The 56,013-nt window shown below is 63.2% G+C and carries 51 protein-coding genes (2 of these 51 cut by a window edge); 25 read left to right on the forward strand and 26 right to left on the reverse strand.

Going from position 1 to position 56,013, the window contains the following annotated elements; genetic code table 11:
- From AC1DZP_RS01320 to AC1DZP_RS01355, 8 genes are all read right to left on the reverse strand, one after another.
- Positions 1-454: the 5' end (the start) of an ABC transporter permease gene (locus AC1DZP_RS01320; protein ID WP_477299881.1), read on the reverse strand. 1,250 nt of this gene lie to the left of the window's left edge; 454 of the gene's 1,704 nt are visible here — the first part of the coding sequence; the start codon lies at positions 452-454; the stop codon falls past the left edge of the window.
- Positions 455-526: 72 nt separating this feature from the next.
- Positions 527-1,513 (reverse strand): ABC transporter substrate-binding protein, encoded by a 987-nt coding sequence (locus tag AC1DZP_RS01325; RefSeq protein WP_477299882.1) that lies wholly within the window; start codon positions 1,511-1,513, stop codon positions 527-529.
- Between the two features lie 251 nt (positions 1,514-1,764).
- Positions 1,765-3,123: a pyruvate dehydrogenase complex dihydrolipoamide acetyltransferase gene (locus AC1DZP_RS01330; protein ID WP_477299883.1), complete on the reverse strand. Its 1,359-nt coding sequence runs from the start codon at positions 3,121-3,123 to the stop codon at positions 1,765-1,767.
- A 3-nt stretch (positions 3,124-3,126) separates the two neighbouring features.
- Complete coding sequence (locus AC1DZP_RS01335; RefSeq protein ID WP_477299884.1) at positions 3,127-4,125, reverse strand: alpha-ketoacid dehydrogenase subunit beta; 999 nt, start codon at positions 4,123-4,125, stop codon at positions 3,127-3,129.
- Positions 4,125-5,153, reverse strand: a complete 1,029-nt coding sequence (locus tag AC1DZP_RS01340) for a thiamine pyrophosphate-dependent dehydrogenase E1 component subunit alpha (RefSeq protein ID WP_477299885.1) — start codon at positions 5,151-5,153, stop codon at positions 4,125-4,127. The genes AC1DZP_RS01335 and AC1DZP_RS01340 overlap by 1 nt, the downstream gene beginning before the upstream one ends.
- Before the next feature lie 2 nt (positions 5,154-5,155).
- Positions 5,156-6,484, reverse strand: a complete 1,329-nt coding sequence (locus AC1DZP_RS01345) for an NAD(P)H-dependent oxidoreductase (RefSeq protein ID WP_477299886.1) — start codon at positions 6,482-6,484, stop codon at positions 5,156-5,158.
- 314 nt (positions 6,485-6,798) lie between these two features.
- Positions 6,799-7,524 (reverse strand): phosphodiesterase, encoded by a 726-nt coding sequence (locus tag AC1DZP_RS01350; protein ID WP_477299887.1) that lies wholly within the window; start codon positions 7,522-7,524, stop codon positions 6,799-6,801.
- A gap of 85 nt (positions 7,525-7,609) precedes the next feature.
- On the reverse strand, positions 7,610-8,398 hold the full coding sequence (locus AC1DZP_RS01355; protein ID WP_477299888.1) for a 3-hydroxybutyrate dehydrogenase: 789 nt from the start codon (positions 8,396-8,398) through the stop codon (positions 7,610-7,612).
- Positions 8,399-8,644: 246 nt separating this feature from the next.
- On the opposite strand from AC1DZP_RS01355, the gene AC1DZP_RS01360 reads away from it, so the two are divergent.
- Positions 8,645-9,433 (forward strand): acetoacetate decarboxylase, encoded by a 789-nt coding sequence (locus AC1DZP_RS01360; protein ID WP_457154597.1) that lies wholly within the window; start codon positions 8,645-8,647, stop codon positions 9,431-9,433.
- Positions 9,426-10,586, forward strand: a complete 1,161-nt coding sequence (locus tag AC1DZP_RS01365) for a DUF3734 domain-containing protein (RefSeq protein WP_477299889.1) — start codon at positions 9,426-9,428, stop codon at positions 10,584-10,586. Before AC1DZP_RS01360 ends, AC1DZP_RS01365 begins: the two co-directional genes overlap by 8 nt.
- Before the next feature lie 155 nt (positions 10,587-10,741).
- On the opposite strand, the gene AC1DZP_RS01370 is transcribed toward AC1DZP_RS01365, so the two are convergent.
- Together AC1DZP_RS01370 and AC1DZP_RS01375 are read right to left on the reverse strand one after the other, a co-directional pair.
- Positions 10,742-12,343 (reverse strand): inorganic phosphate transporter, encoded by a 1,602-nt coding sequence (locus tag AC1DZP_RS01370; protein ID WP_477299890.1) that lies wholly within the window; start codon positions 12,341-12,343, stop codon positions 10,742-10,744.
- 128 nt (positions 12,344-12,471) lie between these two features.
- A complete protein-coding gene (locus AC1DZP_RS01375; protein ID WP_477299891.1) occupies positions 12,472-13,686 on the reverse strand; it encodes an ROK family protein in 1,215 nt (404 codons plus the stop codon).
- Positions 13,687-13,894: 208 nt separating this feature from the next.
- Here AC1DZP_RS01375 and AC1DZP_RS01380 point away from each other — a divergent pair, with 208 nt between their 5' ends.
- The 6 genes from AC1DZP_RS01380 to AC1DZP_RS01405 all read left to right on the forward strand — a co-directional run bounded on the left by AC1DZP_RS01380 (position 13,895) and on the right by AC1DZP_RS01405 (position 19,977).
- Complete coding sequence (locus AC1DZP_RS01380; RefSeq protein WP_095089244.1) at positions 13,895-15,133, forward strand: extracellular solute-binding protein; 1,239 nt, start codon at positions 13,895-13,897, stop codon at positions 15,131-15,133.
- Positions 15,134-15,215: 82 nt separating this feature from the next.
- Positions 15,216-16,100: a carbohydrate ABC transporter permease gene (locus AC1DZP_RS01385; RefSeq protein WP_095089246.1), complete on the forward strand. Its 885-nt coding sequence runs from the start codon at positions 15,216-15,218 to the stop codon at positions 16,098-16,100.
- On the forward strand, positions 16,100-16,945 hold the full coding sequence (locus tag AC1DZP_RS01390) for a carbohydrate ABC transporter permease (RefSeq protein WP_095089248.1): 846 nt from the start codon (positions 16,100-16,102) through the stop codon (positions 16,943-16,945). The genes AC1DZP_RS01385 and AC1DZP_RS01390 overlap by 1 nt, the downstream gene beginning before the upstream one ends.
- A complete protein-coding gene (locus AC1DZP_RS01395; protein ID WP_477299892.1) occupies positions 16,942-17,964 on the forward strand; it encodes an SIS domain-containing protein in 1,023 nt (340 codons plus the stop codon). Before AC1DZP_RS01390 ends, AC1DZP_RS01395 begins: the two co-directional genes overlap by 4 nt.
- The gene (locus tag AC1DZP_RS01400) at positions 17,964-18,902 is read left to right on the forward strand and encodes a PfkB family carbohydrate kinase (protein ID WP_477299893.1); all 939 of its coding nucleotides are present in this window, start codon (positions 17,964-17,966) and stop codon (positions 18,900-18,902) included. The genes AC1DZP_RS01395 and AC1DZP_RS01400 overlap by 1 nt, the downstream gene beginning before the upstream one ends.
- Complete coding sequence (locus AC1DZP_RS01405; protein ID WP_477299894.1) at positions 18,889-19,977, forward strand: ABC transporter ATP-binding protein; 1,089 nt, start codon at positions 18,889-18,891, stop codon at positions 19,975-19,977. Before AC1DZP_RS01400 ends, AC1DZP_RS01405 begins: the two co-directional genes overlap by 14 nt.
- Here the strand turns inward: AC1DZP_RS01405 and AC1DZP_RS01410 are convergent.
- Positions 19,968-20,534: a TetR/AcrR family transcriptional regulator gene (locus tag AC1DZP_RS01410; protein WP_477299895.1), complete on the reverse strand. Its 567-nt coding sequence runs from the start codon at positions 20,532-20,534 to the stop codon at positions 19,968-19,970. The two genes, AC1DZP_RS01405 and AC1DZP_RS01410, sit on opposite strands and share 10 nt — an antisense overlap.
- A gap of 145 nt (positions 20,535-20,679) precedes the next feature.
- Here AC1DZP_RS01410 and AC1DZP_RS01415 point away from each other — a divergent pair, with 145 nt between their 5' ends.
- Both AC1DZP_RS01415 and AC1DZP_RS01420 read left to right on the forward strand, forming a co-directional pair.
- Entirely contained in the window at positions 20,680-22,032 is a 1,353-nt protein-coding gene (locus AC1DZP_RS01415) for an efflux RND transporter periplasmic adaptor subunit (protein ID WP_477299896.1), read from the forward strand.
- Complete coding sequence (locus AC1DZP_RS01420; protein WP_477299897.1) at positions 22,029-25,112, forward strand: efflux RND transporter permease subunit; 3,084 nt, start codon at positions 22,029-22,031, stop codon at positions 25,110-25,112. The genes AC1DZP_RS01415 and AC1DZP_RS01420 overlap by 4 nt, the downstream gene beginning before the upstream one ends.
- Before the next feature lie 289 nt (positions 25,113-25,401).
- Here AC1DZP_RS01420 and AC1DZP_RS01425 read toward each other — a convergent pair whose 3' ends face one another.
- Complete coding sequence (locus tag AC1DZP_RS01425; protein ID WP_095089260.1) at positions 25,402-25,863, reverse strand: L,D-transpeptidase; 462 nt, start codon at positions 25,861-25,863, stop codon at positions 25,402-25,404.
- Between the two features lie 44 nt (positions 25,864-25,907).
- Here AC1DZP_RS01425 and AC1DZP_RS01430 point away from each other — a divergent pair, with 44 nt between their 5' ends.
- Together AC1DZP_RS01430 and AC1DZP_RS01435 are read left to right on the forward strand one after the other, a co-directional pair.
- Positions 25,908-26,549 carry a hypothetical protein gene (locus AC1DZP_RS01430; protein WP_477299898.1) on the forward strand — a complete coding sequence of 214 codons (642 nt, stop codon included), beginning with the start codon at positions 25,908-25,910 and terminating at the stop codon, positions 26,547-26,549.
- Positions 26,550-26,584: 35 nt separating this feature from the next.
- On the forward strand, positions 26,585-26,752 hold the full coding sequence (locus AC1DZP_RS01435; RefSeq protein ID WP_095089262.1) for a hypothetical protein: 168 nt from the start codon (positions 26,585-26,587) through the stop codon (positions 26,750-26,752).
- 70 nt (positions 26,753-26,822) lie between these two features.
- Here AC1DZP_RS01435 and AC1DZP_RS01440 read toward each other — a convergent pair whose 3' ends face one another.
- Entirely contained in the window at positions 26,823-27,509 is a 687-nt protein-coding gene (locus tag AC1DZP_RS01440) for a winged helix-turn-helix domain-containing protein (RefSeq protein ID WP_457151571.1), read from the reverse strand.
- A gap of 45 nt (positions 27,510-27,554) precedes the next feature.
- On the opposite strand from AC1DZP_RS01440, the gene AC1DZP_RS01445 reads away from it, so the two are divergent.
- A complete protein-coding gene (locus AC1DZP_RS01445) occupies positions 27,555-28,328 on the forward strand; it encodes a response regulator (RefSeq protein ID WP_184875894.1) in 774 nt (257 codons plus the stop codon).
- 76 nt (positions 28,329-28,404) lie between these two features.
- A complete protein-coding gene (locus AC1DZP_RS01450; RefSeq protein WP_477299899.1) occupies positions 28,405-30,492 on the forward strand; it encodes a PAS domain S-box protein in 2,088 nt (695 codons plus the stop codon).
- Positions 30,493-30,616: 124 nt separating this feature from the next.
- On the opposite strand, the gene AC1DZP_RS01455 is transcribed toward AC1DZP_RS01450, so the two are convergent.
- Entirely contained in the window at positions 30,617-31,027 is a 411-nt protein-coding gene (locus AC1DZP_RS01455) for a hypothetical protein (protein ID WP_477299900.1), read from the reverse strand.
- A gap of 499 nt (positions 31,028-31,526) precedes the next feature.
- Between AC1DZP_RS01455 and AC1DZP_RS01460 the strand changes: the two genes are divergently transcribed.
- On the forward strand, positions 31,527-32,729 hold the full coding sequence (locus AC1DZP_RS01460) for an aromatic ring-hydroxylating oxygenase subunit alpha (RefSeq protein ID WP_477299901.1): 1,203 nt from the start codon (positions 31,527-31,529) through the stop codon (positions 32,727-32,729).
- Positions 32,730-32,782: 53 nt separating this feature from the next.
- Here the strand turns inward: AC1DZP_RS01460 and AC1DZP_RS01465 are convergent, their stop codons facing one another.
- Positions 32,783-34,201 carry an aminotransferase gene (locus tag AC1DZP_RS01465; RefSeq protein ID WP_477299902.1) on the reverse strand — a complete coding sequence of 473 codons (1,419 nt, stop codon included), beginning with the start codon at positions 34,199-34,201 and terminating at the stop codon, positions 32,783-32,785.
- Between the two features lie 271 nt (positions 34,202-34,472).
- Here AC1DZP_RS01465 and AC1DZP_RS01470 point away from each other — a divergent pair, with 271 nt between their 5' ends.
- From AC1DZP_RS01470 to AC1DZP_RS01480, 3 genes are read left to right on the forward strand one after another with little or no spacing between them, the layout of a single operon-like run.
- A complete protein-coding gene (locus AC1DZP_RS01470; protein WP_095089267.1) occupies positions 34,473-35,390 on the forward strand; it encodes an ABC transporter permease in 918 nt (305 codons plus the stop codon).
- A complete protein-coding gene (locus tag AC1DZP_RS01475) occupies positions 35,387-36,211 on the forward strand; it encodes an ABC transporter permease (protein WP_477299903.1) in 825 nt (274 codons plus the stop codon). The genes AC1DZP_RS01470 and AC1DZP_RS01475 overlap by 4 nt, the downstream gene beginning before the upstream one ends.
- A gap of 37 nt (positions 36,212-36,248) precedes the next feature.
- Positions 36,249-37,322, forward strand: a complete 1,074-nt coding sequence (locus tag AC1DZP_RS01480) for an ABC transporter ATP-binding protein (protein WP_477300184.1) — start codon at positions 36,249-36,251, stop codon at positions 37,320-37,322.
- Here the strand turns inward: AC1DZP_RS01480 and AC1DZP_RS01485 are convergent.
- The 5 genes from AC1DZP_RS01485 to AC1DZP_RS01505 all read right to left on the reverse strand — a co-directional run bounded on the left by AC1DZP_RS01485 (position 37,286) and on the right by AC1DZP_RS01505 (position 42,406).
- Positions 37,286-38,596 carry a flavin monoamine oxidase family protein gene (locus AC1DZP_RS01485; protein ID WP_477299904.1) on the reverse strand — a complete coding sequence of 437 codons (1,311 nt, stop codon included), beginning with the start codon at positions 38,594-38,596 and terminating at the stop codon, positions 37,286-37,288. The two genes, AC1DZP_RS01480 and AC1DZP_RS01485, sit on opposite strands and share 37 nt — an antisense overlap.
- Positions 38,593-39,669, reverse strand: a complete 1,077-nt coding sequence (locus tag AC1DZP_RS01490; protein ID WP_477299905.1) for an extracellular solute-binding protein — start codon at positions 39,667-39,669, stop codon at positions 38,593-38,595. The genes AC1DZP_RS01485 and AC1DZP_RS01490 overlap by 4 nt, the downstream gene beginning before the upstream one ends.
- 114 nt (positions 39,670-39,783) lie before the next feature.
- Entirely contained in the window at positions 39,784-40,866 is a 1,083-nt protein-coding gene (locus tag AC1DZP_RS01495) for an ABC transporter substrate-binding protein (RefSeq protein ID WP_477299906.1), read from the reverse strand.
- A gap of 25 nt (positions 40,867-40,891) precedes the next feature.
- A complete protein-coding gene (gene betI, locus AC1DZP_RS01500; protein ID WP_477299907.1) occupies positions 40,892-41,605 on the reverse strand; it encodes a transcriptional regulator BetI in 714 nt (237 codons plus the stop codon).
- A 6-nt stretch (positions 41,606-41,611) separates the two neighbouring features.
- Positions 41,612-42,406 carry a class I SAM-dependent methyltransferase gene (locus AC1DZP_RS01505; RefSeq protein WP_477299908.1) on the reverse strand — a complete coding sequence of 265 codons (795 nt, stop codon included), beginning with the start codon at positions 42,404-42,406 and terminating at the stop codon, positions 41,612-41,614.
- A gap of 201 nt (positions 42,407-42,607) precedes the next feature.
- On the opposite strand from AC1DZP_RS01505, the gene AC1DZP_RS01510 reads away from it, so the two are divergent.
- From AC1DZP_RS01510 to AC1DZP_RS01525, 4 genes are read left to right on the forward strand one after another with little or no spacing between them, the layout of a single operon-like run.
- The gene (locus AC1DZP_RS01510; RefSeq protein WP_477299909.1) at positions 42,608-44,227 is read left to right on the forward strand and encodes a phytoene desaturase family protein; all 1,620 of its coding nucleotides are present in this window, start codon (positions 42,608-42,610) and stop codon (positions 44,225-44,227) included.
- Positions 44,214-45,779 (forward strand): phytoene desaturase family protein, encoded by a 1,566-nt coding sequence (locus tag AC1DZP_RS01515; protein WP_477299910.1) that lies wholly within the window; start codon positions 44,214-44,216, stop codon positions 45,777-45,779. Before AC1DZP_RS01510 ends, AC1DZP_RS01515 begins: the two co-directional genes overlap by 14 nt.
- A 3-nt stretch (positions 45,780-45,782) precedes the next feature.
- Positions 45,783-47,042 (forward strand): aminomethyl transferase family protein, encoded by a 1,260-nt coding sequence (locus AC1DZP_RS01520; protein ID WP_477299911.1) that lies wholly within the window; start codon positions 45,783-45,785, stop codon positions 47,040-47,042.
- Positions 47,043-47,044: 2 nt separating this feature from the next.
- Positions 47,045-47,290 carry a hypothetical protein gene (locus AC1DZP_RS01525; RefSeq protein WP_477299912.1) on the forward strand — a complete coding sequence of 82 codons (246 nt, stop codon included), beginning with the start codon at positions 47,045-47,047 and terminating at the stop codon, positions 47,288-47,290.
- Positions 47,291-47,297: 7 nt separating this feature from the next.
- Here AC1DZP_RS01525 and AC1DZP_RS01530 read toward each other — a convergent pair whose 3' ends face one another.
- The 4 genes from AC1DZP_RS01530 to AC1DZP_RS01545 all read right to left on the reverse strand — a co-directional run bounded on the left by AC1DZP_RS01530 (position 47,298) and on the right by AC1DZP_RS01545 (position 50,369).
- Positions 47,298-48,356: a dipeptidase gene (locus AC1DZP_RS01530; protein WP_477299913.1), complete on the reverse strand. Its 1,059-nt coding sequence runs from the start codon at positions 48,354-48,356 to the stop codon at positions 47,298-47,300.
- A gap of 153 nt (positions 48,357-48,509) precedes the next feature.
- A complete protein-coding gene (locus AC1DZP_RS01535) occupies positions 48,510-48,809 on the reverse strand; it encodes a GNAT family N-acetyltransferase (protein ID WP_477299914.1) in 300 nt (99 codons plus the stop codon).
- Positions 48,810-48,811: 2 nt separating this feature from the next.
- Entirely contained in the window at positions 48,812-49,432 is a 621-nt protein-coding gene (locus tag AC1DZP_RS01540) for an alpha/beta hydrolase (RefSeq protein ID WP_477299915.1), read from the reverse strand.
- A gap of 4 nt (positions 49,433-49,436) precedes the next feature.
- Complete coding sequence (locus tag AC1DZP_RS01545) at positions 49,437-50,369, reverse strand: VOC family protein (protein WP_477299916.1); 933 nt, start codon at positions 50,367-50,369, stop codon at positions 49,437-49,439.
- Between the two features lie 241 nt (positions 50,370-50,610).
- Between AC1DZP_RS01545 and AC1DZP_RS01550 the strand changes: the two genes are divergently transcribed.
- Complete coding sequence (locus AC1DZP_RS01550) at positions 50,611-52,164, forward strand: alkaline phosphatase family protein (protein WP_477299917.1); 1,554 nt, start codon at positions 50,611-50,613, stop codon at positions 52,162-52,164.
- A gap of 69 nt (positions 52,165-52,233) precedes the next feature.
- Here AC1DZP_RS01550 and AC1DZP_RS01555 read toward each other — a convergent pair whose 3' ends face one another.
- Positions 52,234-53,571, reverse strand: a complete 1,338-nt coding sequence (locus AC1DZP_RS01555) for a PRC-barrel domain-containing protein (RefSeq protein ID WP_477299918.1) — start codon at positions 53,569-53,571, stop codon at positions 52,234-52,236.
- A gap of 255 nt (positions 53,572-53,826) precedes the next feature.
- On the opposite strand from AC1DZP_RS01555, the gene AC1DZP_RS01560 reads away from it, so the two are divergent.
- Positions 53,827-54,747, forward strand: a complete 921-nt coding sequence (locus AC1DZP_RS01560) for a diacylglycerol/lipid kinase family protein (protein ID WP_477227762.1) — start codon at positions 53,827-53,829, stop codon at positions 54,745-54,747.
- Between the two features lie 29 nt (positions 54,748-54,776).
- Here the strand turns inward: AC1DZP_RS01560 and AC1DZP_RS01565 are convergent, their stop codons facing one another.
- Complete coding sequence (locus AC1DZP_RS01565; RefSeq protein ID WP_457153024.1) at positions 54,777-54,950, reverse strand: hypothetical protein; 174 nt, start codon at positions 54,948-54,950, stop codon at positions 54,777-54,779.
- Between the two features lie 155 nt (positions 54,951-55,105).
- Here AC1DZP_RS01565 and AC1DZP_RS01570 point away from each other — a divergent pair, with 155 nt between their 5' ends.
- Positions 55,106-56,013 carry the 5' portion of a sensor histidine kinase gene (locus tag AC1DZP_RS01570; protein WP_477299919.1) on the forward strand. 634 nt of this gene lie beyond the right edge of the window, so the window shows 908 of its 1,542 coding nt (coding positions 1-908); the start codon lies at positions 55,106-55,108; the stop codon falls past the right edge of the window.

The raw sequence follows: 56,013 nt of genomic DNA on the forward strand, positions 1-56,013 counted from the left end.
GGATGATGCCCGAGGTGGAATAGAGCGGATTTCTGGTGCCGAGCGGCGGTGCCGCACCGAACAGCTTGAGGAACGGACTTGCCGGACCGAACAGTTGCAGCCAGGCGAGCGCGGTCACCTGCGGTGCGATCATCAATGGCATGACGTAGCAGAGCACCAGCGCACTGCGGCCGCGTATGTCGGTCAGCGTGATGAGGAGAGCCACCAGCGTTCCCGACAGCACCGCAAGCAAGGTGCCGCCGATGCCGACGATCAGCGTGTGCCAGGTCGCAATCCAGGTCGCCGGACTTCTCAATCCGGCTTCTATCGCCATGCCGGACAAGGTGCCGCCTGGTGCCACGATCTCCTTGATGAGGCGCAGCATCGGCAGCAAGGAAAGCAGGGCGATGACGACGGCCACCATCGCCGTCAGGGCCATTTCCTGGCCCCGGCTTTCCCTGATCCGTGTCGACATGATTGCGTTTCCTGGGATCTGTCAGCGGTCCGGGATGTCGCTTTCAACGGCATCCCGCCGCGATTGTCGGGCTCAGCCGCCGAACAGTTCCGAGAACTTCGCCTTGTCGGCGTCGGTGGTGGCGACGATCGCCTTGGTGTCGAACGGCATCACCTTGACCTTGACGCCTTCCGGCATCCATTCGGGGCGGCCGACCGAGGCGCGCGCCGGCAGATAACCCATCGACAGCGCTAGCTTCTGGCCTTCGTCGGAAAGAATAAAGTCGACGAACTTCTTGGCGCCGTCAACATTCTTGGCCGTCTTCATGATGGCGACCGGTTCGGTCACCGCCGGCACGCCTTCGCTAGGGAACACGAATTCGACCGGCGAACCCCTCTTCTTGGCGTTCATCGCCATGAAGTCGACCAGGATGCCATAGGGCTTCTCGCCGCTCGCCACCGACTTCAGCACGGCGCCATTGCCGCGTACGCTGACGGTGTTGTTGGTCTTCAGCTTCTGGAAGAAATCCCAGCCATAATTGGTGTCGCCGACGAAGGCGGAGAGCAGATAGGCGGCCGCACCCGAATAGAGCGGGCTCGGCATGACCAGGCCGTCGGCATAGGCCGGCTTGGCGAGATCGGCCCAATGCGCAGGCTTTTCAGCCGCCGCGGTGTTGTAGACGATGCCGGTGGTGATCAGCTTGCTGCCGAAATAGGTCTTGCCGGCGTCATAGGCATCCGCTTCGATGCCGTCCAGCTTTGCCTCGGGATAGGGCAGCAGCCGGTCGTCCTTCTTCAACAGCTCCATGCTGACCGCGTCGGCGATCAAAAGCACGTCGGGCTGCGGGCTGCCAGCGGCGAATTCGGCTGCCATCTTGGTCAGGATGTCACTTGTTCCCGAACGATAGACGGTCACGTCGATACCGGGCTGCGCCTTCTTGAAGGCATCCACGGTCTTGGCCGCATCGGCTTCCGGTTGGGATGTGTAGAGCGTCAGCGTTTCAGCACCGGCCACGCCGGCAAACAAAGTTGCCGCGAGTGCAAGCTGGCTGGCCAGCAGCTTGATGAATAGCGTCTTCATGAGACCTCCTGTCTGTCTGTGCATGAGCGGTCCTGCGCCTTGACCGGTTCCCGTCTCCCCTCCCTGCACGGCGCATATGACTGGTGGATGACAGCGCGCATGCCCGGCCCGATCAGGCAACGGCTTCGCGCGGAATGCTCTCACGGCACAACGACACCGGCCCGCGGAACCAGTGTTCCACGAGCCTCATGGCCGCCCCTGGGCCGGCGATCCTTCGGGGCACCCGAGGGCTTTGGTGAGTCGGCCGGCCCCTAGACCAGCATGCCCATCGGGTTCTCGATCAGGCGTTTGAAGGCAACCAGCAATTCGGCCCCCAGCGCACCATCAACGGCGCGATGGTCGGTCGACAGCGTCACCGACATCACGGTGGCTATCTTGATCTCGCCGTTCTTGACCACCGCCCGCTCCTCGCCGGCGCCGACCGCCAGGATCGTCGCATGCGGCGGGTTGATGACGGCGGCAAAGTCCTTGATGCCGAACATGCCGAGGTTCGATACCGCCGTGGTGCCACCCTGATACTCTTCCGGCTTCAGCTTGCGGCTGCGGGCGCGGCTGGCCAGGTCCTTCATCTCGTTGGAGATGGTGGACAGCGTCTTTTCGTCCGCCTTGCGGATGATCGGCGTGATCAGGCCACCGGGGATCGACACCGCAACGCCGACATCGGCATGCTTGTGCTTGACCATGACGCTTTCGGTCCACGACGCATTGGCATCCGGCACCGCCTTCAGCGCCAGCGCCATTGCCTTGATCACCATGTCGTTGACCGACAGCTTGTAGGCCGGCACGTCGCCCTTTTCGGTCTTCTTGACTGGGGCTGCCGCATTGATCTGCGTGCGCAATGCCAAGAGCGCATCGAGTTCGCAGTCGAGCGTCAGGTAGAAATGCGGGATTGTGGTCTTGGCCTCGACCAGGCGGCGCGCGATGGTCTTGCGCATATTGTCGTGCGGGACGAGTTCGTAGGAGCCTTGCTCGAACAGTTTCAGCACCTGCTCGTCCGACATCGCCTTCACCGGCGCGGCGGCAGCAGCCGGCGCCGCCGGAGCGCCTGCGGGCGCTGCCTTGGCGGCAGGCTTGGCGCCGCCACCGGCAATCGCCGCATCGACGTCGGCTTTCACCACGCGGCCATGCGGGCCGGTGCCTGCAATGGTCGAGAGTGCAAGACCCGCCTCGCGGGCAAGACGACGAGCCAAGGGTGTTGCGCGCGCAACCGATGGCGATTGGCCAATCTCCCCCCTTGAGGGGGAGATGCCCGGCAGAGCAGAGGAGGGCGCGACAGGTTGAGCCGCAGGCGCGACATTGCCCCCCTCTGTCGACTTCGTCGACATCTCCCCCATAAGGAGGGAGATCGGCGCCTTGTCGCCATAGGCTTCGCCATCGGCATAGATCCAGGCGACAGCCACGCCGACAGGAATGTCGATCCCCTCCTTGCCGGTGACATCGCGCAAGGTGCCGCTGGCCGGCGCATCGATCTCCATCGCGGCCTTGTCGGTCTCGATCTCGAACAGCACATCGCCCTTCTTGACGCTGGCGCCTTCCTCGGCGAACCAGCGCGAGATCTGTCCGGTCGCCATGTCCATGTCGACCTTGGGAAGAATGACTTCGGTCGGCATCGATCAGCGAACCCCTCTTACGAGGTCACGCGCAGCCGCAATGATGTCGGGAACTTGCGGCACGACAGCCTTTTCCAGCGCCGGATTGTAGGGGATCGGCGTCTCCGCCCCGCCCAGCCGCACGACCGGCGCATCGAGGTAATCGAACGCCTCGCTCTCGGCGATCATCGCGCTGACCTCGGCGCCGATGCCCAGCGTCTTGACCGCTTCGTAGACGCACATCAACCGCGATGTCTTCTTGACGCTGTCGATGACGGTCTGCTTGTCCATCGGCCGGATGGTCCGGAGATCGATGACTTCGATGTCGATGCCTTCGGCTTCCAGCGCCGCCGCGGCGTCGAGCGCCTTGTGCACCATGATCGAGGTGGCGACGATGGTCAGGTCGCGGCCCTCGCGACGGATGTCGGCCTTGCCGATAGGCACCGTGTAGTAGCCTTCGGGCACCGGGCCCTTCATCTTGTAGAGCAGCTTGTGCTCGAAGATCATCACCGGATCGGGATCGGCGACTGCGGCCAGCAGCATGCCCTTGGCATCGTATGGTGTCGCCGGCTGGATGACCTTGAGGCCCGGCACATGGCCGAGCCAGGCCTCTAGGCTCTGGCTGTGTTGGGCCGCGGCACCGGTGCCGGAGCCGGCGGGAAAGCGCATCACCACCGGAACCGAAACCTCGCCGCCGAGCATGAAGCGCATCTTGGCAGCCTGGTTGACGATCTGCTCCATGGCAAGCGTGGCGAAATCGGAAAACTGGAACTCGAAGATCGGCCGCATGCCGGTGAGGGCGGCGCCGACCGCCACGCCCGCGCCACCCAGTTCCGAAATCGGCGTGTCGATCACCCGGTCGGTGCCGAACCGATCGACCAGATCGCCGGTCACCTGGAAGGCACCGCCATAGACGCCAATATCCTCGCCCATCAGGAAGACGCGTTCGTCCATGTCCATGGCGATCGCCATGGCTTCCTGGATCGCCTGGGCGTAGCTCAGTTCACGCACCATCGCGTCCATCACGCCTGCTCCGTATAGACATAATTGCCGGTGTGGCGGACATCCGGCGACGGGCTGGCCTTGGCGAACTCGATGCCGTCGGCGATCTCCTGTGCCACCGCGCCGCGAATGGCCTCGATGCCCTTGTCGTCGATGAAGCCGAATTCGCGCAACTCGCTTTCGAACAGGGTGATCGGATCGCGGTTCGACATCCAGTCCTCGATCTCCTCCTTGCTACGATAGCGGTTGCGGTCGCTCTTGGAATGGCCACGATGGCGATAGGTCTTGGATTCGATCAGCGTCGGCCCCTCGCCGGCGCGTGCACGCTCGACAGCCTTGTACGACGCCTCGGCGACCTCCGAAAAAATGTTGCCGTTAACGATGACACCCGGCATCGAATAGGCGGCAGCGCGCTCGGCGATGTTCTTGACGGCGGTCGAGCGCGCCGTCGAAGTCGACATGCCGTAGCCGTTGTTCTCGCAGACGAAGATCACCGGCAGCTTCCAGACCGAGGCCATGTTCAACGCCTCGTGGAAGGCGCCTTCATTGTTGGCGCCATCACCGAAGAACGACACCACGACCTTTCCGGTCTTCATCATCTTGGCGGATAGTGCTGCCCCAACGGCGATCGGAATGCCGCCGCCGACGATGCCATTGGCGCCGAGATTGCCCTTGCCGACATCGGCGATGTGCATCGAGCCGCCACGGCCCTTGCAGTAGCCGGTGGTCTTGCCGAAGAACTCGGCGAACATGCGCTTGACCTCGGCGCCCTTGGCGATGCAGTGGCCGTGGCCGCGATGCGTCGAGGTGATCTGGTCATCCTCGGCAAGCGGCATGCAGATGCCCATGGCGCTGGCTTCCTGGCCGATCGACAAATGCATGGTGCCGTGGATGAGGCCGCGCGTGTAGCACTCCTCCGCACCCTCTTCGAAGCGCCGGATGAGGTACATCTTGTAGAGCACATTTCTGAGCTGCTCGGCGCTGTACTGTCGATAGACGAAGGGCAGGTTGGCGCGACTGTCGGCGACGGCTTTGCTGGCTCCGGCCATGATCAGGCTCCCACGGACCCGTAGACGAGCTTGTCCTGGCGGGCACGCAATTCGGCGATCTTGGAGCCCGGCGCGGGAGCGGCATTCGCATAGGTGATGAGCTCGCCCTTCTTGATCGGCTGGGTCACCGAGCCGCCTTGCAACAGGCCGCAGGGAATGGCCTTGGCGGCGCGCGCCTCTGGCGCCGTCATGATCCAGGCGCGATAGCAATATTCGCCGATCGCATCGAGCTTCTCACCCGGCTTCATATCCTTCTTGGCCACCGCGCAGACTTCGGCCGTCGGCTTGGCCAACGGCACCATATCCGCCTTGCCGTAGAGCACGACGCGGGCGCAGGTCAGCGGCACTTCGAGCGAGGTCAAATGATAGGGGCGGTGGAAGGTGAAATAAGGGCCCTTGCCCATCTTCAGATCTTCCATGCGCTCCGAAATGCGCGGGTGCGACATGTCGGCGACGACGAAGACGCCGGGCGCGACACCCTTGCCGATCGAGTAGTCGACGACGCCGACCTTCGACAGCACGCCGCCGTCCTTTTGCGGCACCAGGACCTTGGACAGCTCGCCAAGCGTCGCCGCCGGGCCGTGCATGCCGGGCTTGTCGGGAACCAGCCCCGTGGCATTGGCGATCGCCGCCATCTCGACCATGGTTTTGGAGCCATCGACGAATTCGACCAGCATGCGCACATTCATATGCCGGCGCTCGGCCTCCTCCTCATAGTCGGGAGGCGTAGCGTCGATGTTGAGCGGATTGTTCTTGCCCTTGCCGGCGGCGACGATCGGATGGCCCATCGCCGAGACGAATTCGATCAGCTCCATGCAGGACGACGGCTCGTCGCCGGCACCCAGCGAATAGGTGACGCCAAGCCTGTCGGCCTCGCTTTTCAGATAGGCGCCGATGGTGACGTCGGCCTCGACATTCATCATCACCAGATGCTTGCCATGCTCCATGGCGCGCAGGCCGATCTCGGCGCCGACCGCAGGAACGCCGGTGGCGTCGATGACGACATCGATCAGGTCATTGTCGATGACCAGGCTGGCATCGTTGGTGACCGCGACCTTGCCGGCCTCCATCGCCGCCGTCATCGCCGAAGCGTTCGACACTTCGCGCGCATGGCCGGTTTGCTGGAAGGCAATATCCACCGCCTTGCTGGCGGCGGGCAGGTTCAGTTCGGAAATGGCGCCGATCTCGATGCCGGACATATGAGCGACGCGGGTGACGATATCAGTTCCCATCTCGCCGGAGCCGATCAGGCCGATGCGGATGGGCTTGCCCGACCTGGCGCGTTCCTCGAGATCGCGGGCAAGGCCCGTCAACGAAACATTGGAAGCCATACCGCTCGTTCCTCCCATAATGCAGGCTATTCAATTGCCTGACCGGTATTGAACATATGTATTTCTGTCAAGACTAATGTGCACGTTAGTCGCTTTTTGACGCCCCATTGTGGAGGCTCCGCGTGACCCAAAACAGCCCACCAAAGCGGGGGCCGCGCAGCGGGTTGCGCAGACAACACACTGGCACTGCTGCGTGCCTCCCGGCACACGGATTCTGGGTAGCTTGTCCACCGGTCGTGGCGATCGCTGCGCCACGCCTCTCGACGGTTCAGGCTATAGAGCCGGCGGCACCGGGAAATCGTGGAAATGCACGATCACCCCCCATCCGCATCGATCAGGATCACGGCATAGGCTGGCGGCTCGTGGCCGAGGCTCCAGCCCTGCGAGAAATCCAGCGCGGTCTGATGATTGGTGCTGCGCAACGTGCTGATTGGAATGCCACGCCAGCTGCCGGCGATCAGCCGGTGGACGTGTCCGGCGAAGATGTGGCGGACATTGCCGTGGCGTAGCAGAACCTCATGCAAGGCATCGGCGTCGGCGAGCATGACACGGTCGAGCTTGGGGATGTGGATCCGGAACGGCGGATGGTGCATGAACAGGAAGACCGGCCGATCGCGGGCCTCTTGCAGTTGCTCATCGAGCCAGTCGAGACGCGCTGCGCACAGTTTGCCTTCGACATGGCCGCTATCCAGCGTATCGAGCAGGATCAGGCGGCCTTCGCTGCTGTCGACGACGCTTTGGACGAAGCCGCGCTCGGCGGTGGCTTGCGGAAACATCTCGAGAAACACCGCCCGGTCGTCATGGTTGCCGAGCATCAGCCGGCAGGGCGGACCGAACTTTGTCAGGCTCTCACTCAGCGCGGCATAGGCGGGGCGCTCGCCGTCAGTGGTCAGGTCGCCGGAAATGACCACCAGATCAGCGTCGGCATGGTTGGCGCCGATGTCGGCAAGGCAGGCTTGCAACTTGGAGAGCGGATTGGAGCCGTACAGAAGACCGCCCGGCGTCATCAGATGCGGATCGGATATCTGGATGACTTTCATGGACCTGACCGGGATGCTTCCTGCTGGCGGCTTTCCTGTTGAATCCTGGCGGCACCAGCCAGCAAACGAAACGCGTTGACCATCCTCACTGTGCGGTCCAGCCGCCGTCCATGGGCAAGGTCGTGCCGGTGATCTGCTTGGCAGAATCCGAGCACAGGAACAGCGTCAATGCCGCAAGTTCGTCGACGGTGACGAACTCCTTTGTCGGCTGTGCCGCCAGCAGCACGTCGTGCTTGACCTGTTCCTCAGTCATGCCGCGCGCTTTCATCGTGTCGGGAATCTGCTTTTCGACCAGCGGCGTCCAGACATAGCCTGGCGCGATCGCATTGACCGTGATGCCGTCAAGCGCTGTCTCGAGAGCCACCGTCTTGGTTAGGCCCGCAATGCCGTGCTTGGCCGACACATAGGCCGACTTGAACGGCGAAGCGACCAGCGCATGCGCGGAGGCCGTGTTGATGATGCGGCCCCATTTGCGCGCCTTCATGCCGGGCAGCGCGGCCTTGATCGCATAGAAGGCGGCGAGCAGGTTGATGCGGATGATGGCTTCCCATTTGTCGTCCGGGAAGTCCTCGATCGGCGCGACATGCTGGATGCCGGCATTGTTGACCAGGACATCGAGGCTGCCGAACGCGGCCTCGGCCTCATGCACCATGGCGCTCACCGCCGCGCCGTCCATCATGTTGGCATCGGAGTAGCGGCACTTGACGCCGAAATCCTTCTCGATGCCGGCGCGCTCCCGTTCGATTGCCGCGGCATCGCCCAGCCCGTTGATGGTGACGTTTGCGCCTTCGGCGGCAAAGGCGCGGGCTATTGCCAGGCCGATACCGCTGGTCGAGCCGGTGACGAGGGCATTCTTCGAAGACAGGGAACCCATGGTGATCTCGCGCGAGGTGGGAGGGAACATGACATATAATTGTGCATCGCAGCATGACAATGGCAGAGCCATGTGTCGATGCGATTACAACCTTGCGACAACGCCGGAGCATGGCTCCTGTCCCTTCGAAACCGTTGTCGCCGGCGTGACACGGCACTGTCATGGTGCCGTGCAACATAATCGGTTGCGCATTCGCGCGGTCATTCCTGACGAAATTTTGCCTGTAAAAGACCTTGGGGGTGCAGCTTGGAAATCGCCGATGTCGTGAAGCGCGCCTATGCGATGCCGCTGACCAATCCGTCCTTCCCTCCGGGGCCGTATCGTTTCTTCGATCGCGAATACGTCATCATCACCTACCGCACGACGCGCGAGGCGCTCGAGGCCGTCGTGCCGGCGCCGCTGGAGATCGATGAGCCGCTGGTCAAGTACGAATTCATCCGCATGCCTGATTCAACCGGCTTCGGCGACTATACCGAGACCGGCCAGGTGATCCCGGTGCGCTACAAGGGCCAGCACGGCGGCTACGTTCATTCGATGTATCTCGACGACGACGCGCCGATCGCCGGCGGGCGTGAACTGTGGGGATTTCCCAAGAAGCTGGCCAGCCCCAAGATCGTGCATGAGGGCGAAGTCGTGGTCGGCACGCTGCACTATGGCAGCGTTCTGTGCGCCACCGGCACCATGGGTTACAAGCACCGGGAGGCCGATCACGATTCCGTGCTTGCTTCGCTGGCTGCTCCCAACTTCCTGGTCAAGATCATCCCGCATGTCGACGGCACGCCGCGCATCTGCGAGCTGGTTCGCTACTACCTTACCGATATCACGCTGAAGGAGGCATGGACGGCGCCCGCGGCACTCGATCTGCGGCCCCATGTCATGGCCGACGTGGCGAAGTTGCCGGTGCTCGACATCGTATCGGCTGTTCATTTCACCGCCGATCTGACGCTCGGGCTGGGCGAGGTGGTTTACGACTACCTTGCTGATCGCAACCCCTCCGAGATCAGCGCAACCCAGCCGGAGAAAATTCGTGCTTGAACGCAATCGCAAGAAGGAGGCCACCGCCACCATCGAGGAAATCTCGGCGCAGTATGACCGCATCGCGCTGGTGTTTCAGGGTGGCGGCGCGCTCGGCGCCTATCAGGCCGGGGTCTATCAGGCGCTGGCCGACGCCGGCTGCGAACCGAGCTGGCTTTCCGGCGTATCGATCGGCGCCATCAACGCGGCGATCATCGCCGGCAATGAATCAAGCCGCCGCCTGCAGCGGCTCGAACAATTCTGGCAGACGATCTCGGGCCGCAAGATCTGGGCCTATACGCCGGAAGGCGACATCTACCGCGACATCCGCAACCGCACCAGTTCGTGGATGACGATGACCATGGGCCAGCCCGGCTTCTTCAAGCCGCGCAATCCCAATCCCTGGTTCGAACAGCCGGGAGCCGAAGGCGCCACCAGCTTCTATGACACGGCCGAATTGAAGGAGACGCTGGAAAGCCTGATCGACTTCGATATCCTCAACGACGGCAAGAAGCGGCTGAGCGTCGGCGCGGTCAATGTCAGGACCGGCAACTTCGTCTATTTCGACACCGAGAAAGTGCGCATCGAACCGGAGCACATCATGGCCAGCGGCGCACTGCCGCCCGCCTTCCCGTCGATACGCATCGAGGGCGAATACTATTGGGACGGCGGCATCGTCTCCAACACGCCGCTGCAATACCTGCTCGACCAGGAAGAGGACCGCTCTTCGCTGGTGTTCCAGGTCGACCTGTTCAGCGCGCGCGGCACCTTGCCACGCGGCATGGCCGACGTGCTGTCGCGGCACAAGGACATCATGTATTCCAGCCGCACGCGCCAGAACACCGACAATTTCCAGCGCATCCATGCGCTGAAGATGAAGCTGCTCGAGGCGCTGAAGCGCGTGCCCGCCGAACTGTTGAAGGATGGCGAAAAAGAGCTGATCGAGGACTATTCGCAGGCAGGCGTCGTCAACATCGTCCACCTGATCTACCAGCACAAAGGCTATGAGGGTCACGCCAAGGACTACGAATTCTCCGGCACCTCAATGCATGAGCACTGGGAGATGGGGCTGGAGGACACGCAGCGCACGCTGCGCCATCGCCAGTGGCTGACCCTGCCGACCAATGTCGAGGGCGTCGCCATCCACGATCTGCACCGCGAGGATCCGACCTGAGGTCATTGCTGCGCCTTCCTCTGACGAGGCGCACGCCAAATTTCACAGTTTTGCGGACCAAGGCCTTCAGCCGCGTTGAAATAAGCCAGACTACCCCAAACAAAAAACGGCGCCGAAACCGGCGCCGTTTTCATTTCAACATCTGATTGTCCGCTCTAGAACACCTGGCGGAAGATGATGAACAGCACGAAGGCGAGCGTGATCGAGCACGGCAAGGTCAGCACCCAGGCAAGCAGCAGGTTGCGCACCGTCGACCATTGCAGGCCCGAACCGTTAGCGGCCATCGTTCCGGCGACGCCCGACGACAGCACGTGCGTTGTCGACACTGGCAGTCCGAGCCGGTCGGCCATGCCGATGGTCACCATCGCGACAAGCTCCGCGGCGGCACCCTGGCCATAGGTCAGATGGCTCTTGCCGATCTTCTCGCCGACCGTGACGACGATGCGCTTCCAGCCGACCATGGTGCCGAGGCCGAGCGCCAGGGCAACGGCGACCTTCACCCAGATCGGGATGAACTTCGTCGCGTTGTCGACGGCCTTGTGATAGTCGGTGACCGCTTTCAGATCGGCGGCCTCCATCGGCAGCAACTTCTTCTTGTCGATCAGCTTGAGTGCCTCGCCGATCAGGTAGATGTCATTGCGGGCGTTGCTGACCAGATCGGTCGGCACGTTGTCGACAGTGGCATAGGGCTGCAGGCCCGCTGTCGTGTTGTGGATGTAGGTCTGCAGCGCGACCGTCGTCTGGTCGTTCCAGGTCCGGGTGCGCACGGCATCCTGGACGGCTGCCTTGGCGTCGGTGACGGTGACGCCCGGCTTGACATATTTGCCCAGCGCCTGCTCGACGCTGACGGAAGCCGACTTGTAGGCCTCGAGATAGTTGATGTCGGGCGTCCGGTTCAGCGCAAAGGCCGTCGGCACGACACCGATCAGGATCAGCATGATAAGGCCCATGCCTTTCTGTCCATCGTTGGAGCCGTGCGCGAAGCTGACGCCGGTGCAGGTGAAGATCAGCAGCCCGCGGATCCACCATGGCGGCGGCGTGTTGCCTTTCGGTGCTTCGTAGAGGGCCGGATTGCGCACGAGCACCTTCATCGCATAGAGCAGGATCGCCGCGGCGAAGAAGCCGATGATCGGCGACACCAGCAAGGTGATGCCGACATTGGTCGCCTGCGACCAGTCGACACCGCTAGTGGCACTGCCGGCAGGTGCCATGAACTGGTTGGCGAGGCCGACGCCGATGATTGAGCCGACCATCGTGTGCGAGCTCGACGCCGGCAGGCCGAGGAACCAGGTGCCGAGGTTCCACAGGATGGCTGCGACGAGCAGTGCGAACACCATGGCAAAGCCGGAGGACGAGCCTACCTGCAGGATCAGCTCGACCGGCAGCAGCGACAGGATGCCGAAAGCGACCGCACCGCTGGAGGTGAGAACCCCGAGGAAATTGAAGGCGCCCGACCACATGACCGCGAATTCGGCCGGCATGGAGCGTGTGTAGATGACCGTCGCCACCGCATTGGCGGTATCATGGAAGCCGTTGACGAACTCGAAGCCCAGCGCGATCAGCAAGGCAATGCCGAGCAGGATCCACGGCACGGTCTTGGCCTCGGCAAGATCCTGGCTGAGCGCGTAGCCGACATAGACGACGCCGACGAGCACCAGCACGCCGAAGGCCAGCAGGAACCATCTCGCGCTACCCGAATTGTGCAGCGGATGATCCGGTCTCGGAATGCCCGCCTCACTAGAAACTATGTCCACCATGTCCCACTCCTATTGCATTGCAGCAAAGAACCGGGACGAACGCTATGTCCGCACAATGAACCCTGTGTGACGATATCGAACACAACTTCCGAGGACATTTCAGGCGAAATGCCTGGTGGTCGACGATGTCAGGCGCCGCCGGACCGCGTCTTCAGGATCGCCGAAAACCGCGGATCGAAAGCCCGACTGATCGGCGCCGCGGCGGCACCGAGCGCGATCGACCAGGGATCGGTGGTGCCGAGCTGCAGGCGCGGCAAATTCCGTTCCGGCCGGTCGGCGATCGACGGCAGCAGCGGATGCATCGCCTCGACCAGCCGGCGGGCCAGCGCTTCCGGCGCTCCGCTGGTCAGGATGACAGTCTGCGGATCGAAGATCGTTTCGATGACATGCACGCTCCAACGCAGATCATGCGCCGCACCATCGATCCAGGCAATGATCTTAGGATCCTCGGCCGCGACCAGGCCGTCCATCTGTTGGTAGATGTCGTCGTCGGCCGGATTGAGGCCGAGATGCTGGTAAAGCGAGGCCAGCGACGCGCGATGTTCGAGCGGCGTCGAGCCGGGGCCGGCCGGCGACAGCAGCGCCATGCCGATCTCGCCGGCATTGCCATGGCCGCCGCTGTAGAGCTCGCCGTTCAGGATCAGTCCGGCGCCGATGCCGTAACCGACGTAGAGGCAGACCGCGTGATCGACGCCGTGCGCCGCGCCGACGATGCGCTCCGCCGTCGCGCAGGCGGCGGCGTCGTTCTGCAAGCTGACATTCAGGCCTGTGCCTTCGGCGAGCGTCTCCAGCAGCGGAAATTTCTGCCAGGCCGGCATCATCCATTTATCGTCCGAATTCTTCAGCCCGAAAGGACCAGGCATCGCGACGCCGAGACCGACAAGCCTCTCTTCGGATTGGGCGGACATCTGGGACAGCTCACGCCGGACGCCGCCGACCAGGCCAAGGATCACCTCGACGCCCTTTGACGGCTCATCGAACGGCAGGTTGGCCTCGGCTCGCGCCAGCACGCTGCCGACCAGATCGACGGCGACCGCCCGCGTCAGGTGGCGATCGATCTGCAGCCCGATGGCGAAGGCGCCCTCGGGAACCAGCCTGTAGGGGGTCGAGGGCTGGCCCCTGCCCTTGCGCACCGCCTCGAGGGCAACAACCAGGCCGTCGCTTTCGAGATCCTCGATGATGTTGGAGACGGCCTGCTTGGTGAGTTGCGTCGCCCGCGCCAGGTCGGCGCGCGACAGGGCGCCATTGAGGCGCAGCGCCTCGATCATGACACGACGGTTGTGCGCGCTCGTGCCTTCCTGGTTGGTGCCGCTCTTGGCGCGGATTGGGCTGAAATCGTCCACCGGCGTTTCCCTCTTGACTCCATTAGGATATTGATCGACTAATTAAGTCAAGCGAATTGACTTAATAGCAAACCGACCGCAGAAAAAGACGGCCAGGGCTTTGTGCCGGGCGCCGCCCACGGTCGGGGACCATTGGGTCACGTGACATCAATCCGGGAAGGCAACGCATATATCGCCCGCCCGCCAACATCGGAAATGGGAGAAGAAGATGCTGAAATCGATCGGTAAGACACTCTTGGGCGCAGTCTTTGTCGGAGGATTGCTCGTTCCCCATGCTTTCGCCGAAACGTCCATCAATGCGCTTTTCATGGCGCAGGCCGCCTACAGCGAGGCTGACGTACGCGCCATGACGGACGCCTTCACGAAGGCCAATCCCGACATCAAGGTCAATCTCGAATTCGTCCCCTATGAGGGCCTGCACGACAAGACCGTGCTCGCGCAGGGCTCGGGCGGTGGCTACGACGTCGTGCTGTTCGACGTCATCTGGCCGGCCGAATACGCCACCAACAAGGTGCTGGTCGATGAGTCGTCGAAGATCACCGGCGACATGAAGAAGGGCGTGCTGCCCGGCGCCTGGACCACGGTCCTGTATGAAGGCAAGTACTACGGCATGCCGTGGATCCTCGACACCAAATACCTGTTCTACAACAAGGATATCCTGGAGAAGGCCGGCATCAAGGCGCCGCCGAAGACCTGGGAAGAACTCGGCGAACAGGCCAAGATCATCAAGGACAAGGGCCTGCTGAAGACACCGATCGCCTGGAGCTGGTCGCAGGCCGAGGCCGCGATCTGCGACTACGCCACGCTGGTCAGTGCCTATGGCGGCGACTTCCTCAAGGACGGCAAGCCGGACTTCCAGAATGGCCCCGGCGTCGCGGCGCTGAAATACATGGTCGACAGCTACAAGTCGGGCCTCACCAATCCCAATTCCAAGGAATTCCTGGAAGAGGACGTGCGCAAGGTCTTCGAAAACGGTGACGCCGCCTTCGCGCTGAACTGGACCTACATGTACAACATGGCCAACGATCCGAAGGACAGCAAGGTCGCGGGCAAAGTCGGCGTTGTGCCGGCGCCAGGTGTCAGTGGCACCAGCGAGGTGTCGGCCGTCAACGGCTCGATGGGCCTTGGCGTCACAGCGGTCTCCAAGCATCCGGACGAAGCCTGGAAATACATTGAATTCATGACCTCGCAGGCGACGCAAAACCAGTATGCGAAGCTCTCGCTGCCGATATGGGCGTCGTCCTATGACGACCCGGCGGTGACCAAGGGCCAGGAAGAGCTGATCGCCGCCGCCAAGCTCGGCCTGGCTGCGATGTATCCGCGCCCGACCACGCCGAAATACCAGGAGCTGTCGACCGCCCTGCAGCAGGCGATCCAGGAATCGCTTCTCGGCCAGTCTTCACCGGAAGACGCCTTGAAGACCGCCGCGCAAAACAGCGGCCTCTGAGCACTGTTGTCGTTCAACATGGGCGGCCTTGTGCCGCCCATGTTATGTCCAGATCAAAGATGAACGAAGAAAGGCTGCTCCGATGTCGGGCACCTGGATGACAACCCGTGCATGGCTGCTGATGCTGCCGCTGCTCGTGGTCATGGTCGCCGTCATCGGCTGGCCGCTGGCCGATACCGTCGGGCTTTCCTTCACCGACGCCAAGCTTGTCGGCACGGGCGGCAATTTCGTCGGCTTCGACAATTATGCGAACATGCTGTCCAGCTCGAATTTTTCGCGCACGCTGGTCACCACGACACTCTTCGCGGTGATTTCGGTCGCCGCCGAAATGGTGATCGGCGTTCTCGCAGCACTGTTGCTCAATCAGCAGTTTCATGGCCGCGCCATCCTGCGCGCCTTGATGATCCTGCCCTGGGCGCTGCCGACCGTGGTCAACGCCACCCTGTGGAGGCTGATCTACAATCCCGAATATGGCGCGCTCAACGCTGCCCTCACACAAATGCACCTCATCGATGCCTACCGTTCCTGGCTCGGCGAGCCGGGCACCGCCCTGGCGGCACTGATCGTCGCCGACTGCTGGAAGAACTTTCCGCTGGTGGCGCTGATCGCGCTGGCCGCGCTGCAGGCGGTGCCGCGCGACATCACGGCCGCCTCGCTCGTCGACGGCGCCGGGGCTTTCAACCGCTTCCGCTTCGTCATCCTGCCCTATCTCGCCGGCCCGCTGATGGTGGCGCTGGTGCTGCGCACCATCGAGGCTTTCAAGGTCTTCGACATCATCTGGGTGATGACCCGCGGCGGCCCGGCCAACAGCACGCGCACGCTGTCGATCCTCGTCTACCAGGAGGCCTTCTCCTTCCAGCGCGCCGGCTCCGGCGCGTCGCTGGCGCTGATCGTCACCTTGCTCGTCACCGTGCTGGCCGTCGCCTATGCGGCGCTGGTGCGCAAGACCGCCGGGAGTGCCGCCTGATGGAACGCCAGAGCCCGGCCTTCACCATCTTCATCCACGCCTGCGCTTTGCTGCTCGCAGCCGTCATCCTGGCGCCCCTTGCCTGGCTGTTCATCATGAGCATCTCGCCGGCCGCCGACCTTGCCGCCAAGCCGCTGCGCTGGTGGCCGCAAAGTGCTGACTTCTCGCGCTACGGGCAATTGCTGTCGACCGCCGAAAACAGCGCCGGCGCTGCCTTCACCTCATCGCTGCGCAACAGCCTCGAGATTGCCGGCATGGCGACCATCGCGGCGCTCGCGCTGGCGATCCCGGCCGGCTGGGCCGTCTCGCGCACGCCGTCGATCGGCTGGTCGCTGTCGATGGTCATCGCCACCTACATGCTGCCGCCGGTGGCGCTTGCCGTGCCGCTTTATATGGGCCTGTCGTATCTCGGCCTGCTCAACAATGTCTTCGGCCTGGCGCTGGTCTACCTGACCATACTGGCGCCATTCACCACCTGGCTGATGAAGTCGGGTTTCGACTCGATCCCGCGCGAAATCGAGGCGGCGGCAATGATCGACGGCGCTGGACTGTTCCAGACGCTGCGCATCATCACGCTGCCGCTGGCGGCACCGGTGATGGCGACATCGGCGCTGTTTGCCGTGCTGCTCGCCTGGGACGAATTTTTCTATGCGCTGCTGTTCACTTCGGACCAGCGCGCCAAGACCCTGACCGTCGCCATCGCCGATTTGGCCGGCGGCCGTGTTTCCGACTACGGATTGATCGCCACGGCCGGCGTACTGGCAGCCTTGCCGCCGGTGCTGATCGGCCTGGTCATGCAGCGGGCGCTGATTTCGGGCCTGACCAGCGGCGGTGTGAAAGGATGACAATGACCACTGGCAACAGCCGTCCCGCCGGGCTCATGGCGATCGACCGCGAAATGGCGCGCCAGCATGCCGATGCGATCGCGTCGTTCGAACGCAACGGGGCCATGGCGGCAAAGGTCGCCGCCTCGATCCGGCAGAGCGGGCGCCTGTTGCTGCTCGGTATGGGCGGCTCGCACGCCATCGGCCGCGCCGTCGAGCCGCTCTACCGCGCGCTTGGCATCGATGCGCTGGCACTGCCGCTTTCCGAGCAACTCGGCCAACCGCTGCCGCTGGCCGGCAGGACGGCGCTCGTGACCTCGCAGTCCGGTGAGAGCGCGGAGGTCGTCAGATGGTTTTCAGAGGCTGGCGGCACCGCCGATGTTTTCGGCCTGACGCTTGAAGGCGCTTCGTTCCTGGCTCGCACCGTGCCTTGCCTGGTCGGCGCCGGCGGCACCGAACTGGCGTTTGCCGCGACCCGCAGCCTGACCGTGACCTTCGCCTTGCATCTGGCGATCCTCGCCGCACTCGGCGAGGACCCGAGTGCCGCGCTTGGCGCCTTGGATCAGCCACAAGACAACGACATCACACAGGCGCTCGCAGCACTGGCCGAGGTGACGGCCGTCGTTACCTCGGGCCGGCGGTTGCAAGGTCTCGGCGAAGCGCTGGCACTTGGCCTCACCGAACTGTCGCGCCTGCCGTGCTTTTCGCTCGAAGGCGGCCAGTTGCGTCACGGGCCGATGGAAATGCTCGGCCCGCATGTCGGCGTCATCCTGTTTCGCGGCAACGACCCGACATCGGATCTGGTGACCGCCATGGCCATGTCAGTGGTCGAGGCCGGCGCACCGCTGGTCGTCTTCGATTCGTCCGGGCAAACGCCTGTCGCAGGCGCCGTGACGCTTTCCTTCAAACCGGCTTCCGGTATGGCCGCGATCTTCGCCATGCTGCCTCCAGCGCAACGCCTGATGGTCGCTTTCGCCGATGCTCGTATCGACAATGCCGGCACGCCGGTTCGCTCGACCAAGATCACCAGGAGCGAGTGATGCGTCCGCTTGCGGTGATCGGCAATGTCAATGTCGACCTGATTGTCGGCCCGGTAGCGCCGTGGCCTGTCGCCGGAACGGAAACCGTCGTCGACCACGACGAATTGCGCGTCGGCGGCCAGGCCGGCAACAGCGCGCTGGCCTGGGAGGCGCTGGGCGTCGATTTCGCCGTTGCCGCCAATGTCGGCGACGACCAGTTCGGCCGTTGGCTTCGCGAGGCATTTGGCCGCCGCGCCGAGAAATGGCCGGTCCGCCCTGAAGGCACGACGCTGTCCGTCGGCATGACCCACCCGGACGGCGAGCGGACCTTCTTCACCACACGCGGACATCTGCCGCGCTTCGGCCTCGGCGATGTGTTTTCCGTGCTCGACGGCAGGGCGCTCTCGGGCGGCTACGCGCTGTTGTGCGGCTCTTTCCTGACCGACGATCTCACACGCCACTACGACGCGTTTTTCGACTGGGCGGACAGCAACAGCATTGCCGTCGCGCTCGACACCGGCTGGCCGATCGATGGCTGGACCGAGGCCAATTGCACGGCCACCCGCGCATGGCTGTCTCGCTGCGAACTGGCACTGTTCAACGAGGTCGAGACCGTGACCCTGGCCGGAACGCAGAGCCCTGTGGAGGCGGCCCGCGCGATCCGGTCGAGCATGAGGGAAGGCGCGACCTTCGTCGTCAAGCGCGGCCCGCTGGGCGCCATCGCCATCGGCCCGGACGGCGCACTTGTCGAAGCCGTCGCGCCCGATGTCCGGGTGGTCGACACGATCGGCGCCGGCGATGTCTTCAACGCCGCCTTCCTCGCTGCACTGGCGCAGGAGCAGCCGCTGTCGGCCTGTCTCTCCGCCGCGACGCATGTGGCGTCGCGCGCGATTTCCACCTTGCCCCGCAACTATGGTGGGCCGATGCAGTTCAGGGAATCCACACATGAGCGCGCTTGAAATCCGCGACATCCGCAAGAGCTACGGCAGTGTCGAGACGCTGAAAGGCATCGACATCGCGCTGCAGAGCGGCGAATTCCTGGTGCTGCTCGGCTCCTCGGGCTGCGGAAAATCGACGCTGCTCAACATCATCGCCGGGCTGGCCGAGGCGACCAGCGGCGATGTGCTGATCGGCGGTCGCTCGATCCTTGGCGTTCATCCCAAGAACCGCGATATCGCCATGGTCTTCCAATCCTATGCGCTCTATCCGAACCTGACCGTCCACCGCAACATCGGCTTCGGATTGGAGATGCGCGGGGTTGCCGCCGACGAGCGCGACAGGGCCGTACACGAAGCGGCGAAGCTGCTGCAGATAGAGACCCTGCTCGACCGCAAGCCGAGCCAGCTTTCCGGCGGCCAGCGCCAGCGCGTCGCCATTGGCCGGGCGCTGGTGCGCAAGCCGCAGGTTTTCCTGTTCGACGAACCGCTGTCCAATCTGGACGCCAAGCTGCGCCTGGAAATGCGCACTGAGCTGAAGCGCCTGCACCAGATGCTGCAGACCACGATCGTCTATGTCACCCACGACCAGATCGAGGCAATGACGTTGGCGACCCGCATCGCGGTGATGCGCGACGGCCGGATCGAGCAGCTCGGCACGCCCGAAGATATCTACGACCAGCCGGCGACACTCTATGTCGCGGGCTTTGTCGGCGCGCCGTCGATGAACATGCTGCAGGCGGTCGTCGTCGACGGAAAGCTGGCCATTGCCGATACCAACGTGCGGATACCCGTGCCTGCGTGCTATCGAAATTCGGCCCGCGACGGCGCACGGGTCGTCGTCGGCATCAGGCCCGAAGCGCTTCGTGTGGCGACCGGTGCTGCGACGGACTTGTCATTGCCCGTGGAGATCGAGGTCGTCGAACTGACCGGACCCGAACTGGTCACCACGGCCCGCATCGGTGCACAGCGGCTGACGGCTTGCCTGCCGCCACGGACCCGGCTTGCCAAGGGTGAAGCATGCAGCTTCGCCTTCGACGAGACAGCGCTTCGCTTGTTTGACCCGGCATCCGGCAAGGCCTTCCTGGATCAGCCCTGATCGTTGTCCTCGCGGGTCTGAGGCGATCCCGCAATCTCAAGCAGGGACGCCACCAGCAACTGCCGCTCGTCTTTCGACAGGACATCCGCATCGAAGAGGCTCATGCTGCGCAGCCCTTCCATGGCCAGGTAGCAGACCAGCAGCGACTTCAGATCCGGCGTCTCGCCCTTCAGCCGCTCGAAAAGCTGCTGCTTGAACGTCTTTATCGGCGTCATGAAGTCGGGATCCTCGGCGATCGCCGAAAAGATCCAGGATGCCGATGGCCGCTTCTCCTCGCAATCGCTTGCCGACAGCGTGATGTAGACGGCGAGTGGGTTTTTGCCTTTGTCGGCACTGTTTGCGGTTTCGAGCGCTTGCCCGAAGTCACGCAAATAGCCCTCGACCAGTCCCTGCATCAACTTGGCCTTGGTCGGGAAATTGTAGAGCAACCCGCCTTTCGATACGCCGGCGCGGCTGGCGACCGCTTCCAGCGACAGGCTGCCGGGCCCGGATTCTCTTGCGACGTCCGCCGCCGCAGCAAGAATCTTCTCGCGCGAATTCGATCTTGGAGCTTTCATGGCCCCTCCCATCGCAAGCTTAGGCCCAATTGACAAGACCGTCCAGACGGTACAGTAAGACCGCCGTTATTTGAAATCGGGACCCGCAGTCGATATGTGTCCCGATGTCCGCGCTTCGCGCCGGATTTCGGCTGAGGGGACTTCCTTGTTCAAGCGCATCCTTCGTATCGTCATCATCGCCCTGGTTCTGCTCGTCCTCTTCGTCGTGGTCGGTGGCATTGTCGGCTTCAACTTCCTGCGCGACAACGGCATCAAGCAGTATTTCGCAACGATGAAGCCGCCGGCGGCGACCGTGTCGACGACCATCGCCAAGCCGTCGACCTGGACGCCGGGCGTCGAGGCTATCGGTACGGTCAGGGCGGTGCGCGGTGTCGATCTGACGGTTGAAACCACCGGCATCGTCAAGGAAATCCTGTTTCACGCAAACCAGAAGGTTGCGGAAGGCGCGGTCCTGCTGCAACTCGACGGTGCGGTCGAGCGCGCCGATCTGGAAGCGACGAAGGCGCAAGTCGCGGTCGTCCAGATGGCGCTGACGCGCGCCATTGAACTGCAGAGGCGCGGCGTCAATGCGGACGCTACGCTCGACACGGCGCGGGCAACCGCATCGGCAACCGCCGCGCAAGTGAACAAACTGCAGGCGGTGCTCGACCAAAAGCAGCTGACGGCGCCTTTCAGCGGCACGGTCGGCATTCCGAGAATCGACCTCGGCCAGTACCTGGCGCCTGGCACCGTAGTGGTGACGTTGCAGGATCTGGACACGATGCGGGTCGATTTCTCGGTTCCCGAACAACAGCTCCCGCTGCTCAAGATCGGCCAGACGGTGCGGCTGGGCATCGGCGGCGGCGAGATGCCCTATGCCGGTACCATTCGCGGCATCGACCCGAAAATCGACCCATCCAGCCGGTTGGTGAATATCAGGGCGGAAGTCGCCAATCCTGAAGGCAAGCTGACCCCGGGCCAGTTCGTGCAGGTCCGTGTCGAACTGCCCGAAGAGCAGAATGTGCTGGCGCTGCCGCAGACGGCGCTGACCACCAGTCTCTATGGCGACTATATATTCGTCGTGCAGCCGGCGAAGCCCGCCGAAGCGCCCCCAGCGCAGGCAGCCAAGCCGGAAGAAAAGCCCGCCGCGTCGGCAACCGACAAACCGGCGGACGCCCAGCCCACAGACAAAAAGCCGGCAGATACCAAGCCGGCTGAAGCCATGAAGCCGGCGGCTGATGCAACCAAGTCTACCGCCGATGCGGCAAAGCCAGCGGACAAGGCTGTCGATCCGGCCAAGCCGGCGGCAGAAGCCGACAAGCCCGCGCTGGTGCTGTCGCAGGTCTTCGTCAAGCCGGGCCGCCGCAACGAGGGCATGGTCGAGATCGTCGAGGGGTTGAAGGCTGGCGATGAAGTCGTCACCGCCGGTCAGAACCGGCTCTTCAATGGCATGTCCGTCGCCGTCGACAACACCATCGACCCGACCAAATCGGCGAACAAGCAGGCCGACGATCAATGAGCTTTTCCGATCTCTTCATTCGCCGGCCTGTCCTTTCGACGGTCCTTGCCTGCATGATCCTGCTGCTGGGTTTCCAGGGCATCTTCAACCTGTCGATCCGGCAATATCCGAAGGTTGACGAGACGGCGATCACCATCACGACGGCCTATCCAGGCGCCAGCGCCGACCTGATCCAGGGCTTCATTTCCGCCCCGATCGCCCGCGCCGTCGCCTCGACCGAAAACATCGACTACGTCACCTCGTCGAGCCGTCCGTCCTCCAGCACCGTGACGGTGCAGATGAAGCTCGGCTCCAACCCCGACGTGGCACTGACCGAAGTGCTGTCCAAGGTCCAGGGCGTGCGCGGCACCTTGCCGGACGCTTCCAAGGATCCGGTCATCGTCAAGGGCACCGGCCAGCAGTTCGCGATGATGTACATCTCGATGCAGAATCCGAACATGACGAAGGAGCAGCTGACGGAGTATATCGAGCGCGTCATCCGGCCACGCATGTCGACGGTCGAAGGCGTCGCCGACGTACAGATCTTCGGCGCCCAGGAATACTCGATGCGCGTCTGGATCGACCCGGTCAAGCTTGCCGCGCGCGGCGTGACGGCCTCCGAGGTTCTGGAGGCGATCAACAATTCCAACTTCCTTTCGGCGCCGGGCAATACGCAGAACGAGTATGTCGTCTCGTCGATCACCGTGCGCTCGACGCTGCAGACGCCGGAAGCGTTCGCCGCGCTGCCGTTGCGCTCGACCGACGGCAATGTGGTGCGGCTGCGCGACGTGGCTCGCGTCGAACTCGGCGCCGAGAACACCGACACCAGGGTCAGCTTCAACGGCAAGCCCGGCACCTTCCTCGCCATCTTCCCGACACCCGCGGCCAACCCGCTGACCACGGCGGCGGCGCTTACCAAGCTGGTGCCGCAGATTCAGGAAACGTTGCCGAAAGGCATGACGATCGAGGTCGTCTACGATGCGACCGGGCAGATCAGCGCGTCGATCGAAGAGGTGTTCAAGACCATCGCCGAGGCGGTTGCCATCGTCATCGTTGTCATCCTCTTGTTCCTTGGATCTTTCCGTTCGGTGATGATGCCAATCGTCACCATCCCGCTGTCGCTGATCGGCGTCTGCTTCCTTTTGTTTGCGGTGGGCTATTCGATCAACCTTCTCTCCCTGCTGGCCATGGTGCTGGCAATCGGCCTCGTCGTCGATGACGCCATCGTGGTGGTCGAAAACATCCACCGCCACATGGATGAAGATCACATGTCGCCGATGCAGGCGGCATTCAGCGGCATGCGCGAAATCGCGTCGGCCATTGTCGCCATGACCATGACGCTGGCCGCCGTGTTCGCGCCGCTGGCCTTCACCGGCGGCCTGACCGGCGCGCTGTTCCGCGAATTCGCGGTCACGCTCGCCGGCTCGGTGGTGCTGTCAGGTGTCATCGCCGTCACCATCACCCCGATGATGTCGGCGCGCCTCTTGAAGTCCGGCACACCGGGCCGTTTCCAGCGCATTGTCGACGGCACCTTCGCGCGGGTCGAGCACGTCTACGAGAGGGCCGTCACCGGTTCGCTGAACTATCGCCCGCTGACGCTGATCATTGTGCTGGCGCTTGTCGGCGTCACCGGCTTCATGTTCACCAAGACCTCGAGCGAACTGGCGCCGGAAGAGGACCAAGGCTTTCTGCTCTCGATTGTAACGGCGCCACGCTATGCGACGTCCGACTACACCGAGACATACGTCAACCAGATGCTCGGCCTGGTGAGGGATATTCCCGAGACGCGGGCGCAGTTCTCCGCCGTCGCCTTCGGCGGTGAGACAAACAGCGCCTTCGTCGGCTTTGCCTTCAAGGACTGGGCTGAACGCAAACGCAATTCCAAGGAATTGCAGGCCGACATTACGGCCCGTCTCGCCAAGGTGGCGGGTGTACAGGCCTTCGTCTTTGCGCCACCGACGCTGCCGGGCTCCGGCGGCGGCCTGCCCATCGCCATGGTGGTGCGATCGACCGGCGATTCCTCGGAGGTGTACGATGTGGCGGAGAAGATCAAGAACAAGGCGCAGGCCTCCGGTCGCTTCATCGTCGTGCAGAATTCGATGGCCTATGACGCGCCGCAGGTGACGGTGACCATCGATCGCGACCGCGCCGCGGCCCTCAACCTGCCGATCGCCGATATCGGCCGGACGCTGACCTTGCTTGTCGGCGGCGCAGAAGTGGCGCAGTTCGATCGCGACTCCAACAGCTACGACATCATTCCGCAGGTGCCGCAGGAATTCCGCGACAATCCCGAAAAGCTCGGCCAATACTTCGTGCGCAGCGTCACGGGCGAGATGGTGCCGCTGTCGGCCGTGGTGAAGATCTCCAACAATGCCGCGCCGGCGGCCATCGAGCAGTTCAACCAGCTGAATTCAGCAACGATTTCCGCGCTTCCGCTGCCCGGTGTCACCACCGGCGACGGGCTGAAGGCACTGGAGGACATCGCCAGGGAGAACCTGCCCGACAGCTTCTTCATCGATTACTCCGGCCAGTCCAGGCAGGAGAAGGAACAGGGCAACACCATCCTGATCGCCTTTGCGGCGGCCGTCATCGTCATCTATCTGGTGCTGGCGGCGCAGTTCGAAAGCTTCCGCGACCCGCTGATCATCATGATGGCGGTGCCGCTATCGATCTTCGGCGCCATCGTGCCGCTCAATCTGGGTCTCGGCACGCTCAACATCTATACGCAGGTCGGCCTGATCACGCTGATCGGCCTGATCACCAAGCACGGCATCCTTCTGGTCGAGTTCGCCAACCAGCAGCGTGAAATCCATGGCATGCGGCGGCGCGACGCCATCATCGCCTCGGCCAAGGTCCGCCTGCGCCCGATCCTGATGACGACGGCAGCGATGGCGCTTGGCGTGGTGCCGCTGATCACGTCCAGCGGTGCGGGCGCCGCGGCGCGCTATTCGATGGGCCTGGTCATCTTCACCGGCATCCTGGTCGGCACCATGTTCACGCTCTTCGTCGTGCCCATGTTCTACACTTTCATCGCCAGCAAGGACCTGCCGCATCTGGCCGAGAAGCCGGATCCCAAGCTGATGCCGGCACTGCCGAACTAGAGCAATTCCAGGAAAAGTGTGAAACGGTTTTCCCGGGAAAAGCGCGTAGCGCTTTCCCTTAGGGAATTGCGTCAAAACAAAGAGCTAGAGCAGTTGGCCGTTTCAGAGAAACGGTGAACTGCTCTAAAGCAAAACAGGATGACAACAAAAAAGAGGCCGGAAAATTCCGGCCTCTTTTTTTGGCTGGGCTCGATACCGCCGGTTTGAGCTGTACGCAATACCGCGCAAACTTTCCTGCCGGAGCCTTTGAACGAGGACGGGGCGGTTGGCCTGCCCGTTCCACAGCCTGCTACTTGACGATGACGATGCTGGTGTTGGTCGGCCCGAACATTTCGACGAGCTGATAGAAATCGGCGGCGTTGTCGGGATGCAGCCGCACGCAGCCATGCGAAGCCGGCTGGCCGAGGCGCTTGATCGCGTTGGTGGCATGCACCGCATAGCCGCCGCTGAAGAAGACCGAGTGCGGCATCGGCGCGTTGTCGTACTTCTTCGAATACCACATCTCATGCATGCGCGTCGGCTTGAACGAGCCGGTCGGCGTCACATGGGCTCCGTCGCCGGTGGAAACCTTCCAGGCGAAGGCTGGCCGGCCGTCGACCGAGACTTCCATGACCTGCTGTGAAAGCGAGACGCGCGCCACGATCTTGTTGGCGGCGTGCGCTGCGCCCGAGCCTGCGCCGAACAGCAGTGCCGCACCAGTCAGGGCGGCGGCGGCGACGTTGATCAGCTTGGCGGAAATGGCGGTGTGCATGATGGTATCCCCTCTCTCTGCCGGACTTGGCCGGCTCCAATTCGATGGCTGCTTATCCCAATGGCATGTTTCGGGGAGATTTCGTGAAATACTCGTTTGTGTTTCGAATCTGTTTCCTCTGGTTAACAAGAAACGCCGCTGACGCAGCCGAGAATGGGGGACAGACACTGCTTGCTGATGGGGCTCAGATCACAAACATGGGTATTTGCCCCTCAACGAAGGTGCGAATTTCTGTATATGAAACAATGATCTTCGATCTCGAAACCAAGCGGCAACAAAGCGCGACTCCAAGCGGCATGATCCGGATACGGGCCGCAAGCAAAGTTGACGTAACGAAAACAGCCGGTACGAAAATGGAAACGAAATCGAACGCACTGTCCTGGGTTCTCAGGATCAGCATCGCGGCAGTGGTCATCGGCGGCGTCGGCACGGTTGCCGGCAACTCGTTGACAAGTCTCGGCGCGATGACGTCAGGCGAGATTTCGACCCTGCATGCCGCACTGTTTTTTGCCACGGTCTGGATTGTTTCCAGCCTGCGCGTCGTTCGGCTCAAGGCCCTCTGGCGGGTCGGTCTTAAGCTGACGGGAATGCGCGGCCCCTCCGGCAACTTGCTGCCGAGAGGACCGAAGGCCCGCGCCGCAGCGGGGGGCTCCGTGAGCGGCGCGGGCACTTCGGGAGTATCCTGAAGTGACCTGCAACACACATATGGGGAACTGATACGATGAACACGAAATTCGCCGCTTCGGTGCTTTCTGCACTGCTTTACGCACAGGGCCTGCTGGGCTTTGCCGCTGTTGCCACCGTGCTGCTCAGGGACCGCGCCCATGCGAGCGAGCTCACCATGGGCAATGACATGCCGGCGGGTCCCTCGCTGCTGGTGGTGCGCTGAGCGTCAGGAGCATCGGACCCAGGTGGAAACTCCGATGCTCGAACGAAGAGATGGCGTCAGTGCCCAGCCGTCAGTCGACGAATTGCTGCGGCGGATCGAACCGATAGCCGGCGCCGCGAATGGTGGTGATGGTGTCGGTGTCGAGCTTGCGGCGCAGCCGCACGATGCGCGAATCGATCGAGCGATCGAAGGCGTCAGCGTTTTCAGCAGGTGCCGCGGCAATGATATCGTCACGCGTCAGCACCTTGCGCGGACTGGCCAGGAACAGCCTGAGCAACGCCACCTGACCGGGCGAAAGCTGCTCTTCCGTGCCGGACCGATGCATGACCATGGCCGATCTCAGATCGACGGTCGCGTTCTCCAGCACGATCAGTTCCTGCGTGCCCCTGCCGCGCCGCGAAAGCAGGCCGCCGACACGGGCGGCGAGTTCCCTGACATTGAGTGGGCTCTCGACGACGTCGGCCGCACCAAGCTCGAGCGCCAGCACCTTGTCGACGAGATCTGCCGGCCGGCAGATAAGAATGAAATCCGGTCCGCCCTCGCCACCATGGCGCTTGAGCAGGTCCCGTCCCTCCGCCTGGCTGACGCTGTCGCCGATGACGACGACGTCGATGCCCTTTCCCGACAGCAGCGACTCAGCCTCCCATGGCTGCCGCGCCTGATGCACATCGTGGCCACGCCGCTCGAGATGGTCGGCGAGTTCGGTCGCGACCACTTCGGCGACCGAAACGAGCGCAATGACGGATCGTGCGGCCATATTTTTCAACCGTTCCCTGGCAACTAGATATGAGTGCTGGACATCATGTTTATACCCAATCTACTTTCCACTGAAAGTGGGAGCGAGAGCATCGTGCGGGCAAGAATTGTCATCGTCGAGGATGAGCCCGATCTGAGGGACGCGGTCGCCGAATATCTCGGCGCCGCCGGCTATGACGTGGCCACCGCTGAAAGTGCGGCCGCCGCGCGCAGCCTTGTTGAAACGCAGTCGTTCCATCTCGCCATCCTCGACATCGCCATGCCGGGCGAGGATGGCCTCTCGCTCGGTCGCTGGCTGCGTTCGCGGCTGCCGATCGGTATCATCTACGCGACCGCCGCCGGCACCGCGCTCGACCGCATCGTCGGGCTGGAACTCGGCGCCGACGACTACATCGTCAAGCCCTACGAATTGCGCGAAGTGCTGGCAAGGGTCCGTAGCGTGCTGCGCCGGGTTCCCCAGCCGCAGGAGCTTCAGGGCAAGAAGGCCGCGACGGATCGCCGTTCCGTTGCCTTTGGCCCTTTCCAGGCCGATCTCGACGGCAGGCTGGTCACCGGCGCCAATGGCTCGGTGATCGACATGGCCAAGAGCGAGTTCGACGTGCTAGAGGTTTTTCTGACCCGCGCCAACCGGCTGCTGACCCGCGCCGCGATCTCCGAGGCGATCGGCTTCACCGAAGACCCGGACTCGTCGCGCGCTGTCGACATTCGCATCATGCGGCTGCGCAAGAAGATCGAGACGGATCCGGCCAATCCGAAATTTCTGCGCACGGTGCGCGGCGAAGGCTATATCTTCTCGCTGCCGACCGGCGACGGCAACTGAGCACCCGACCCCAAAGAGGAGTCGGGCTCGCAGCCGTCGCTCGCCGATCGAACTGGCCCTGGAATGACGGCAGAAGATGACCGCTGAAGCAGCAAACACGGATATGCAAGGGCTCAGGCAGGGCGCGGCGATGGCGGCCGTGCGCGTCGTTCGCCGGCTGCGCGAGGCCGGCGACTGGCAGCGCGAGATGGAGGGCATTCTCGAAACGCTCTGCCGGGCCATAGAATGCCAGCGCGGCATCCTGTTTCGCTTGCGCGAGTTGCCCGGCCAGGGCTTCGCCCAGTCGGTCGCCGCCTATTGGATCGACCCCGACTTCGGCGGAGAACTGGCATCGCCAACCGTCATCATGCAGTCGGTCGTCAATTCGGACCCGCTGCTGGAGCGGGTGGCCGAGGATGAGCGGCAAGGCAAGATCTTCGCCGGTCACACGCGCGATCTCGAAGGCTTCCTGAGAACCGACTTTGAAAAGCAGAACATCAAGTCGTTCCTGTCGGTGTCGGTCTTCGCGCATGGCCATCTCTGGGGCACGCTGGCAGTCAATGACTGCGTCGACGAGCGCGAGTGGACCGACGAGGAAGAGGCGACGCTGCACATCATCGCGCTCGCCATCGGCGACGCCATCGAGCGATCGCCCTCCGACGCCCATGCCAGCGAAGTCATTCGCCGCACCATGCTGCAGGCCTCGCTCGACGCCATCATCGTCATCGACGAGGCCGGGTCGATCATCGAATTCAACCCTGCCGCCGAAAAGATGTTCGGCTTCCAGCGCAGCGACATCCTCGGCAAGGACCTGCTCGACACCGTCGTGCCCGAATACTACCGCAAGGGCTATTCTTCGGGCGCCGACTATATGTCCGGCCGCGGCGCGCCTATGGTTGGCCAGCGGCTAGAGACCGTGACGCAGAATGCGGCCGGCGAGGTGTTTCCGATCGAGCTGACGGCGACCGAGATGCGGGTCGCCGATCGCCGACTGATCTTCGGTTCGATCCGCGATTTGCGCGACAGGCTACGCGCCGAGGAGGAGATCGGTCGCCAGCGCGAGAAGCTACACCAGAACGAGAAGATGGCGGCGATGGGTTCGTTGCTGGCCGGCGTCTCTCACGAACTCAACAACCCGCTGGCCGTGGTGGTGGCGCAATCGACGCTGCTGCACGAATTCGCCTCCGATCCGCAGACCAAGGTACGTGCCGAGAAGGTGCGTGCCGCCGCCGAGCGTTGCGGCCGCATCGTCAAGAGCTTCCTGTCGATGGTCCGCCTTCATCCTGCAGCCCAGGCCGAGACCGACCTCAACCAGGTGATCCGCGCTGCCCTCGAGGTGACCGCCTACGGCGCGCGATCAAGCGGCATCATCATCGACACCGATTTCGCCGCCGGCCCGCTGCTGGCCATGGCCGACGCCGACCACGTGACGCAGGTGGCGGCCAACTTCCTCATCAACAGCCAGCATGCATTGGCCGGCATTGCCGGCGACCGGCTGATCAAGGTACGGACGTTCCGCAGTGATCGGGGCAACCCCGGCTTCTCGGTCGAGGACAATGGCCCCGGCGTGCCGGAAGCGATCCGGGGCCGCATCTTCGAATCCTATTTTACCACCAAGCCGGTCGGCGTCGGCACCGGCATCGGCCTGTCGATCTCGAAATCGATCATCGAGCGGCACAATGGCAATGTCTGGTTCGAGGAAGTGATCCCGAGGGGAGCACGCTTCGTGGTCCAGCTGCCCGCCATTGCGGCCGGCGCCGCCAGCGCCGGCGAGAACCAGCCGCGCTCGAGCGGCTTGCGTCATGCCTTGATCATCGACGACGAGCCGGATGTCGCCGGCTCGCTCTCCGACATCCTCGAATTGATGGGCATCAAGTCGCGGATTGCACCCGTCTGGGAATCAGGCACCATCACCTTGGGCGGCCACATGCCGCCCGATATCGTCTTTTCGGACCTCCGAATGCCCGGCATCAGTGGCATATCGATCTATCGCGAGTTGCTTGTCGAAAGGCCCGACCTGGCGCAGCGTTTCGTGCTGGTCACCGGCGACCTGATCGGCGCGAAAGCCGAAATCGAGGCCTTGCCGGCGCAGCAGCGGCCGCAGATCCTGGAAAAGCCGTTCAGCACTTTGGATGTACGCAGCGTGCTGTCCGCCATTGCCGAACAGGCGGCATTGAAAGGATAAAAAGAGGCCCCCAGCCGGGCTCGTGGCAGGGGGCCGAAGAAGAGCGCGCTGGAGGGAGCGCTCGGGGGAGGTCAGAGCATGATCCCAACGAGGGAACCGGTTCGGGATCAGGCTTTGACAAAAATCAGAAAACGTTCGGCGTGCTGGTCAACGGCGCAGCATTGGCGATCATGCGGATCGCGCGGATCTTGTGCGCTCCTGACTGCTCGGCGATGGCGCGCAGGCAATCCATGCTCTCGGCGCCCCAGGCCTGCCCCTTGCAGGCGAAGTCGATCGTCGGCATCGGCAGGCGCGCGGTCCTGGTCGTCGTCTGCGCGCCGTCGACGAGGTTGGCTGGCGGATTCAACGAAGCGAAGGCCGGCCCAACTGTCGGCGCGAACGCCATGCCGATGAAGGCGCAAGCAGCCAGCAGAATGAACATAGCCATGGGATGGTCGCTGGCCTGCTGGCGCAGCGCCAGTTTCGGACGGCGGTCATCGCGCTCTGGAGCCTGGAGGAGGTGCTCGCCACGGGTCGTGTTGATTTTCGCATACATCGCCGTTCCCTTCGCTGAGTTTCTTTTTGGTGATGAAACGAACTTAGCCGCACTTTGTAACCGGGCTAGGGTGGCGCAAGTCTGACAATGTAACCGGCCTGAAACAGTATTTCGGGCAGAATCGGGCAAAATCGGTCACAGCGGTATCCACATCCTCTCGAAGAATGGGGCTTCGCCCGATTCCGACCCCAATTTGCTCTGGCCAAAGCGCAGCCGTGGCGCGGCCCAAAGCGGCGACCGGCAAGCCCTTTCCCGCCCGCGCAATGGCGCTTCGTCCCTCGCCCGTTCGCTTCGCAAAATTGTACCGGGACAGCACCCTTGAAATCGTGACTAACACCCGGATTCTCCGGGATTTTCCGGGCCGACAGGCGCGCAGATTTTAGCTCCAGGCGACATGAGGATTCCGTCGCAGAAATTGCCAGATTCCTACAAGCCATTGCATTTCAATGAAAAATATGCTTTTATTGAATGAGTATTCAATAAAAAGAAGAGACGTTTTATGAACCCGCACCTCCGCGACGTGGCGATCCCCAACGATTGGGACCGGCGGGGACTGCCGGGCTGGAGTTACCATTCCGATGCCCTTCTCGAACTCGAGAAGGAGCACGTCTTCCGCAACCACTGGCAGATCGTCGGTCATGTCTCGGACATCCCGAATGTCGGTGATTACCTGACCATGGATGTGGTCGGCGAACGCGCCTTGGTCGTGCGCGGCAAGGATGGAGCCGTGCGCGGCTTCAACAACATGTGCCGCCACCGCGGCAGCCGCGTCGTCGCCGACAGCCAGGGCAATTGCAAGAATGCGCTGGTGTGCCCGTTCCACGGCTGGGTCTACAATCTCGACGGCACGCTGCGTGGTGCCGCGCGCCCGCGCTCCTTCCCCGAGCTCGACAAGACCGAATTCGGCTTGATGCCGCTCGATCTGGAAATCTGGATGGGTTTCATCTTCATCCGTTTCCGCAATGGTGGGCCGCAGCCTTCGGTCGCCGAGTTGATGAAGCCGATCGAGCCGGAATTCGCGCATTACAACGCCGCCGACATGGTGCCCTCCTGGGGCATCTGGACCCAGAAGACGCCGGTCAACTGGAAGTCGGTTCGCGATGTCGACAATGAAGGCTATCACGTCGCCATGGCGCATCCCGCGCTGCAGGATCTCTATGGCGCCACCTATTTCGACGAGCCGTTCATCAACGGCGTGTCACGCTCCTTTGCCACATACAACCCGCATGCCGGCCGCCGCTGGAGCGTCAAGAACTATGTCAAGATCGCGCCCGAGCCGACGCATCTGCCCGACTATCTGAAGAAGGCCTGGGTCTATTACGGCATCTTCCCCAATGCGGTCATTTCGGTGATGCCGGAATCGGTGCAGTTCTATCAGGAGTTTCCGCTGTCGACCGGGCAGACCCTGCTGCGCGGCGCCATCTACCGCTACCGCGACGAGAGCCGCGAGCAGGCCGCCGCCCGCTACCTCTCCTTCCGCATCGATCGCGACACCATGTCGGAGGACGTCCAGCTTTCGGTATGGTCGAACGAATCCATGCTGTCCGAGGCCTTCGAGGGCTTTTATCTCTCCGACCTCGAATATGGCGTGCGCACCCATCACGATCACCTGCGCAAGATGCTGCCGGTGCTGGGCCTGGAAACCGCGCCCGAGGAGAAGGACATGTGGAATCTGAACGACGCGCTCAGGTCGCGGTCTTAAGGGCAGACGGCGATCAGAGGCCCTCTCCCCGTGCTACGGGGAGAAGGGAGAATTCACCCCCGCCACACGCCTTCTTTCGTCAGATCATCCATCGTGCGCGAAATGCCCTCGCGCAAGATGCCGACCATGTCGTCGATCTGCTCGCGCGTGATGACCAATGGCGGCGACATCACGCACATGTTGATCAGCGGACGGACCAGCAGGCCGAGCTCATGGCAGTGCGCGTCGATGCGCTTGCCGACATTCTTGTCGAGCTGCAGCGGGTCCTTGCTTTCGCGGTCGGCCACGCATTCGACGCAGCCCATCAGCCCGAGGCCACGCACCTCGCCGACCAGCGGCAGCTCTTCCAGTGTCTTCAACTGCGCCTGGAAATAGGGCGCGACGTCCTGCGTATGGGCAAGCACGCCCTCTTCCAGCAGGTCGAGGTTTTTCAGCGCGACGGCGCAACCGACGGGATGGCTGGTGTAGGTCAGGCCATGGCCGAAGATCGCGTCGGGATGGTTCGACCGGCGCAATTCTTCCAGCAGCCGCTCCGAGATGATGACACCGCCGAGCGGGAAATAGCCCGAGGTGACGCCCTTGGCGAAGGTGATCATGTCGGGATCGATGCCGAACATGTCGCCCGAGGCAAAGACATGGCCAAGCCGGCCGAAGGCTGTCACCACCTCGTCGGAGACATAGAGGATGTCGTTGTCGCGGCAGATCTCGCGGATGCGCTTGAGGTAGCCGTCGGGCGGCACGATGACGCCGCCGGACGCCTGCACCGGCTCGCCGACGAAGGCGCCGATCTTCTCAGCGCCGACTCGGGCGACCGTGTCGCGGAACTGATCGACCAGGAAATCGGTGAAGGCGGCAAGGCTCATACCGTGCGGGCGGCGGAACGGGTCGGGTGAAGACAGCTTGATAACCAGCTCGTCGGCGCCGTCCATCCAGTCGTGGTCGCGCGGTCGGCCATTGAGCGAGGCCGACAGATAGGTCGAGCCATGGTAGGCGCCGCCCCGGCTCAGGATCAGCTTCTTTTCCGGCCGGCCGCGCACATTGTTGTAGAATTGCATGAAGCGCAGCGCCGTCTCGACGGCCGAAGAGCCGCCGGTGGTGTAGAAGACATGGCTGAGATCGCCTGGCGCATGGCCGGCGATGCGCTGGGCAAGTTCCGCCGACGGCGCGTTCATCGTGTACCACGGCGTGTTGTAGGACAGCGCCATCGCCTGGTCGTACATCACCCTGGCGAGTTCCTCGCGGCGGTGGCCGACATTGACGCACCACATGCCGGCGGGCCCGTCGATCAGCCGCTTGCCGGTGCTGTCGGTGATGTAGATGCCGTCGCCTTCGCCGATCAGCGTGCGCGCTTCGGCACCGACCGAACCGGCATAGGGCCAGGGCTGGATGAGATGGCGCTTGGCCAGCTCGACGGCATCGTCGTCGCCGACATCAGCCGTTTCGCTCGCCCTCAAATCTCTCACAGCAGCCACAATAGCCTCCACGTCATCTCGTCCAATTTTTCTCGGGCATGAAATTCAGCGTCAAATGCCGGAAATGGCGGCTTTCTTCACTTCATTTTGAATGTCCGTTCAATCAATATTGCAGAAATAGCGCTTGATTTCAATCCGCCGATGCGCGCATGATCAAAGAAAGCCGGCAAGCCAAAACAAAATTGGGAACAGGCGCCGGCGCCAGCACAGTGGGATGCCGTATGGCGGGACAGTCCAGGCCAGCAACCGAGATCACACCCGGAGCCCTGCAATGACGGCGGCGGCGGAAGGGTCGCCCCCGTGGCGCATGACGCGGGCCAGACGAAATGCCCTTCTGCAATCCGAACCCGTACAGGGCCTTGCCCTGATCAGCCCAACCTTTCTCTACGCGCTCATCCTTCTTGTCCTGCCGATCCTGGTGGTCATTGCGCACTCCTTCTGGACGCAGAACTACCTGACAATCGACCGCACCTTCACGCTGGAAAACTACCGCATCGCGCTGACCGAGCCGATCTACCGCGATCTGTTGTGGCGCTCTCTCTACATCTCGCTGACGGTCAGCCTGTTCACCGTCATCCTGGCCTATCCGATCGCCTACTTCATTTCGTTCCACGGCGGTCGCCACAAGAGCCTGTGGCTGTTCCTCATCACCATCCCGTTCTGGACCAGCTATCTCCTGCGCGTCATGTCGTGGAAGGTCATCCTCGGCTACAACGGCGTCCTGAATTCCGGCTTGATGGGTCTCGGCATCATCGACGAACCGTCGACCGCCCTGCTCTACAATTCAAGCGCCGTCATCATCACGCTCACCCATGCCTGGGCGGCCTTCGCCATCCTGCCGATCTTCGTCTCGCTGGAAAAGGTCGACCGCACGCTGGTCGAAGCAGCCACCGATCTCGGCGACGGCCCACTGCGCTCATTCTTGCGCGTGACCTTGCCGCTGTCGGCGCCAGGCGTGATTTCTGCGGCCTTGATCGTCATGATCCCGACCGTCGGCGACTATGTCACGCCGAAGCTGGTCGGCGGCAAGGACGGCGTCATGATCGCCAATGCCATCCAGGCGCAGTTCGGCAAGGCCTCCAACTGGCCGCTGGGCGCGGCCCTGTCCGTCACCACCATGCTGATCGTGACGCTGATGGCGGGCGCCACGGTGCTCATCATCCGCGCTCTGCAGAGGCTGGCGCGATGACGGCGGTGCGGCGTTTCTTGTCCGGCGGCTGGCTGCCGGCCTACGCGTTTCTCTACGTCGTGTTTCTCTACCTGCCGGTCATCTTCCTGCCGATCTTCTCGATCAACACGGCGGCGACGCCGAAGTTCCCGCTCTCCGGCTTCACCTTGCATTGGTACGAGGACCTGCCCCGCACCCCGGCTTTGCTCGACGCCGCCTGGAACAGCCTGATCGTCGGCGTGTCGGCCGCGGTTCTCTCCACGGTGCTTGGCATCCTCGCCGCCCGTTCGATCACCCGCTACCGCTATCCCGGCCGCCGCACCATCAACGGCCTGATCATGGCGCCGCTGGTTCTGCCGGAAGTCATCGTCGCCATCTCGATGTTGCTGGTGATGCTGCAGCTCGGCTTGAGCCTGTCGCTGTTCACCGTCGTGCTCGGCCATGTCCTGGTCTGCATCCCTTATTCGATGACGGTGCTGACCTCCGGCTTCGAAGGCTTCGACCGTAGCCTGGAGGAAGCCTCCGCCGATCTCGGCGAAAGCGCGTTCGGAACGTTCCGGCGGGTGACGCTGCCGATGGTGGCGCCGGCCATCATCTCCAGCCTGCTGGTCTGCTTCACCATCTCGTTGGATGAGTTCATCATCGCCTTCTTCCTCACCGGGACAGAGGCGACGCTGCCGATCTACATCTGGGGCCAGTTGCGTTTCGCGGCGAAATTGCCCGGTGTGCTGGCACTCGGCACGTTGTTGCTGGTTGCCTCCTTCCTGCTGATGACAGTTGCCGAAATCCTGCGTCGCCGCGCCGCCAGACGCACCCAGAACGAGGGAGGCCTCTATGCCTGAGCAGCCGCAAGTCGAGCGCTCCCAGTCCGATAGGCCAATGATCGAGATCCGCAACGTCACCCGCAGCTATGGCGCGTTCAAGGCGCTCGACGACGCCTCCTTGACCATCAAAGAGGGCGAATTCTTTTCGCTGCTCGGTCCATCCGGCTGCGGCAAGACCACGCTGCTGCGCATGATCGCCGGCTTCGACAATCCGACCCGCGGCTCGATCTCGGTCGGCGGCCAGCCGATGGAAGGCATCCCGGCCAATCGCCGGCCGACCAATATGGTCTTCCAGAGCTATGCGATCTTCCCGCATCTCAATGTCGAGCAGAACGTTGCCTATGGGCTGAAGCGGCTCAAGCTGCAGGGCGGCGAGGAGAAACGCCGCGTCGAGGAAGCGCTGGCGCAGGTGTCGCTGACCGGCCTCGGCAAGCGTCTGGCAACCGAGCTTTCCGGCGGCCAGCGGCAGCGCGTGGCGCTCGCCCGTGCGCTGGTGATGCGGCCCAAGGTGCTGCTGCTCGACGAACCGCTGTCTGCGCTCGACAAGAAACTGCGCGAGCAGATGCAGGTCGAGCTGCGCCGCCTGCAGCAGGCTGTCGGCATCACCTTCGTGCTGGTCACCCACGACCAGTATGAGGCGCTCGCCATGTCCGACCGCATCGCAGTGATGTTCGGTGGAAAAATCGCGCAGGTCGCCTCGCCCAAGGAAATCTACCAGCGGCCGGTCAATCGCCAGGTCGCCGACTTCCTCGGCGGCATGAACTTCGTCAAGGCTGAGATCGTCGAGGAGAATAGCGCGTCGCTGGTTGTCGACACGCTGGGCTTCGGCCGCGTCAAGACCGACAAGCCCAAGGCCTTCGTGCGCAATGGTGGCGCAGCCACGCTCGGCATCCGGCCGGAACGCCTGCGCGTGCTGTGGGACAATGCGACGGCCAAGTTCGAGGTCGCAGGCAAAGTCGTTGAACGCCACTATTTCGGCGAGATCACCCATTTGATCGTCGAGATACCGGGCCTGGAAAAGCCGCTGTCGGTGACCGAGACCAACGATTTCGGCGCCGACGACATTCCGGTCGGCACCTCGATCCGCCTTGCCTACGATCCCGAAGCGCTGGTGGCGATGGCCGACTGAAGTTCGGCCATGATCTTGCGAGCGGCGATGCGCCCGGCAACGATGGCGCCTTCGACATAGCCCGGAAATGACGGCGACAGTTCTGAACTGGCGAAATACACCGGCGCAGCACCGGCCAGGATTGTGCGCTCGGCGTCGGTTGCCTTCGCATCGATGATGAGATCGCCGTAGGCGCCGCCGCTCCAGCGGTCATCCGTCCAGTCGCGATAGCTGAGATCGAGGATGCCGGCCGCCTCGGGCCCCAAGGCCTCCACCAGCTTTTTCGCTATTTCGGCGCGCAGTGTCGCGTCGCCGAATTCGCGCCAGCGCAAGGCGAGCGGCCCGCCGACGAAGACCACCAGCGCGGCGTCATCGTCGTCCTTGCTGACATCACAGGCAAAAAGCCCAGGCAGGTCGCGCCACATCACCATGCCGCTCAGGCCGCGGTCACGCCAGAAGCAGGTGGGAAAACGCACCAGCACCTTGATCACCGCCCCGCTTTGCCAGACCGCCAGAGCTCTTTGCAAGCCAGCCGGCAGCGGCGGCGCGAAATCCAGTCTGGCGGCCATCGTCGGCGGTACGGCGATCAACACGGTCCGCGCCTCGATGATACCCGTCGCCGATGCGAGACGAACCCTTCCCGGCCCATGTTCGATCCCCGTAACCGCTCTGCTCAACCGCAGCCGGTCGCCGAGATCGCGAGCCAGGTCGTCGGCCAGCGCATGCATGGTTTCGCGCACGAAATACTGCAGCTCCGTCACCTCGTTGGTGATGCGCCGATCATTGTCGATCAGGTGCCACAACGGCAGCTTTTCCAGAGCCTGACACCACAGGCCTTCGATCATCGAGCGGAACACCGCCTTGGCGTCGTCAGGATCGCTCTGGCCAGCGAGCCATGTGGCTACGGTCAGGCCGGCAATTGCCGGATCATCAGGCGAGATCGCATTCATGCGGTCGCGGATCGCCATCGAGCCGGCATATGTTCGTTCGGCCTCCCTCGCAGACATCGCCGGTTGGGCGACGAAGTCGCCATCCAGATAAGTCTCGACCAGCGTCTTGCCGCGCGCCGCGACGAGGGCCATCAGCTCCGGCATGTCCTCGCACAGGAACTGACCGCCGCTGTCGACGCGCTCGCCAAGCCCATTCTGCCTGGACTCGACACGCCCGCCGACGCGGTCACGCGCTTCGAGCAGCCGGAAGTCGATGCCGGCTGCCTTCAGCTCGAGCGCTGCCGACAGGCCGGTGAAGCCGGCGCCAACGATGACGACGTCGGTTCTTTGCGGTTCGTTCGTCAATAGCCGGCCTTGATCTTCTCAAACTCGGCGACCATGCGCTGCTTGAGCTCCGGCGCCACCGGCTGTTGGAACAGCGTCTTGTCGAGGAATTTATCGAGGTTGTCGAAGCCGCGGTCGACCAGCACCTTGTGGTCGATCGCCGCCATGCCGGCGCCATTGCCATGGCCATAGCCGAAGGTCTTGACCAAGTAGTCCGACACGGCGGGTGCATTGACGGAGTTCAAGAAATCATAGGCTTCGTCGAGCTTGCCCGGCGCATCCTTCATCAGCACATAGCCGCACACCCAGGTCGAAATGCCTTCCTTGGTGTCGCGGTTCATGGCGATCGGCATGCCTTGCCCCTTCAGCGTCACGAAGGTCTCATTCCAGCCCCAGACGAGGTCGACCTCGTTGCCGATAAAGGCCTGGTTGAGGTCGGTGTCGTCGGTCCAGTAGAAGCGGATGTTCTTGTGCACGTCGCGCAGGAAGGCGGATGCCTCCTGGAACTGTGCATCGGTCATCTTGGTCCAGTCCTTGAGGCCGATGACGAGGCTCGCCAGCGCATAGGCGTCGTCGACATTGTCGCCGATGGTGACGCGGCCCCTATACTTGGGATCGGCAAAAATCCTGAGCGACTGCGCCTGTTCGGCCGTCACCTTGTCGGTGCGGTAGAGCAGCGAGGTGTTGCCCCAGTCGAAGGGCATGAACCAGGCCTTGCCGTCGGCGGTGGTGGCGAGATCCTTCATCGCCATGATGCCGGAATTGAGGTCCTTCCAGCCAGGGATCCTGGAGGTGTCGAGCGGCTGCAGCATGCCGGCCTCGCGCCACTTGACCACGCTTTGCGAACAAGGGTGGGCAACATCGGCCTTGAAGCCCGCCCGCATCTTCTCGAAGGCTTCGTCCTCATCGCCAAAGAAAGCGAAGGTCGGCTCGGCGCCGTATTTGGCAGCGTAAGTGGGGTGCAGCAGCGGATCTTCATAGCCCGACCAGTCGAACACCACGAGGTCGCCGCCGCCTTCCGCCAAGGCATGGACAGAGCCTGCGCCGATCAAACACGCGGCGGCAAGGGCAAGGCGGCGTAGCACTGATTTCATGGCGCGAAACTCCCCCAATCGCGAAAAAGAGGCTGTGACGTTAGGAGAATTCGGCGGCTTTGGCGAGCCCGTCCGCCCGCTCAGTTGGCGGGCGGACGGGCACTCGAGACAGGCTCAATAGCCGGCTTTGATCTTCTCGAATTCGGCGATCATCTTGAGCTTGAGGTCGGAAGGCACCGGCGACTGGAACAGCGTCTTGTCGACGAATTTCTGCACGTCGTCATAGCCCTTTTCCTTCAGCACCGCCTGATCGACGCCAGCCATGCCCTTGGCATTGGCCTGGCCATAACCCCAGTCCTTGACGAGCACCTTGGCAGTCTCCGGATCGTTGACGGCGTTCAGGTAGTCATAGGCCTTGTCGATATTGCCGGGTGCGTCCTTGAACAGCACGTAGCCGCAAACCCAGGTCGAGATGCCTTCGTCGGTGTCCTTCTTGGACATGATCGGCACGCCGGCCGCCACCGACTGCACCGTCGCGTCATTCCATGCCCAGGCGAGGTCGACCTCGCCACCGCTTAACAGCTGCACGACGTCGGTGGTGTCGGTCCAGTAGGAGCGCACGTTCTTGTGCACCTGGCGCAGGAAATCCGAAGCCTGCTTGAACTGGTCGTCGGTCATCTTGGTCCAGTCCTTGAGGCCGATAGCGAGGCTCGCCAGCGCATAGGCGTCGTCGACGTTGTCGCCGATCGACACCCGTCCCTTGAACTTGGGGTCGGCGAAGGCCTTCAGCGACTGCACGTCCTTGGCGTCGATCTTGGAGGTGTTGTAGGTGAGTTGGGTGTTGCCCCAATCCCAAGGCATGAACCACGCCTTGCCGTCCGGGGTGGTGGCAAGATCCTTCATCGCCATGATGCCGGGATTGAGGTCCTTCCAGCCCGTGATCTTCGAGGTGTCGAGCGGCTGCAGCAGGCCCGCCTCGCGCCATTTCACCACGCTCTGCGAGCAGGGATGGCCGAGGTCGGCCTTGAAGCCGGAGCGAACCTTCTCGAACGCCTCGTCTTCGTCGCCGAAGAAGGCGAAGGTCGGCGAGTCGCCGTTCTTCTCGACATATTTCGGGTGGAAGCTGGGGTCTTCGTAGCCGGACCAGTCGAACACGATCAAGTCCTTGTCGGCGGCGACCGCAAGTGCGGCTGCCGACGCCGCCAGCGTTCCGGCCAGCGCCAAGGTCAGTGTCAGGCGTCTTGTCAGTGTCTTCATTGCCGTTCCATCCTCTGTGGTTTTCTTATGGTTTCGTCGCGTCGGCCGCCTTCCACGGATAGTGTTTGGGGAATGCCGCCGACAGGAATTCGTTTGCCGCCTGCAAGGCGGTTTCACGGGTGGTGTCCTCGGTCCCCATCATCAACCGCAGCCACAACCCTTCGGTCATGGCACTGAGTGCCAGCGCCATGACCTGCGACTCATAGGCATAGTCGCCGCTCTGCTTCAGCGCCGCGCAAAGGTCGATGAAGATGTTTTGGTAGACGGCATCGCGGGCACTGCTCAGCGCCTGATAGGTCGGCCGCGACTTGGCCTCGCCCCAGAAGGCGCACCAGGCGGCGAGCTTGCGCTTGTTGCAGATCGAACGGTCGAAATCGGCCGCGACCAGCGCCTGGAGTTGCCGGGCGGGATCATCGCCGGCCTTCTGCAGGGCATTGCGCCAATGCGCCGAGTACTCGTCATACATATGCTGCAAGGTCGCGATGAGCAGCTTTTCCTTGCTCTCGAAATGGAAATTGACGATGCCGCGCGACAGGCCCGCGCCATCGGCGACATCGGCCATCGTCGTCTCCGAATAGCCGCGCTTGGCCAGTGAATCGATCGTCGCCTCGATGAGCTGAAGCTGCCTGACCTCCTTCGAGGCCTTGCGTCCGCGCTTCTCGGATTCAGCTTTCCGCATTGGTTCAAGGAGGGCGTCCCTGGCGTCTGCCGTCTTCATGGGTCTGACGGTCTCCTGCATCGCCGGCTATCCAACCGGCTTCCGACCGCGAAGATGAGTGGGACGGTGTTCGCCACTGTCAAGCACCTTCTGCATGGCTTCCCAGGTTCGTATGTTCTTGTCGACATAGGCGGCGCCGACCACGGCGGCGACAGTCGGATAGAGCGGTCCTTTCAGCCTTTCCAGCTCGCCACGCGCGACGTCGCGATACCAGGGATTGCGGTCCTTGATGGTGACATCGGCAAAGCCGGCCCGGCGCATCGCCTGCGCATAGCGGGAGGGCGATGCCATGGCGAAGGACAGGCCTTCTGCGGCGATGTAGGCCCTCATCTCGGGCGACGGTTCGCCGTCATGCGAGATCATCCAGTTGGAGGCGGCAAAGACACCGCCCGGCTTCAGTACGCGGAAGATTTCTGCGAACAGGCCATCCTTGTCGGGCACATGCAGCAGCGCATCCTTGGAGAAGACGACATCGAAGGAATGGTCGGCGAAAGGCAGCGAGCCCGGTGGTGCCTGGATGAAGCTGACACGACCCGCGAGCCCACGCGCGGCGGCGCGGCGCCGGGCTGTCTCGATCACCGGCTGTTCGACATCGAAGCCGGTGGCGTGGGCAGCGCCATGGCGCTCGACCAGATGCAGCGTGATGCCGCCCGAGCCGCAGCCGATGTCGAGGATCGTCTTGCCCTGGAGCGAGAGGCCTTCGACCACCCGGTCGACCTCGTCCGGCCCACCGGGCGACAGGTAGCCATCACCCCACAGCGCCTCGAGGAAGCGGATGGCGGTGTCGTCATACTCAGGCTCGGCTGCTGCCGTTTCGATCATCGCACCTCGGCCCCGTCAGCCGATTTGAGCACTTTCGATTGCCGGCAAAGCGTAGCGCATACAGGGCAAAACGCAACACCGTTTGTTGAACATTCATTCAATATGGCTGGACAAAATGGCGGCTGCCATGCCAAATTCCGTGCATTCGGGAACAGATCACGCAAAAATGAAGAGCGGGTCGCACGGGAAGACTGGGCCAAAATGAAAGCTTGGGATGCGATCATCATCGGCGGCGGACACAACGGCCTGGTCAACGCCTGCTATCTGCAGCGCGCCGGCCTCGACGTGCTGGTGGTCGAGAAGAACGACTGGGTCGGCGGTGCCGCCACCAGCCGGGAATTGACGCCGGGCTTCCTCTATTCCAACTGCTCCTATGTCTGCTCGCTCTTTCGCCCCGAGATCATGCGCGACCTCGAATTGCCGCGCTTCGGACTGCAGGTCATCTCCTATGAGGGCGGCGCGGTATTCACGCGTGACGGTGACTACCTCGCCAACTACCGCGACCACGATGCCCACCGGCGCGAGTTCGCCCGCTTCTCGAAGCGCGATGCCGAAGCCTATGACCGCTACGCCCGCGACGTGACGCGGCAGTGCCGCTTCATCCAGCCGCTCCTGATGCGCACCGCACCCGATCCGACCAGCCTGCGGCCGCGCGACCTCGGAGAACTGCTCTATCTCGGCAAGAAATTCGCCGGCCTTTCGGCGCAGGAAATGGCGCTGACGCTGCGCTTCTGGACCATGTCGATCTCGGAGTTCCTCGACGAATATTTCGAGACCGACGTCATCAAGGCGAACTTCGCTTTGTCCGGCATCATCGGCACCGCGCTCGGGCCGATGTCGCCAGGCACCGCCTACGTGCTGCTGCATCACTATATGGGCGAGGTCGATGGCTCGGTCGGCGCCTGGGGTTATGCGCGCGGCGGCATGGGCGCGGTCACCAAGGCGCTGGCCGCGTCCTTCAAGGCGTCGGGCGGCACCATCCGCACCGGTGCCGAGGTCGACCATGTGCTGGTCGGGAGGGGTAAGGCCAAGGGCGTGGTGCTGGCCGGCGGCGAGGAGATTTATGGCAAGCTCGTCGTCTCCAATGCCGACGTGAAGCGCACCTTCCTGAAGCTGGTCGAGGAAAAGGAACTGCCCGATGTCTTCCTGCGCCGGGTCAGGAACTTCAAGATCCGCGGCTCGTCCGGCAAGGTCAACATCGCTCTCGACTCGCTGCCGGAATTCCCGGCGCTGCCGAAGGATTCGCCGGTCTATCGCGGCGATATGCATTTCACCGATTCGATGGAGCGCATGGAGCGCGCCTATGACGACTGGAAGGCCGGACGCTGGTCCGCCGATCCGTTCCTCGACATGGTCATCCCAACGACGCTCGACCCGACCATGGCGCCGCCCGGCAAGCACTTCATGAGCTGCTTCGTGCAATACGCGCCGCCCAAGATCGCAGGAGCCGAGTGGACCGATGCCGACCGCGACGGCTTTGCCGAGAGCGTGATTTCGCAGATCGCGGAATACTCGCCGGGCTTTCGCGACCGCATCGTCCACATGGAGGTGCGCACCCCGCGCGAGATCGAGGCCGAGGTCGGCCTCACCGAAGGCAACATCTTCCAGGGCGAACTGACCTTCGACCAGCTTTTGTTCAACCGGCCCGTGCCGGGTTACGCGCAGTACCGCTCGCCGGTCGGCGGCCTCTATATGTGCGGCTCCTCGACCCACCCCGGCGGTGGCGTCATGGGAGCGCCCGGCCGCAACGCCGCGGCGGAAATCCTGCGCGACCTCGCCAAATCCACCTCGCATATGAGCGCTGCCCATGACGTCATCTGAGACAATCGTCATTGGCGGCGGCCACAACGGCCTCGTCGCCGCGGCCACGCTGGCGAAGGCCGGTCGCAAGGTGCTGGTGCTGGAGGCCGGAAGCGAAGTCGGCGGCGCCGCGCGCACCGAGAAATTCGCGCCGGGCTTTCGTGTCTCGTCAATCGCCCATCTGCTGAACCGGCTGCATCCCGATGTGGTCAAGACGCTGGATCTGGACAAGCACGGGCTGCAATTCGCGCGCGCCGACTTCATGCCGTCGGTTGCGCTGTCGAGGGACGGCCCGCCGCTGGTCCTGCATGGTGCCTATGGCGAGGTGTTGACCGGCGCCAGTTCGTCCGAGCAGTCGGCCTGGAAGGAATTGCGCGCGCAGCTGCTGCGCTATGCCGGTATATTGAAGCCGTTCCTCTCCCGGCGCCCGCCCGATCTCGCCGGCATGTCGCTGCTCGAGACCGCCTCGCTCGGCCAGACCGCGCTGGCGCTGAAGAAGCTCGGCAAGGAAGACATGCGCGACTTCCTGCGCGTGCTGCTGATGAATGTTGCCGACCTGCTCGACGAGCAGTTGGCTGATATCAGGCTAAAAGGCCTGCTCGCTTTCGATGCGACGCTGGGCAGCCATCTCGGCCCCCGCTCGCCGACATCATTGCTCGGCCTCTACTACCGGCTGGCCGGCGAGACCGGCGGTGCAGCCGGCGCGCAGATACTGCCGCAAGGAGGCATGGGCGCGGTTGCCGCTGCCATCCGTGCCGCGGCGGAAAAGGCCGGCGTCACCATCCGCACGTCGACGCCGGTGGCGAAGATCATTGTCGAGAACGGCCGCGCAGTCGGTGTTGCGCTCCACACTGGCGAGGTGCTGCGTGCCAGGACGATCGTCTCGGCCATCAATCCGGCGACCACCTTCCTCGACCTTGTCGGGCCGCGCGAGATCGATACCGGCTTTGTGCGCAAGGTGAAAAACATTCGCATGAAAGGCGATGCGGCCAAGCTCAATCTGGCGCTCGACCGACCGCCGCAATTCACCGGCGTCGATGCCGCCGGCCACAAGGGCCGCCTGGTGATTGCGCCCTCGCCCGACCATGTCGAGCGCGCCTTCAACCCATCCAAATATGGCGAGTTCTCACCCGAGCCGGTGATGGAGATCACGCTGCCAAGCCTCGCCGACCCGTCGCTCGCGCCGAGCGGCGCCTGCGTGCTGTCGGCGGTCGTGCAATACGCGCCCTACGCGCTGAAAGAGAGTTGGGATGCCGGCAAGCCGAAATTCCTCAAGGCGATCATGGCCCAGCTCGAAGCCTATGCGCCTGGCATCGGCAAAAGCGTGGTCCACGCCGAGCTTCTGACGCCGGCCGACATCGAAACGCGCTACCGCATGCCGGGCGGCCACTGGCACCACGGCGAATTGCAGGCCGACCAGATGCTGATCTCGCGACCGGTGTCCGGCTGGTCGGGCTATGACACACCGCTCGAAAGGCTGTTCCTGGCCGGAGCCGGCTCTCATCCCGGCGGTGGCGTCTCCGGCGCTCCCGGCCTCAACGCCGCGCGGCGCATCATTGCGATGAAGGGGTAAGCCATGGCCCAGTCAACCAGGAAGAAGCCCGTCTCGAGGACAGTCAACGCGGTCGTTTCCGCCCGCATCGCCGCGCAGGACCATTTCCGCACGCTGCGGCTCGGCACGCCGTTCCAGCCGCGCATCGACGCGCTGGCCAAGACCCAGGACTGGTACAATTGGGCTGGCTACCGCGCGCCGCATTCGCTGTGGGACGAGGAACTCGAATATTTCGCCATCCGCAGCCAGGCCGCCCTGTTCGACATTTCGCCGATGACCAAATACCGGATCGAAGGGCCGGACGCCGAAGCCTTCCTCGACCGCGTCACCTTGCGCGATGTCACCAAGCTGAAACCCGGCCGTGTCCACTACACGGCGTGGTGCGACGACGAGGGCTTCGTCCTCGATGACGGCACGCTGTTCCGGCTGTCGCCGACACGCTTCCGGCTGTGTTCGCAGGAGCGGCATCTGCCATGGCTGCTCGACAGCGCGATTGGCTTCGATGTCACCGTCGCGGAGGAAACGGAGGCTGTCGCCGGGCTCGCGCTGCAAGGGCCGACCGCGTTTGCGGTGCTGCGTGATGCCGGCTTCACCGGCGTCGAGAAGCTGAAGATATTCGACCTCGCCGATTTCCAGCATGATGGCGGCACCGTCGGCATTTCTCGCACCGGCTTCACCGGCGACCTCGGCTACGAACTGTTCGTCTCGGCCGACAGGGCGCTCAGCCTGTGGGGCCGCTTGATGACGGCGGGCCAACTGCGCGGTATCCGCGCCATCGGCTACACCGCGCTCAACCGTGCTCGCCTCGAGGCCGGATTGATCGTCGCCAATGCGGATTTCACCACCGCCGAGCACGCCATCCGCGCCGATCGCCTGCGCATGCCGGACGAGATCGGCCTCGGCTTCATGATCGATCTGGAGAAAGGTCATTTCAACGGTCGCCGCGCCATCCTCGAGGCTCGCGCCAAACACAAGCTGCGCCATGTGCTGGTCGGGCTGGAGATCGAAGGCAACATCCCCGCCGAACATGCCATCGTCTACCACAAGAAAAGCCAGGAAGTCGGCCTGGTCAGCGCCGCCATGTGGTCGCCAATGGCCAAGCGCAACATCGCCATCGCCTCGCTGGCGCGGCCGTACGGTGATACCATGGTCGAGGACCTCTGGGTCGAGATCTACGCCATGCGCGAGCTGCAGTATCAGAAGCTGATGAAGCGCGCCAAGGTGGTGGCGCGGCCCTTCATCAAGCTCGACCGCCGCACCGCCAATCCGCCGGCGGATTTCTGACCATGACCGACGAAGCCGAACTCGAAGCCGCCGAGCAATGGGAGCTGGTCAACACGCCGCTCGGCGAGAAATGGTCGGGCCGTACGCGCTATGCCGCCGCCATGTTCTTCTACAAGGGCGGCGAGATAAGCGCCGAGACGCTCGAAGTCTACCGCATCTGCGCGCGGCTCGATTCGGAAGATCCGCTGCCGATCATCCGCGATCGCGGTGTCGGCAAAGACTGGCTCAAGCGCATGGGTTTCGAATAGGTCTTTTCTACCCGATGGTTCTCTCCAGCATGCTGAGCCAGTTGCGATAGGCGATCTTTTCGATCAGCGCGCGGCCGAAACCGCGCGCCGCCAATGCATCGATCAGCTTCGGCAGGCCGGCGACATCGCCGATGACGGCCGGGATCATGGCGCCGTCGAAATCCGAGCCAAGGCCGACACCGTCCTCGCCCAGTGCCTGCAGCAGCGAATCGACATGGCGCACCATGATGTCGAGGCTGGTGTCGGCATTCATGCGGCCGTCCTCACGCAGGAATCCGGTGGCGAAGTTCAGCCCGACCATGCCGCCGGATTCGCGGATCGCGCCGAGCTGCCAGTCAGTGAGGTTGCGCGAATGGCCGCAGATCGCGTGGACGTTGGAATGAGTGGCGACCAGCGGTGCGTCGCTGAGCGCGGCGACATCGCGAAAGCCCTTCTCGTTGAGATGCGACAGGTCGATCATGATCTTCAGCTGGTTGCAGGCCTTGACCAACGCCTTGCCGGCATCGGTCAGCCCGGGGCCGGTGTCGGGTGAGGACGGAAAGCGGAACGGCACGCCGTGGCCGAAGGCGTTCGGCCGGCTCCAGACGATGCCGAGCGAGCGCAGGCCGGCAGCATGCAATACGTCGAGCATTGTGAGCTCGGGATCGATCGCCTCGACCCCTTCGATGTGGAACACCGCCGCAATCGAGCCTTGCGCCATCGCGTTGCGGACATCGCCGGCACTGCGGCAGACGGTGAGCCCTCCGGCTCGCTCCAGCCTGAACAGGATCGAGGCCATCGCGATCGTCGAGGTCAACGCATCGGCGCGTGGGACCTCGGGCGGCAGCGGCTCGGCATCGCTCGGCGCCAGCGGCACGGCGCTGCGCCTGGTTTTCTCGACAGGCGGCGGAAAGATGGCGAACATGCCGCCGGCAAAGCCACCGGCTTTCGCGCGCGGCAGGTCGACATGGCCACCCGATTTCCCCTCGATGAACAGCTTTTCGACGTCCGTGTCTTTCGACTGGTAGAGTCTGAGCAACGTGTCGTTGTGGCCGTCGAAGACGGGAACGAGGTCGGTTTCGGTCATTGGGGGATCATTCGGTTCGTTTGTCGGCGCGGTGGCTGCGATAGATCATATCCACTTAGGCAAGATGCGCTACCCGTGCAAATGCCAAAGCCATCGAAGCGGGACGACAGCCTGATGTCGCGCCCGTTCCGATCGACGAAATGCCGGCCGATCCTACTGCTTCAGCACGTCTGCCCACTCGTGGTGGCGGCGGAACTGGGCATTCGCGAACGGGCAAAGCGGGATGATCTTCTTGCCCGCCGCGCGTGCATCCTCGACGGCGCGGGTGACGAGCCGAAGCCCGGCACCTTGACCGCGGAACACGTCCGGCACTTCCGTATGGTCGATGATGATCTGCTGCTCGCCGATCTTGGTGAAGGTCATCTCCGCCTCGGCGCCGTCTGGCCCGCGCAGGACGTAGCGACCCTTGGAACCGCGATCTTCCAGTTCGATTTCAGGCAGTTGGTCCGGCATCGCTATACTCCCTGGGTGGCGCCGGCAAAGACATGCCATGCCGCCTCGATTTCGTTTGGCCGCACCTCGTGCCCGCCGTCATGCCACGCCACTGTGACATCGGCGCCATCGGCACGCAAATAGGCTTCGAGCCGCGTGGTCAGGTTCGGCGGACAGATCGGATCGCGCCTGCCGGCGGTCACGAGAATGTGACGGCCGGCGAGACTGCCGTTGATCTCGGGTTCGAACGGGATCAGCGGATGCATCAGCACTGTGGCATCGAACATCGCCGGCGCCGCAAACACCACCGAGGCCAGGATGTTGGCGCCGTTGGAATAGCCAAGGCCGAACGCGGCTGACGGCTTCGCCGCCTCGATATGGGCCTTGATGAAGCCGGACATCTTGTCCGTCGCCCGCGCCAGATCGCCCATGTCGTAGACGCCTTCGCCGGTGCGGCGGAAGAAGCGCGCCGCACCATGTTCCGCCACATCGCCGCGCGGCGAGATGATGGTTGCCTGGGGCAAGAGATCGCGCCCCAGCGACAGAAGCTGGTTCTCATCGCCCCCCGTGCCGTGGAAGACGAAGAGCAGCGGACCGCCCGGCGAACCGGGCAGCACCTTGTAAGTGTAAGCGTCCTTGCTCATGGTCTCAGCCTTCCAGCTTCTGCAGATGCTGTTCGAGATAGGGCCGCAGATGCTGATGCTGCGTCGGCAGCTTCAGCGCCTCACCGAGATGAGCGGTATCCTCATCGCGATCGAAACCCGGTTCGTTGGTGGCGACTTCGAACAGCACGCCACCCGGCGTGCGGAAATAGATCGCCCAGAAATAATCGCGGTCGATCACCGGCGTCACCTGATATCCGGTGTCCATCAGCGCCTTGCGCACTTCGAGCTGCTTGGCGCGGTTCTCGACGGCGAAGGCGACATGGTGGACGGAGCCCGCGCCGAGATCGGCGAAAGCGGCACCCGGGAGCGATTCGATGTCGACGACGTCGGCGCCATTGCCGTTCTTCACCGCCAGCCGCCGGACATTTCCGGACTTGTCGATCTCCTCGTAGCCCATGAACTTCAGCAACTCCTCGGTGGCGCCGCCATCCTTCAGCCTGAGCGACACGGAGTGAAAGCCGCGGATCGCCTCATCGGTGGGGATGCCGCCTTTCGCCCATGGCTTTCTGGCGTCGGCCTTGTCCTCGACCAGGGCGAAACCATCGCCGTCCGGTCCGGCAAAGGCCAGGCGCTTTTCGCCGAATGTCTCGTCGCGCGACAGGCCCGAGACGCCTTCATCGGCAAAACGCTTTTCCCAATAGGCGAGCGTGCCTTCCGGCACGGAGTAGACCGTGGTGCCGACTTCGCCGACGCCATGACGGCCCTTGCCGATGTTGGGAAACGGAAAATAGGTCATCACCGAACCCGGCGTGCCGGCCTCGTCGCCATAGTAGAGATGGTAGACGTCCGGCGCATCGAAATTGACGGTCTTCTTGACCCGGCGCTGACCGAGTTTCCTGGTGAAGAACTCGTTGTTCTGGCGGGCATCCCTGGCCATCGAAGTGACGTGATGCAGGCCCTTGATCTGATCGAGCATGGTCTTGCTCCTTCCCTTGGTACTTGTGCGGCCCTTGCCGCTGTCCACGCCTATATGAGGGCTCCATAGTCTGCGGCAAAGGCGGCAAACACAGAATGGACTGTGCTTTAAAAGTGAACAATCCAAATAACTTCGTTCACCAATTGACGAATATGTCAGGCTTGCGCCATCGCCGGAATTCGGTTCCATGAGCGGCGTTCGACCATACAGGATAAGGGTATCGCGAGTGACCGGAAAAGCCATGCGCCCGAATGTTCTTCTGATCACATGCGACCAGTGGCGCGGCGATTGCCTGTCGGCTGCCGGCCATCCGGTTGTGAAGACGCCGAATGCCGACGCGCTGGCCGCCGAGGGTGTGCTATTCAAACGGCACTATGGTGGTGCGGCACCTTGCTCGCCGGCCCGCGCCTGCCTCTACACCGGCCTCTACCAGATGAACAACCGCGTCTGCCGCAACGGCACGCCGCTCGACGCCCGTCACGGCAATATCGCGCTGCATGCCCGCAGCCTCGGCTATGATCCGACGCTGTTCGGCTACACCGACGTATCGCTCGACCCGCGCCTGCTGGCGCCGGGCGACCCACGGCTGCAAAGCTATGAAGGCGTGCTGCCTGGATTCACGGTGCGCCAGTTGCTGCCCGAGCATCAGAAGCAGTGGCTGTCCTGGCTCAAGCAGCGGGGCATCGATACCGGCGCCGGATCGCCGGATATCCATCGCCCGGTGAACGAAGGCGGCAAGGCCGAGGCCGCCGTCAGCAACGCACCGCCCGTTTATTCGAAGGACGAAACCCCATCCTCCTTTCTAACCGGCGAATTCACGCGCTGGCTCAGCGAGCAGGAGAACGATGTGCCATGGTTTGCCCATCTTTCCTTCATCAGCCCGCACCCTCCCTTCATCGCGCCCGAGCCATACAACAATTTGTATGATCCGGCTGCCGGTCCTGCCTTCCACCGTGCAGCGAACTGGCAGGCAGAAGCGGAGAGCCACCCCTATCTCGCCTATGATCTCGGCCGGCAGAAGCAGGCCAAGTTCCGTCCCGAGGCCAGCGGCAAGGTGCATGGTTGGAGCGGCGACGATTTTCGGCGCATCCGCGCGATCTACTACGGCATGATCTCGGAGGTCGACGCGCAGCTCGGCCGTATCTGGCAAGCGGTCAAGGCCGCAGGCGCGTGGGACGACACCATCATCGTGCTGACATCAGACCACGCCGAGATGATGGGCGACCATTTCATGCTGGGCAAGGGCGGCTATTTCGACGGCAGCTACCACATTCCGCTGATCATCCGCGACCCGCGTCACGGCAAGGCCGCCGGCGGCGGTGTCGATCGGTTCACCGAAGCGGTGGACATTTTGCCGACGCTTCTCGACCTGCTCGGCGAAGCCCCACAACCGCATCTCGACGGATGCTCGCTGAAGCCGTTCCTAAGCGGCGGGAGCCCTGCAGCCTGGCGCGATGCCGCGCATTGGGAGTTCGATTTCCGCTCGATTGCCGAGGGCGAAGCCGAACGGCATTTCGGTGTCGCCTCACGCCAATGCAATCTCGCCGTCATCCGCACGGAAAAATTCAAATATGTGCATTTCGGCGGTAACTTGCCGCCGCTGCTGTTCGATCTGGAAAGCGATCCGGGCGAATTGAACAACCTCGCCGCCGATCCGGCCCACCTGGCCGTGCGGCTGGAGTTCGCCGAAAGGCTGCTTGCCTGGCGGGCTGAACATCTCGACCAGTCGCTGGCACTGGCCGAGCTAACGGCGCACGGCGTTGCCGGCCATGTTAGCAGGGGATCCAGACAGTAGGGCAGTAGGCCTGGACTGTGCAGCACCCACTGCCCTACTGCCCTACTGGCCTACTGCCATCATTGCTTCTTACTGCACGATCATGCGCTGCTGGTCACGCTTCTCCGTATAGCTGCCCTTGTCGTAAGCAGTTTGAGCCTCGAGCTGTTCCTTGGTGAAGGTCGTGTACAGGTACTTCCTGCCATCCTTGTCGGTCATGAATTTGAGATTATCCATGCCGACCGCGACTTCCTTCTCGCCAATGCCGAGGAAGCCGCCGACGTCGACGATCACAGCGTCGGTCTTGTTGTCGGGCGCCAGCACGACGTCACCGATTTCGCCGACCTTGGCATCATTGGCGCCGTAGACGGTCGTGCCCTTCAGGTCCTCGGCGCGAATCTCGCCGACAGGCATCTCGGTTAAGGTCGACTTGTCGATTGCCGCCGTCTGGGTCTGGTCGGGTGCCGAGGCATCGGGTGTCGAAGCAGCAGGAGCCTCAGCCGTCTTGTCAGCCGGTGCGACGGCAGGAGCCGTGGCATCGGACGGTGCAGCAGCCGGTGCGGTTGCAGCCGGCTCATTGGAAGCCGTCGTTGCCGGTGCCGGATCATAGGCCTTGCGGTTGAAATCCGGCTGCGCCTGAAGTTCCTCCTTGGTGGTCTGGGCCACCAGCCAGCGGTCGCCGTTCTTCTCGGCCCACTGGGCCTTGCCGAAATCATAGGTGACATTCTTGGCGCCAAGGCCGAGGAAGCCGCCGACGCCGATGACCAGCGACTCGGCCTTGCCTTCATTTGTCAGAACAATGTCGTTGACGCTGCCGATGTTCTGCGCGTCATCGCCGGTGCCGTTGTAGACGGTTTCGCCAATGATGTTGGTGGCGAGATTGCCGTCGGCGCGCTTCACCGGTTCGGCCGGCGCAGCATTCATGTCGACGGGTGTCTGCGCGGTGTCAGCCGGCGCGGATGCAGCCGGAGCCTTTGCGTCCGTCGATGCGGCCGGTGCCGGAGCCGGTGCATAGGGCTTGCTGTCGAACTCCGGCTGCGCCGTCAGTTCGTCCTTGGTCGCCTGGGCAACCAGCCAGCGGTCGCCGTTCCTTTCGGCCCATTGCAGCTTGTCGTAATCGAAGGCGACATTCTTCGCTCCCACACCCAGAAAACCGCCAACGCCGATGACGACGGACTTGGCCTGGCCATCCTTGTCGAAGACGACATCGCTGACCTTGCCGATGTTCTCGGCATCGTCGCCGGTGCCGTTGTACACGGTTTCACCGATGATGTTGGTGACGATGCTGCCTTCGGTGCGCACCGGAGTGGCGGCTGGCTCCTGAACAGCGGGGGTCTGGGCCGGCGCCGGGGATGTCGCATTCTGCGCATAGGCCCCGGTCGCGACCAGCGCTGCGAGTGCGGTCGTGGCTAAGAGGTTGCGGGTCATGATGATCTCTCCTCGTGGGTGATTTCGTACGCGCCGCGCTCGGTTGAACCGTCGCTGAGGAGGTTCGGACGCGGCATCTTCTTCACAACGTCGTGACCATGCTGTTGTTCCGACAAAACACTTCGCGTCGTGCCGAAGCCAAGAAGCGGCGAAGCGCCGGCGGTTTCTCAAAACGGAACCTTTCCCGCTTGGTCGCGTTTCAGCCCGTGGCTGGGTCTATCCCGGCCCTATCGTGATGGAATGGCGGAGCGGGGCATGAAATTTGCTGCGGTGCTGAACCGGGACGGCGGCACCTTGCGCACGACGGACCTTGCCGTCTTTTCCGACAGAATGCGCCAGACCCTGGAGACGGCAGGCCACTCCCTCAGCATTGATGTCGTTGCCGGCAAGGACGTGGTGGAGACGCTTGATGGCGCTGCATCGCGACGCGCTGTCGATGTCGTGCTGGCCGGCGGCGGTGATGGAACCATTTCCGCCGCCGCCGCCCGGCTGATGGGCACCAGGAAGGCGCTTGCCATATTGCCGGCCGGCACGATGAATCTGTTCGCACGCGGACTGGGTATTCCGCAGTCCCTCGATGCCGCGCTGAAATCCTTCGCCGATGGCGAGATCATCGCGGTCGACGTGGCCACGGCAAACGGCCGGCCCTTCGTTCATCAGTTCTCAATCGGCATGCATGCCAAGATGGTGCAGCTGCGCCAGAAAATGGAATTCGGTTCACGTCTGGGAAAGATCGGCGCCTCGGCCAAGGCGGCCTGGGCGACGATCAACAATCCACCGGCGATGAACGTGACGCTCAGCATCGGCAACGCCGAGATGGCGGCCCGCATCACCGGCATCGGCATCACCAACAATCTGTTCGGCGAAGGCCACCTGCCCTACGCCGACAACCCGGCGGGCGGCGTGCTTGGCGTCTATGTCACGGTGGCGCAGCAGCGTGCCGAACTGGTCAAATTCTTCTTCAACATGGCGCGCGGAAAATGGCGCGACAACGAACACGTGGAAATCCATCAAGCTGACCGAACGGTCCTGAAAATCCATTCGGGCAGCAGAAAGTTCCGTGCCGTCATCGACGGTGAACTGGTCAGGCTTGACCGTGAGACGACGATCGAAATCCGGCCTGGCGCACTCAATGTCCTGGTACCGGCCCGCATCGCAGAGGCGAAGGCTGCCTGATGCGATCTCCAACGATGAAGGCCGAAAATCTAGCCGCTTGGCGCGCTTCCTTGCTCCGTCACCGGCGTCTTGGCCATTTCACCATAGATTTCGGCGATGCCCCAGGCCGCGAAGGCCAAAAGCAGCGCTGCAATCAGGATACGCAAGCCGTGCCAGCCCCACCGCCCCTGACGCGCTTTGTTTTCGGGGATGATCTTGGTCATGATCGGTCCTTGTCTCGTTATTCGCCAACTGGCGCGGTCGGCAAAACACGGTCGGGTAACGGTTCCTCGCTAGGATGGTTCCGGGGACGCCGGCTGGTCATGAGCCGGCAGGTGCGGGAAGCAGCGAAGGCCGGGACGGGCCATTGGGGACTTGGGTGAACAGCAAGGCGGAAACAGTGCCGAATCTGCCGGCCGAAGTTGCGCGCGCGGTCAAGGACGAGGACCGGCTGGCCGTGCTGCACGGTCTGGAGGCGTTGGATACGGCGGCCGATCCGGATTTCGACCGCATAAGCAGCCTTGCCGCGGCGGCTATGCAGGTTCCGATCGCCTTGGTGACGCTCGTCGACCACAAGCGCCAATGGTTCAAATCCTGTATCGGTCTGGACGAGACCGAAACCGCGACCGACATCTCCTTCTGCGCCCATGCGATTGCCGCCGGCGACGAGCCGATGGTGGTGGCGGATGCCACGACGGACCCACGTTTCAAGACCAACCCGCTGGTCACCGGCAAGCATCATCTCCACTTCTACGCCGGCGCGCCGATGATCGTGGCTGGCGCCCGCATCGGCACGCTGTGCGTGCTCGACCGCAAGCCGCATGCCTTTCCGTCTAGCGCCATGCTCAAGCAGTTGAAGGCGCTCGCCGGCCTCGCCGCTAGCCTGTTCACTTTGAAGGATGCGACCCGCAGCGGTGCTATCGCCGAGGCAGCACTTGTGCGTGAGGAAAAGCGGCGCGCCATTGCGCTCGACGCAGCTTCGCTCGCCAGCTGGGCATGGGACATCCGCACCGACATCATCGAATGCGATATCTTGCTGTCGGAGCTGTTCAACCTGCCGCGCTCGAACCGGCTGCGGGCGCGCGACATCCTCACCGTCATCGATCCACGCGACGTCTACCAGACCGAAACCCGCTTTCGCGATGCCTTGACCGGCAGCGACGACTATTTCGGCGAATACCGGGTGAAGGGCTTTCATCCGCCGCGCTGGCTCGCCACGCGCGGCCGCGTCATCGAGCGCGACGGCGACGGCAAGCCGACCCTGATCTTCGGCGTCAACTACGACAT

Source organism: Mesorhizobium sp. P2_F8, from assembly GCF_056403655.1.

What these genes read in the sequence shown, in the direction of transcription:
- AC1DZP_RS01350 (WP_477299887.1), bottom strand. Translation starts at nt 7,524, where the DNA reads ATGAAAGTCATCCAGATATCCGATCCGCATCTGATGACGCCGGGCGGT.
- AC1DZP_RS01440 (WP_457151571.1), bottom strand. Translation starts at nt 27,509, where the DNA reads ATGGCCGCACGATCCGTCATTGCGCTCGTTTCGGTCGCCGAAGTGGTC.
- AC1DZP_RS01430 (WP_477299898.1), top strand. Translation starts at nt 25,908, where the DNA reads ATGGCTGCTTATCCCAATGGCATGTTTCGGGGAGATTTCGTGAAATAC.
- AC1DZP_RS01460 (WP_477299901.1), top strand. Translation starts at nt 31,527, where the DNA reads ATGAACCCGCACCTCCGCGACGTGGCGATCCCCAACGATTGGGACCGG.
- AC1DZP_RS01550 (WP_477299917.1), top strand. Translation starts at nt 50,611, where the DNA reads ATGCGCCCGAATGTTCTTCTGATCACATGCGACCAGTGGCGCGGCGAT.
- AC1DZP_RS01405 (WP_477299894.1), top strand. Translation starts at nt 18,889, where the DNA reads ATGAGCGCGCTTGAAATCCGCGACATCCGCAAGAGCTACGGCAGTGTC.
- AC1DZP_RS01490 (WP_477299905.1), bottom strand. Translation starts at nt 39,669, where the DNA reads ATGAAATCAGTGCTACGCCGCCTTGCCCTTGCCGCCGCGTGTTTGATC.
- AC1DZP_RS01340 (WP_477299885.1), bottom strand. Translation starts at nt 5,153, where the DNA reads ATGGCCGGAGCCAGCAAAGCCGTCGCCGACAGTCGCGCCAACCTGCCC.
- AC1DZP_RS01335 (WP_477299884.1), bottom strand. Translation starts at nt 4,125, where the DNA reads ATGGACGCGATGGTGCGTGAACTGAGCTACGCCCAGGCGATCCAGGAA.
- AC1DZP_RS01345 (WP_477299886.1), bottom strand. Translation starts at nt 6,484, where the DNA reads ATGGCTTCCAATGTTTCGTTGACGGGCCTTGCCCGCGATCTCGAGGAA.
- AC1DZP_RS01410 (WP_477299895.1), bottom strand. Translation starts at nt 20,534, where the DNA reads ATGAAAGCTCCAAGATCGAATTCGCGCGAGAAGATTCTTGCTGCGGCG.
- AC1DZP_RS01390 (WP_095089248.1), top strand. Translation starts at nt 16,100, where the DNA reads ATGGAACGCCAGAGCCCGGCCTTCACCATCTTCATCCACGCCTGCGCT.
- AC1DZP_RS01545 (WP_477299916.1), bottom strand. Translation starts at nt 50,369, where the DNA reads ATGCTCGATCAGATCAAGGGCCTGCATCACGTCACTTCGATGGCCAGG.
- betI (WP_477299907.1), bottom strand. Translation starts at nt 41,605, where the DNA reads ATGCAGGAGACCGTCAGACCCATGAAGACGGCAGACGCCAGGGACGCC.
- AC1DZP_RS01520 (WP_477299911.1), top strand. Translation starts at nt 45,783, where the DNA reads ATGGCCCAGTCAACCAGGAAGAAGCCCGTCTCGAGGACAGTCAACGCG.
- AC1DZP_RS01560 (WP_477227762.1), top strand. Translation starts at nt 53,827, where the DNA reads ATGAAATTTGCTGCGGTGCTGAACCGGGACGGCGGCACCTTGCGCACG.
- AC1DZP_RS01510 (WP_477299909.1), top strand. Translation starts at nt 42,608, where the DNA reads ATGAAAGCTTGGGATGCGATCATCATCGGCGGCGGACACAACGGCCTG.
- AC1DZP_RS01455 (WP_477299900.1), bottom strand. Translation starts at nt 31,027, where the DNA reads ATGTATGCGAAAATCAACACGACCCGTGGCGAGCACCTCCTCCAGGCT.
- AC1DZP_RS01495 (WP_477299906.1), bottom strand. Translation starts at nt 40,866, where the DNA reads ATGAAGACACTGACAAGACGCCTGACACTGACCTTGGCGCTGGCCGGA.
- AC1DZP_RS01515 (WP_477299910.1), top strand. Translation starts at nt 44,214, where the DNA reads ATGACGTCATCTGAGACAATCGTCATTGGCGGCGGCCACAACGGCCTC.
- AC1DZP_RS01555 (WP_477299918.1), bottom strand. Translation starts at nt 53,571, where the DNA reads ATGACCCGCAACCTCTTAGCCACGACCGCACTCGCAGCGCTGGTCGCG.
- AC1DZP_RS01330 (WP_477299883.1), bottom strand. Translation starts at nt 3,123, where the DNA reads ATGCCGACCGAAGTCATTCTTCCCAAGGTCGACATGGACATGGCGACC.
- AC1DZP_RS01565 (WP_457153024.1), bottom strand. Translation starts at nt 54,950, where the DNA reads ATGACCAAGATCATCCCCGAAAACAAAGCGCGTCAGGGGCGGTGGGGC.
- AC1DZP_RS01505 (WP_477299908.1), bottom strand. Translation starts at nt 42,406, where the DNA reads ATGATCGAAACGGCAGCAGCCGAGCCTGAGTATGACGACACCGCCATC.
- AC1DZP_RS01480 (WP_477300184.1), top strand. Translation starts at nt 36,249, where the DNA reads ATGATCGAGATCCGCAACGTCACCCGCAGCTATGGCGCGTTCAAGGCG.
- AC1DZP_RS01450 (WP_477299899.1), top strand. Translation starts at nt 28,405, where the DNA reads ATGACCGCTGAAGCAGCAAACACGGATATGCAAGGGCTCAGGCAGGGC.
- AC1DZP_RS01530 (WP_477299913.1), bottom strand. Translation starts at nt 48,356, where the DNA reads ATGACCGAAACCGACCTCGTTCCCGTCTTCGACGGCCACAACGACACG.
- AC1DZP_RS01395 (WP_477299892.1), top strand. Translation starts at nt 16,942, where the DNA reads ATGACAATGACCACTGGCAACAGCCGTCCCGCCGGGCTCATGGCGATC.
- AC1DZP_RS01380 (WP_095089244.1), top strand. Translation starts at nt 13,895, where the DNA reads ATGCTGAAATCGATCGGTAAGACACTCTTGGGCGCAGTCTTTGTCGGA.
- AC1DZP_RS01540 (WP_477299915.1), bottom strand. Translation starts at nt 49,432, where the DNA reads ATGAGCAAGGACGCTTACACTTACAAGGTGCTGCCCGGTTCGCCGGGC.
- AC1DZP_RS01470 (WP_095089267.1), top strand. Translation starts at nt 34,473, where the DNA reads ATGACGGCGGCGGCGGAAGGGTCGCCCCCGTGGCGCATGACGCGGGCC.
- AC1DZP_RS01475 (WP_477299903.1), top strand. Translation starts at nt 35,387, where the DNA reads ATGACGGCGGTGCGGCGTTTCTTGTCCGGCGGCTGGCTGCCGGCCTAC.
- AC1DZP_RS01325 (WP_477299882.1), bottom strand. Translation starts at nt 1,513, where the DNA reads ATGAAGACGCTATTCATCAAGCTGCTGGCCAGCCAGCTTGCACTCGCG.
- AC1DZP_RS01535 (WP_477299914.1), bottom strand. Translation starts at nt 48,809, where the DNA reads ATGCCGGACCAACTGCCTGAAATCGAACTGGAAGATCGCGGTTCCAAG.
- AC1DZP_RS01355 (WP_477299888.1), bottom strand. Translation starts at nt 8,398, where the DNA reads ATGGGTTCCCTGTCTTCGAAGAATGCCCTCGTCACCGGCTCGACCAGC.
- AC1DZP_RS01435 (WP_095089262.1), top strand. Translation starts at nt 26,585, where the DNA reads ATGAACACGAAATTCGCCGCTTCGGTGCTTTCTGCACTGCTTTACGCA.
- AC1DZP_RS01420 (WP_477299897.1), top strand. Translation starts at nt 22,029, where the DNA reads ATGAGCTTTTCCGATCTCTTCATTCGCCGGCCTGTCCTTTCGACGGTC.
- AC1DZP_RS01445 (WP_184875894.1), top strand. Translation starts at nt 27,555, where the DNA reads ATGTTTATACCCAATCTACTTTCCACTGAAAGTGGGAGCGAGAGCATC.
- AC1DZP_RS01400 (WP_477299893.1), top strand. Translation starts at nt 17,964, where the DNA reads ATGCGTCCGCTTGCGGTGATCGGCAATGTCAATGTCGACCTGATTGTC.
- AC1DZP_RS01425 (WP_095089260.1), bottom strand. Translation starts at nt 25,863, where the DNA reads ATGCACACCGCCATTTCCGCCAAGCTGATCAACGTCGCCGCCGCCGCC.
- AC1DZP_RS01385 (WP_095089246.1), top strand. Translation starts at nt 15,216, where the DNA reads ATGTCGGGCACCTGGATGACAACCCGTGCATGGCTGCTGATGCTGCCG.
- AC1DZP_RS01370 (WP_477299890.1), bottom strand. Translation starts at nt 12,343, where the DNA reads ATGGTGGACATAGTTTCTAGTGAGGCGGGCATTCCGAGACCGGATCAT.
- AC1DZP_RS01525 (WP_477299912.1), top strand. Translation starts at nt 47,045, where the DNA reads ATGACCGACGAAGCCGAACTCGAAGCCGCCGAGCAATGGGAGCTGGTC.